The organism is Bradyrhizobium sp. GW821-FHT12B03, from assembly GCF_058807535.1.
The window spans coordinates 57,672-113,812 of sequence record NZ_JBXAQU010000010.1 but is presented as its reverse complement, the minus strand read 5'-3'; the positions used below and the strand labels follow the sequence as shown (position 1 = coordinate 113,812).

Annotated in this window: 50 protein-coding genes, 3 tRNA genes and 3 pseudogenes (2 of these 56 cut by a window edge); 28 read left to right on the top strand and 28 right to left on the bottom strand. The window is 62.8% G+C overall.

The genetic code is table 11. The features are described from left to right. Positions 1-19 carry the 5' end (the start) of an NAD kinase gene (locus AC1RUR_RS20320; protein WP_492847166.1) on the bottom strand. It extends 761 nt beyond the left edge of the window, so the window shows 19 of its 780 coding nt (coding positions 1-19); it begins with the start codon at positions 17-19; its stop codon lies beyond the left edge, outside the window. A 147-nt stretch (positions 20-166) separates the two neighbouring features. Beyond that, entirely contained in the window at positions 167-2,203 is a 2,037-nt protein-coding gene (locus tag AC1RUR_RS20315) for an autotransporter domain-containing protein (protein WP_492847164.1), read from the bottom strand. 295 nt (positions 2,204-2,498) lie between these two features. On the opposite strand from AC1RUR_RS20315, the gene AC1RUR_RS20310 reads away from it, so the two are divergent. The 3 genes from AC1RUR_RS20310 (at position 2,499) to AC1RUR_RS20300 (ending at position 6,732) form a co-directional block, all read left to right on the top strand. After that, positions 2,499-4,739 carry a caspase family protein gene (locus AC1RUR_RS20310; RefSeq protein ID WP_492847162.1) on the top strand — a complete coding sequence of 747 codons (2,241 nt, stop codon included), beginning with the start codon at positions 2,499-2,501 and terminating at the stop codon, positions 4,737-4,739. 59 nt (positions 4,740-4,798) lie between these two features. Beyond that, positions 4,799-5,056 carry a hypothetical protein gene (locus AC1RUR_RS20305; protein ID WP_492847160.1) on the top strand — a complete coding sequence of 86 codons (258 nt, stop codon included), beginning with the start codon at positions 4,799-4,801 and terminating at the stop codon, positions 5,054-5,056. A gap of 92 nt (positions 5,057-5,148) precedes the next feature. After that, a complete protein-coding gene (locus AC1RUR_RS20300; RefSeq protein ID WP_492847158.1) occupies positions 5,149-6,732 on the top strand; it encodes a S10 family peptidase in 1,584 nt (527 codons plus the stop codon). On the opposite strand, the gene AC1RUR_RS20295 is transcribed toward AC1RUR_RS20300, so the two are convergent. Both AC1RUR_RS20295 and AC1RUR_RS20290 read right to left on the bottom strand, forming a co-directional pair. Next, positions 6,722-8,107 (bottom strand): serine hydrolase domain-containing protein, encoded by a 1,386-nt coding sequence (locus AC1RUR_RS20295; protein ID WP_492847156.1) that lies wholly within the window; start codon positions 8,105-8,107, stop codon positions 6,722-6,724. The genes AC1RUR_RS20300 and AC1RUR_RS20295 overlap by 11 nt on opposite strands. 106 nt (positions 8,108-8,213) lie before the next feature. Continuing rightward, the gene (locus AC1RUR_RS20290) at positions 8,214-8,753 is read right to left on the bottom strand and encodes a tetratricopeptide repeat protein (RefSeq protein ID WP_492847154.1); all 540 of its coding nucleotides are present in this window, start codon (positions 8,751-8,753) and stop codon (positions 8,214-8,216) included. Positions 8,754-9,003: 250 nt separating this feature from the next. Between AC1RUR_RS20290 and AC1RUR_RS20285 the strand changes: the two genes are divergently transcribed. From AC1RUR_RS20285 to AC1RUR_RS20270, 4 genes are all read left to right on the top strand, one after another. Continuing rightward, positions 9,004-9,387, top strand: a complete 384-nt coding sequence (locus tag AC1RUR_RS20285) for a His-rich protein BRANT (protein ID WP_492847153.1) — start codon at positions 9,004-9,006, stop codon at positions 9,385-9,387. Positions 9,388-9,585: 198 nt separating this feature from the next. Then, positions 9,586-10,020, top strand: a complete 435-nt coding sequence (locus tag AC1RUR_RS20280; RefSeq protein ID WP_492847151.1) for a hypothetical protein — start codon at positions 9,586-9,588, stop codon at positions 10,018-10,020. Between the two features lie 286 nt (positions 10,021-10,306). Further along, a complete protein-coding gene (locus AC1RUR_RS20275; RefSeq protein WP_492847149.1) occupies positions 10,307-11,017 on the top strand; it encodes an outer membrane protein in 711 nt (236 codons plus the stop codon). A gap of 269 nt (positions 11,018-11,286) precedes the next feature. Then, a complete protein-coding gene (locus AC1RUR_RS20270; RefSeq protein WP_492847147.1) occupies positions 11,287-11,529 on the top strand; it encodes a hypothetical protein in 243 nt (80 codons plus the stop codon). 23 nt (positions 11,530-11,552) lie between these two features. Here AC1RUR_RS20270 and AC1RUR_RS20265 read toward each other — a convergent pair whose 3' ends face one another. Together AC1RUR_RS20265 and AC1RUR_RS20260 are read right to left on the bottom strand one after the other, a co-directional pair. Next, positions 11,553-11,807 (bottom strand): hypothetical protein, encoded by a 255-nt coding sequence (locus tag AC1RUR_RS20265; protein ID WP_492847145.1) that lies wholly within the window; start codon positions 11,805-11,807, stop codon positions 11,553-11,555. Between the two features lie 294 nt (positions 11,808-12,101). Continuing rightward, positions 12,102-12,491: a hypothetical protein gene (locus AC1RUR_RS20260; protein WP_492847405.1), complete on the bottom strand. Its 390-nt coding sequence runs from the start codon at positions 12,489-12,491 to the stop codon at positions 12,102-12,104. A gap of 103 nt (positions 12,492-12,594) precedes the next feature. On the opposite strand from AC1RUR_RS20260, the gene AC1RUR_RS20255 reads away from it, so the two are divergent. Next, on the top strand, positions 12,595-12,759 hold the full coding sequence (locus AC1RUR_RS20255; RefSeq protein ID WP_492847143.1) for a hypothetical protein: 165 nt from the start codon (positions 12,595-12,597) through the stop codon (positions 12,757-12,759). Between the two features lie 3 nt (positions 12,760-12,762). Here the strand turns inward: AC1RUR_RS20255 and AC1RUR_RS20250 are convergent, their stop codons facing one another. Continuing rightward, positions 12,763-12,981, bottom strand: coding sequence for a hypothetical protein (locus AC1RUR_RS20250; protein WP_492847141.1), 219 nt, complete (start codon positions 12,979-12,981; stop codon positions 12,763-12,765). 130 nt (positions 12,982-13,111) lie between these two features. On the opposite strand from AC1RUR_RS20250, the pseudogene AC1RUR_RS20245 reads away from it, so the two are divergent. Then, a pseudogene (locus AC1RUR_RS20245) lies at positions 13,112-13,543 on the top strand (methyl-accepting chemotaxis protein); the annotation flags it as partial. 242 nt (positions 13,544-13,785) lie between these two features. Further along, complete coding sequence (locus AC1RUR_RS20240; RefSeq protein WP_492847139.1) at positions 13,786-13,947, top strand: hypothetical protein; 162 nt, start codon at positions 13,786-13,788, stop codon at positions 13,945-13,947. 10 nt (positions 13,948-13,957) lie between these two features. Here AC1RUR_RS20240 and AC1RUR_RS20235 read toward each other — a convergent pair whose 3' ends face one another. Continuing rightward, complete coding sequence (locus tag AC1RUR_RS20235; protein ID WP_492847138.1) at positions 13,958-14,719, bottom strand: dienelactone hydrolase family protein; 762 nt, start codon at positions 14,717-14,719, stop codon at positions 13,958-13,960. Positions 14,720-14,806: 87 nt separating this feature from the next. Between AC1RUR_RS20235 and AC1RUR_RS20230 the strand changes: the two genes are divergently transcribed. From AC1RUR_RS20230 to AC1RUR_RS20220, 3 genes and pseudogenes are all read left to right on the top strand, one after another. Next, positions 14,807-15,520 (top strand): class I SAM-dependent methyltransferase, encoded by a 714-nt coding sequence (locus AC1RUR_RS20230; protein WP_492847136.1) that lies wholly within the window; start codon positions 14,807-14,809, stop codon positions 15,518-15,520. 102 nt (positions 15,521-15,622) lie between these two features. Then, positions 15,623-17,461 carry an outer membrane protein assembly factor BamB family protein gene (locus AC1RUR_RS20225; RefSeq protein ID WP_492847134.1) on the top strand — a complete coding sequence of 613 codons (1,839 nt, stop codon included), beginning with the start codon at positions 15,623-15,625 and terminating at the stop codon, positions 17,459-17,461. 20 nt (positions 17,462-17,481) lie between these two features. Next, positions 17,482-17,894, top strand: a pseudogene (locus tag AC1RUR_RS20220) (GFA family protein). Between the two features lie 18 nt (positions 17,895-17,912). Here AC1RUR_RS20220 and AC1RUR_RS20215 read toward each other — a convergent pair. Both AC1RUR_RS20215 and AC1RUR_RS20210 read right to left on the bottom strand, forming a co-directional pair. Next, positions 17,913-17,987 (bottom strand) — tRNA-Thr (locus tag AC1RUR_RS20215). Between the two features lie 168 nt (positions 17,988-18,155). Continuing rightward, complete coding sequence (locus AC1RUR_RS20210) at positions 18,156-18,620, bottom strand: hypothetical protein (RefSeq protein WP_492847132.1); 465 nt, start codon at positions 18,618-18,620, stop codon at positions 18,156-18,158. A 279-nt stretch (positions 18,621-18,899) separates the two neighbouring features. Between AC1RUR_RS20210 and AC1RUR_RS20205 the strand changes: the two genes are divergently transcribed. After that, on the top strand, positions 18,900-19,385 hold the full coding sequence (locus tag AC1RUR_RS20205) for a hypothetical protein (RefSeq protein ID WP_492847130.1): 486 nt from the start codon (positions 18,900-18,902) through the stop codon (positions 19,383-19,385). Positions 19,386-19,429: 44 nt separating this feature from the next. After that, positions 19,430-19,897, top strand: coding sequence for a hypothetical protein (locus AC1RUR_RS20200; protein WP_492847129.1), 468 nt, complete (start codon positions 19,430-19,432; stop codon positions 19,895-19,897). A 129-nt stretch (positions 19,898-20,026) separates the two neighbouring features. Here AC1RUR_RS20200 and rlmB read toward each other — a convergent pair whose 3' ends face one another. Further along, positions 20,027-20,857: a 23S rRNA (guanosine(2251)-2'-O)-methyltransferase RlmB gene (gene rlmB / locus AC1RUR_RS20195; RefSeq protein WP_492847127.1), complete on the bottom strand. Its 831-nt coding sequence runs from the start codon at positions 20,855-20,857 to the stop codon at positions 20,027-20,029. A 209-nt stretch (positions 20,858-21,066) separates the two neighbouring features. Here rlmB and AC1RUR_RS20190 point away from each other — a divergent pair. Next, positions 21,067-21,152: transfer RNA gene (locus AC1RUR_RS20190), tRNA-Tyr, on the top strand. A 111-nt stretch (positions 21,153-21,263) separates the two neighbouring features. Here the strand turns inward: AC1RUR_RS20190 and AC1RUR_RS20185 are convergent. Both AC1RUR_RS20185 and AC1RUR_RS20180 read right to left on the bottom strand, forming a co-directional pair. Then, complete coding sequence (locus tag AC1RUR_RS20185) at positions 21,264-22,295, bottom strand: LLM class flavin-dependent oxidoreductase (RefSeq protein WP_492847125.1); 1,032 nt, start codon at positions 22,293-22,295, stop codon at positions 21,264-21,266. A gap of 140 nt (positions 22,296-22,435) precedes the next feature. Next, a complete protein-coding gene (locus AC1RUR_RS20180) occupies positions 22,436-23,359 on the bottom strand; it encodes a LysR family transcriptional regulator (RefSeq protein ID WP_492847123.1) in 924 nt (307 codons plus the stop codon). A 113-nt stretch (positions 23,360-23,472) separates the two neighbouring features. Here AC1RUR_RS20180 and AC1RUR_RS20175 point away from each other — a divergent pair, with 113 nt between their 5' ends. From AC1RUR_RS20175 to AC1RUR_RS20165, 3 genes are read left to right on the top strand one after another with little or no spacing between them, the layout of a single operon-like run. Further along, complete coding sequence (locus AC1RUR_RS20175) at positions 23,473-24,831, top strand: MFS transporter (RefSeq protein ID WP_492847121.1); 1,359 nt, start codon at positions 23,473-23,475, stop codon at positions 24,829-24,831. Further along, positions 24,828-25,331 (top strand): GAF domain-containing protein, encoded by a 504-nt coding sequence (locus AC1RUR_RS20170; protein WP_492847118.1) that lies wholly within the window; start codon positions 24,828-24,830, stop codon positions 25,329-25,331. Before AC1RUR_RS20175 ends, AC1RUR_RS20170 begins: the two co-directional genes overlap by 4 nt. Before the next feature lie 12 nt (positions 25,332-25,343). Continuing rightward, positions 25,344-26,591 (top strand): metal-dependent hydrolase family protein, encoded by a 1,248-nt coding sequence (locus tag AC1RUR_RS20165; protein WP_492847115.1) that lies wholly within the window; start codon positions 25,344-25,346, stop codon positions 26,589-26,591. A 47-nt stretch (positions 26,592-26,638) separates the two neighbouring features. Here AC1RUR_RS20165 and AC1RUR_RS20160 read toward each other — a convergent pair whose 3' ends face one another. Together AC1RUR_RS20160 and AC1RUR_RS20155 are read right to left on the bottom strand one after the other, a co-directional pair. Beyond that, positions 26,639-27,619, bottom strand: coding sequence for an NADPH:quinone oxidoreductase family protein (locus tag AC1RUR_RS20160; protein ID WP_492847112.1), 981 nt, complete (start codon positions 27,617-27,619; stop codon positions 26,639-26,641). A gap of 56 nt (positions 27,620-27,675) precedes the next feature. Then, positions 27,676-29,733: an ATP-dependent helicase gene (locus AC1RUR_RS20155; protein WP_492847110.1), complete on the bottom strand. Its 2,058-nt coding sequence runs from the start codon at positions 29,731-29,733 to the stop codon at positions 27,676-27,678. A 127-nt stretch (positions 29,734-29,860) separates the two neighbouring features. On the opposite strand from AC1RUR_RS20155, the gene AC1RUR_RS20150 reads away from it, so the two are divergent. Further along, positions 29,861-30,454: a TMEM175 family protein gene (locus tag AC1RUR_RS20150; protein ID WP_492847108.1), complete on the top strand. Its 594-nt coding sequence runs from the start codon at positions 29,861-29,863 to the stop codon at positions 30,452-30,454. On the opposite strand, the gene AC1RUR_RS20145 is transcribed toward AC1RUR_RS20150, so the two are convergent. Continuing rightward, a complete protein-coding gene (locus tag AC1RUR_RS20145) occupies positions 30,421-30,795 on the bottom strand; it encodes a YciI family protein (RefSeq protein WP_492847106.1) in 375 nt (124 codons plus the stop codon). The genes AC1RUR_RS20150 and AC1RUR_RS20145 overlap by 34 nt on opposite strands. Before the next feature lie 201 nt (positions 30,796-30,996). Between AC1RUR_RS20145 and AC1RUR_RS20140 the strand changes: the two genes are divergently transcribed. Next, positions 30,997-31,182 (top strand): hypothetical protein, encoded by a 186-nt coding sequence (locus AC1RUR_RS20140; RefSeq protein WP_492847104.1) that lies wholly within the window; start codon positions 30,997-30,999, stop codon positions 31,180-31,182. Positions 31,183-31,221: 39 nt separating this feature from the next. Continuing rightward, positions 31,222-31,425, top strand: coding sequence for a hypothetical protein (locus tag AC1RUR_RS20135; RefSeq protein WP_492847102.1), 204 nt, complete (start codon positions 31,222-31,224; stop codon positions 31,423-31,425). A gap of 9 nt (positions 31,426-31,434) precedes the next feature. On the opposite strand, the gene AC1RUR_RS20130 is transcribed toward AC1RUR_RS20135, so the two are convergent. Then, positions 31,435-32,148, bottom strand: a complete 714-nt coding sequence (locus tag AC1RUR_RS20130; protein ID WP_492847101.1) for a substrate-binding periplasmic protein — start codon at positions 32,146-32,148, stop codon at positions 31,435-31,437. Between the two features lie 335 nt (positions 32,149-32,483). Between AC1RUR_RS20130 and AC1RUR_RS20125 the strand changes: the two genes are divergently transcribed. Together AC1RUR_RS20125 and AC1RUR_RS20120 are read left to right on the top strand one after the other, a co-directional pair. Continuing rightward, a complete protein-coding gene (locus tag AC1RUR_RS20125) occupies positions 32,484-34,892 on the top strand; it encodes an ATP-binding protein (RefSeq protein ID WP_492847099.1) in 2,409 nt (802 codons plus the stop codon). Positions 34,893-35,220: 328 nt separating this feature from the next. Then, positions 35,221-35,294, top strand: a tRNA-Gly gene (locus AC1RUR_RS20120). A 1,481-nt stretch (positions 35,295-36,775) separates the two neighbouring features. Here the strand turns inward: AC1RUR_RS20120 and AC1RUR_RS20115 are convergent. From AC1RUR_RS20115 to AC1RUR_RS20085, 7 genes are all read right to left on the bottom strand, one after another. Then, a complete protein-coding gene (locus AC1RUR_RS20115) occupies positions 36,776-36,952 on the bottom strand; it encodes a DUF1488 family protein (protein WP_492847098.1) in 177 nt (58 codons plus the stop codon). Between the two features lie 749 nt (positions 36,953-37,701). Beyond that, positions 37,702-38,373 carry a LuxR C-terminal-related transcriptional regulator gene (locus AC1RUR_RS20110; protein WP_492847096.1) on the bottom strand — a complete coding sequence of 224 codons (672 nt, stop codon included), beginning with the start codon at positions 38,371-38,373 and terminating at the stop codon, positions 37,702-37,704. Between the two features lie 578 nt (positions 38,374-38,951). Then, complete coding sequence (locus AC1RUR_RS20105) at positions 38,952-40,388, bottom strand: exopolysaccharide biosynthesis polyprenyl glycosylphosphotransferase (RefSeq protein WP_492847095.1); 1,437 nt, start codon at positions 40,386-40,388, stop codon at positions 38,952-38,954. 389 nt (positions 40,389-40,777) lie between these two features. Further along, complete coding sequence (locus AC1RUR_RS20100; protein ID WP_492847093.1) at positions 40,778-41,032, bottom strand: hypothetical protein; 255 nt, start codon at positions 41,030-41,032, stop codon at positions 40,778-40,780. Positions 41,033-41,255: 223 nt separating this feature from the next. Beyond that, positions 41,256-42,197 carry a hypothetical protein gene (locus tag AC1RUR_RS20095; protein WP_492847091.1) on the bottom strand — a complete coding sequence of 314 codons (942 nt, stop codon included), beginning with the start codon at positions 42,195-42,197 and terminating at the stop codon, positions 41,256-41,258. 116 nt (positions 42,198-42,313) lie between these two features. Continuing rightward, positions 42,314-43,714, bottom strand: a complete 1,401-nt coding sequence (locus AC1RUR_RS20090; RefSeq protein WP_492847089.1) for an Ig-like domain-containing protein — start codon at positions 43,712-43,714, stop codon at positions 42,314-42,316. A gap of 60 nt (positions 43,715-43,774) precedes the next feature. Further along, positions 43,775-45,022 carry an O-antigen ligase family protein gene (locus AC1RUR_RS20085; RefSeq protein WP_492847087.1) on the bottom strand — a complete coding sequence of 416 codons (1,248 nt, stop codon included), beginning with the start codon at positions 45,020-45,022 and terminating at the stop codon, positions 43,775-43,777. A gap of 223 nt (positions 45,023-45,245) precedes the next feature. Between AC1RUR_RS20085 and AC1RUR_RS20080 the strand changes: the two genes are divergently transcribed. Then, on the top strand, positions 45,246-46,721 hold the full coding sequence (locus AC1RUR_RS20080) for a GumC domain-containing protein (protein ID WP_492847085.1): 1,476 nt from the start codon (positions 45,246-45,248) through the stop codon (positions 46,719-46,721). Between the two features lie 117 nt (positions 46,722-46,838). On the opposite strand, the gene AC1RUR_RS20075 is transcribed toward AC1RUR_RS20080, so the two are convergent. After that, positions 46,839-47,765 carry a glycosyltransferase gene (locus AC1RUR_RS20075; RefSeq protein ID WP_492847083.1) on the bottom strand — a complete coding sequence of 309 codons (927 nt, stop codon included), beginning with the start codon at positions 47,763-47,765 and terminating at the stop codon, positions 46,839-46,841. A gap of 180 nt (positions 47,766-47,945) precedes the next feature. On the opposite strand from AC1RUR_RS20075, the gene AC1RUR_RS20070 reads away from it, so the two are divergent. Further along, complete coding sequence (locus AC1RUR_RS20070; protein ID WP_492847081.1) at positions 47,946-48,668, top strand: FkbM family methyltransferase; 723 nt, start codon at positions 47,946-47,948, stop codon at positions 48,666-48,668. 88 nt (positions 48,669-48,756) lie between these two features. On the opposite strand, the gene AC1RUR_RS20065 is transcribed toward AC1RUR_RS20070, so the two are convergent. The 3 genes from AC1RUR_RS20065 to AC1RUR_RS20055 form a co-directional block, all read right to left on the bottom strand. Then, complete coding sequence (locus AC1RUR_RS20065; RefSeq protein ID WP_492847079.1) at positions 48,757-50,028, bottom strand: lipopolysaccharide biosynthesis protein; 1,272 nt, start codon at positions 50,026-50,028, stop codon at positions 48,757-48,759. A 248-nt stretch (positions 50,029-50,276) separates the two neighbouring features. Further along, positions 50,277-51,302: a glycosyltransferase family 2 protein gene (locus tag AC1RUR_RS20060; protein WP_492847077.1), complete on the bottom strand. Its 1,026-nt coding sequence runs from the start codon at positions 51,300-51,302 to the stop codon at positions 50,277-50,279. 415 nt (positions 51,303-51,717) lie between these two features. Beyond that, positions 51,718-53,949 (bottom strand): Ig-like domain-containing protein, encoded by a 2,232-nt coding sequence (locus AC1RUR_RS20055; RefSeq protein ID WP_492847075.1) that lies wholly within the window; start codon positions 53,947-53,949, stop codon positions 51,718-51,720. Between the two features lie 831 nt (positions 53,950-54,780). Here AC1RUR_RS20055 and AC1RUR_RS20050 point away from each other — a divergent pair. Together AC1RUR_RS20050 and AC1RUR_RS20045 are read left to right on the top strand one after the other, a co-directional pair. After that, positions 54,781-55,860, top strand: a pseudogene (locus AC1RUR_RS20050) (acyltransferase family protein); the annotation flags it as partial. Between the two features lie 267 nt (positions 55,861-56,127). Next, on the top strand, positions 56,128-56,141 hold the 5' portion of the coding sequence (locus tag AC1RUR_RS20045) for an aldo/keto reductase (RefSeq protein ID WP_492847403.1). 868 nt of this gene lie beyond the right edge of the window; the window shows 14 of its 882 coding nt (coding positions 1-14); it begins with the start codon at positions 56,128-56,130; its stop codon lies off the right edge, out of view.

Sequence of the window (56,141 nt, the reverse complement as noted above, 5' to 3'; positions counted from 1 at the left end):
ATCGCGCTGGCTTGGTCATACTCTGGACGCGTCCACGGCTGCTCAACGGTATCCGGTCGTCTATCGACCTTGCATGACATTGTCGAGGACCGGAAGGCCCCAAAGCAAATGGGCAGCCCCTCGGGGGCCGCCCATTTTCGCGTTGGAGTTCAGGACGTCTTAATGATCAGTATTTCGCGACGATCGTGGTCGGCGCAAAACGGTAGTTCACGCCGATCTTGACCTGGCTGATCCAGGCCTTGTCGGTGACGACCGTACCGTCGTTGGCCGTGGCCGAATGACGGCCGAAGAACAGATAGTCGTACTCGGCCTTGGCTGACCAGTTCTTGCCGAGGTCGAACTCGGTGCCATAGCCGATCACGCCGCCCACCCGGGTGTAATAGGGGGTGGCGAATCCGCCGGTGATCACCGATGCCGGATTTCGGCATTCCCGGGCTCCGACAGTCCCCGACGGTCCGAGGATACAGGTCATCGTCGTGGAGCTATCCTCGAACGCGACACCGCCCTTCCCGTAGAACAGGGTGCGGCCCCAAGCATAACCCACGCGGCCCGTGATGGTGCCCTGCCAGTTCGTCGTGTCCTTCGCCTGGAAGAATGCTGGGCTGAAGCCGATGGGGGCGCCGTTGGGGGCAAGACCCGAATCCGAACCAGCGACCCGGCTGCCGTGAATGTTCGCCGCACCAATATCGCCTTCGATGCCGACGACCCACTTGTTGGCGAATTGCCGGTTGTAGCCTGCCTGCAGGCCACCGATACCGCCAAACACGTGGGGATTGGTTCCCGAAGTCCCCGGATTGCCGGCCGGGAAGCCGATGTCGGTGCGACCATAGCCGACGCCAAGGTAACCACCGACGTAGAAGCCGGTCCAGTCGGTCTGGACGACCGCGGGGGGGAGGGCTTTCACGGGCGCCTTCAGCGGCATCACGCTTGCGATCGTCTCGGGCGAAAACTGATAGCGGATGCCGGCGTTGCCGGTCCAACCGTCGATGTTCTGTCCATTGCGGTAATCGGCGCGGACGAAACCAAGAAAGCCCGTGTTCGCGATCTGACCGGCAAGGCCCAGCGAGTATTGACCGTAGGTGCCGACGCGCGTCGTGGTGTTCGAGCCCGTGATCGTCGCCGGCAAAGGACCGACGAACGCAGCGTTCGTAAGCGAGGTCGCAGCGGTGTTCACGTTGCCAGCAAACTCATGGAAGACGCTCGCCGAAGCGAACGGCTGCCAGATGATATTGCCCGAGTTGATCGTCGTTCCGGCTCGCACCGTCAGGCGGCCGATTTCGCTCTCGATAGCTGATGTCGTGAACGTCGAAACGAAGCCGCCGCCGGCAACGTTGAACGGATCGACGTCCGTCTTCGACCAGATGAAGCCGGCCGAAGGCTCGATGAACCAATTGTTGGCCAGCGCGAAATTGTAGCCGGCGGAGGCCGCTACGGAGATACCGTGTGCGCCGATCTGCTGGCCGAGGAGGCCGACCGAAACGTCGGTCAGGTTGGCAGTGTAGAATTCCTTGCGAACCATGAGGTCGGCAAAGAAGCGGCCCTTCGTCGCAACCACATATGCACCGAGGAAGGGGACCTCGAAGTCGCTCTTGGCGCCGGTGCTGGCCGTCGCGTGAGCTCCCAGATAGCCAGCGGTCGTCCCAATGTGAACGTTCCAGCCGTTCCAGTTGAGGCGCGAGATGTCCTGGCCTACCTGCACACCCGCGAAGGACTGCTTGACCGAGCCGGTGCAACCAGTCGCGGTCGCGCTTGCGGTCGGTACGCCCCCGACACTGATGCCGGAGTTGAACGAGGACGAGAAGTTGTTCTTGACCTCACCGCCGACGCCGCGGACCCAGACACCGCCGCCGGGCTGGTCAGGCTTGGGGTCGCCCGGCGCCGAAACGAATGCGCTGCCCTGCTGGGTCAAGAACGCAGTGCTCAGATTGCCCAGGGCGCCGGCAAACGCACCGGCGGCCGCGCCTCCTGCAACGCCTGCGGTGGCAAGGAAGTCCGCCAGGGGAGCCGGGCCGGTGGTCGCGGGCGTACATTGTGCGAAAGCGCCGGAGCCAGTCACGATTGGAGCCAAGGCAAGGCAGCCTGCCAGTGCGTTACGCCGGGTGAAGAGCCAAATTCCCATTCCCAACCCCCAAAGTCTTAAATCGTAATGAATCGTAATTGTCAGAAACAATATGAGACAGGTCTCCGGTGCGGAAGCATTCAATTCCGTACTCACAACCTCAACGGCTAAGATTTCGCCGCATGTGCTAAAAGCGCCACATCGCCCAGTCGGGTGAGGGTCTCAACGTGAGGTCGATCACATTGTCGCCGACCAATCGGTGAGCAAGATGTGCCGACGCGATCCGGCGTGACGGAAAAGCGTGACGGATGCCGGCCGGTCGTTGAACTGGGAGACCCAAATGGGGTATTCCTAAGCTCATAGTCATACTTGATTGAAACTACACCGATCATCTGTCGAAGCGATTGTGCGGCTGCGAGATCGCAGCACGGGAACGGAAATGATTAGGGGCGTCGTCCGAACGGCGGCAACGATTGCAGCAGTCATCCTCTTGATGGCGCTCGCGATCGATTCCGCTGTGGCTGACAAGCGCGTGGCCCTCGTCGTCGGAAATTCCGCATACCAGACCGTTCCGCGGTTGCCGAACCCGTCGCGTGACGCCACCGCGGTGGCCCAGATGTTCAGGGACGCCGGGTTCGACACCGTCGAGACGCTGATCAATGTCGGCAATCTCGAGCTCAAGCGCGCCATTCGCAAGTTCGAGGCGACCGCTGATCAGGCCGACATAGCAGTGGTCTATTATGCGGGCCATGGTCTCGAGATCGGAGGCACCAACTACCTGATCCCGGTCGACGCCCGGCTTGCCAGCGATCGCGATGCCGACGACGAGGCGATCCCGCTGGAGCGGCTGGTGTCATCTGCGGACGGCGCGAAACGGCTGCGCCTGATCATTCTCGATGCCTGCCGCGACAACCCGTTCGTCTCCCTGATGAGACGCGAGCGCAGAAACATGGTGTCACGCGCAGTCAGCAGCGGTCTGGGCAAGGTCGAACCCACCAGCACCGACACGCTGATTGCCTACGCGGCGAAGGCCGGCTCGACGGCTGACGACGGAGATGGGGAGCACAGTCCGTTCACGACGTCGGTATTGAAGAACCTTCCCGTGCCCGGTCTTGATGTCCGCCTGGCCTTTGGTCGCGTCCGAGACGAAGTGTTGAAGGCGACGACCAACCGGCAGGAGCCGTTCGTCTATGGTGCGCTCGGCGGCGGGACCATCTCGCTGGTGCCGGCACCGGCCGTTCTGCAGCAGGCGCCGGTCGGTGATATCAGGGCGGATTACGAGTTGGTGCAGAAAATCGGCACGCGGCGGGCGTGGGAGGTCTTTCTCGCCACGCACCCGACCGGCTTTTACGCGGATCTGGCCCGCGCGCAGATCGAGGCGCTGAGCGGTCAGCCGCAGGGTGCGCAGCCCAACATCAATCTTGCGGCGCTGCCGCAACCGCCCGCTCCGAGCCGCGAAACGCCGACGAAGGAGGCGATCGAATGGGACAAGGTCAAGGACTCGACCGATCCGGCGGTGCTTCAGAAATTCATCAAGCGTTTCCCTGACTCGCCGCTGGCGGTCGCGGCGCAGCAGCGCATCGACGTGCTGAAGCAGGCCATACAGGAGCGCGAGGACAAGGCGCGTGCCGAACGCGAGGCGGCGCGGCTGGCGGCCGAGGAAGTCAAGCGCAAAGCGGAGGCGGAGAAGGCCGAGCTTGCCGCCCAGAAGAAGCGCGAGGAGGACGAGCGGCGGGCCCGCGAGGCCGAAGCCGCCGAGAAGGCCAAGGCCGCCGCAGCAGCGGCTGCGGCCGAGAAGAAGCGCCAGGAGGACGAGCGGCGCGCGGCCGCGGCCGAAGCCGAGCGGCAGGCGAAAGCCGCGGAGGCCGAGCGCAAGGCGCAGGACGCGAGACAGAAGGCCGAACAGGCCGAGCGCGACAAGGCGTCCGCGGAGGCATCGGCCGCAAAGACGGCTGCCGAGAAGCAGGCGCAGGAAGCCGAGGATGCGCGCAGGAAGGTCGAGCTCGCCGCGGCGAAGGAAGCGGCCTGCAAGGACCAGCAAGGCAAGCTGGATGCGATCATCGCCAAGGGCAGCGAAGGCACCGGCGTCGACGACTTGAAGGCATTCTCCAGGGCGGTAACCTGCGACCGGCTCGGGCCGGTCGTGGTTGCCGCGATCGACCGCTTCAATGCCGAAGCCGCGAAGCGTGCGGCAACCCAGCCCAACTCGCCGCAGCTCGTCGCCTCGGCGCAGGCCGAACTGATCCGGCTCGGCTGCCTGATCGGCAAGCCCGACGGCAAGTTGACTGATCCGACCAAGGCCGCGCTTGGCCGTTATTACGCGATCGGTGGCCAGCCGATCGAGGCCGACAAGATCAGCGTGACGCAGAATCTTGTCGGAGAGCTCACCAAGCACGCCACGCGCGTTTGCCCGATCCAGTGCAAGAGCGACGAAACCCTGAAGGGTGACGTCTGTGTCGCCAACGACAAGCCGGCGCCGGCTGCGACCGCCTCGCGCAAGAACGACGATGAAGATAAGCCGCGCCGCAAGCCATCGAGCCGCGAGGCCGAGCGCGAACCGGCCAAGCGTGCGAGGCCCGAAAACGATGCACCCCGTGCCCGCCAGCAGGCCATCGCACGTCCGAGCATTGTGAGCGGTGGTGGCGGCGGTCATAGTACCATGATCGGCGTCGGGTTCTGAAACGATCGGCGGCCACCGGCGTTAGCTGGCCGGTGTCGGTGTGACGGAAGGAGCAGGACATGAACCGGTTTCATTCGCTGGCGTTTGCTGCGGCCGTCGCGGCGTCAGTCATGGCGATAGCGCCCGCTGCCGCCGATCAAGGGATCGAGCGGCGCGTGGCCAAGCCCTTCGCATCGAAGTATCATGCCTTGCATGCCGGCCGGCTGGCGATTGTGCGCTATCCGCCGACCCGTGTTGCGGCAATACCTGTGGAGGCCGCGTGCAGCGGCCTCTGGTGTCGTCGCGAATTCGTGTTGATGCTCGGGATCGGCTTTTAGGGTTTTCGCGCCCCTGATCCCCCAAAGCGTCGCAATTGTCGGCTAGGACCCTCGACCGTCACCGGGGCGCAAGCTGGACAGGGAGAGTGGTCATGGTCATGCGTTGGTCGGCGCTGCGCCGCATAGGCCTGGTGCTGGCGGTGTCGGTCGTCGCGCTCGCAGGGGCGGCGCTTGCGGATGATCCGCCGCAGCCGCGCTCCGAGCAGCCACGCTCCGAGACGGCGGCGCCGGCCGGACAGAAGGGCGGGCGCGGCAGCGCCGCGCAAGGTGCGCCGCAGGCTTCGCCGCTGGCCGCCGAGCCGCACCGTCTCCCGGCGGATTCGACTACGAAACAGACGCTCGAGCTGCCGGGCCGAACCCTCAACTTCGCCGCGACCGCCGGCTCGATCCGCGTGTTCGATGGCAAGGGCGAGCCGCTGGCCGATATCGCCTATAGCTCCTATGAACTCGACGGTGCCGACCGCGCCACGCGTCCCGTGACGTTCCTGTTCAACGGCGGACCCGGCGCGTCCTCGGCATGGCTCCAGTTCGGCGCCGCCGGTCCGTGGCGGCTGCCGCTCGATGGCGAAGCGCTGTCGCCCTCGGCCTCGCCCGAGGTGAAGCCGAACGCGGAGACCTGGCTCGACTTCACCGATCTCGTCTTCATCGATCCCGTCAGCACCGGCTACAGCCGGTTCGTTGCGACCGGCGAAGATGCGCGCAAGTCGTTCTACTCCGTCGACGGCGACGTCAATTCGATTGCGCTCGTGATCCGCCGCTGGCTCGAGAAGCATGGTCGGCTGATCTCGCCGAAATACGTCGCGGGCGAAAGTTACGGTGGCATCCGTGGACCGAAGGTGGTGCGTCAGTTGCAGCTGCAGCACGGCGTCGGTGTCAGAGGATTGATCCTGGTGTCGCCGCTGCTCGACTTCCGCGAGTTCACCGGCACCAGTCTGCTGCAATATGTCGCGACGCTGCCGAGCTATGTCGCGGTGGCGCGCGAAGCCAGAGGTCCGGTGAAGCGCGCCGATCTCGCCGATGTGGAAGCCTATGCACGCGGCGAATTCCTGACCGACCTCGTCAAGGGCGAGGCCGACAAGGAGGCCACCAATCGCCTGGCCGACAAGGTCGCCGAGCTCACCGGCATCGACCAAGCCGTGAGTCGCCGGCTTGCCGGCCGTTTCGACGTCGGTGAATTCCGCCGCGAACTCGACCGCAAGAACGGCAAGGTGACGGGACGCTACGATGCTTCCGTGCGCGGCTTCGATCCCTATCCGGATTCCAGCAACTCGCGGTTCGGCGATCCCTCCGGTGATGCGCTCCAGGCGCCGCTGACCAGCGCCGCGGTCGACGTGTTGACGCGCAAGCTCAACTGGCGGCCCGATGGCTCCTATGAGGTCCTGAACGGCGCCGTCGAAGGCCATTGGGATTTCGGCCGCGGCATCAACCCGCCGCAATCGGTGTCCGAGCTGCGCCAGATCCTCGCGACGGATGCCAAGCTGAACGTGCTCGTCGCGCATGGCCTGTTCGATCTCGCCACGCCCTATTTCGGATCGAAGCGCGTGCTCGACCAGTTGCCGGCGTTCGCGACCCAGCGGGTGAAATTCACCGTCTTTCCCGGCGGCCACATGTTCTATTCGCGCGACGGCTCGCGGCAGGCATTGCGGAGCGAGGTCGAGCGGTTGATCAGGGAGTAGGCCGGCGCTTGCGGGGTGGATAGCGACGCGCAATCTCGCGCGCGATGACGCTCGCCGGCTTCACATTGGCCCCCGCAATCCAGATATCGCTGACCTTGCCGCGTGCGTCGCGGACGCGGCGCACCATCTCGCCATGGCTCGAATGGCCGGCTGCCGAGGCGAGCTTGCCGGTGTCGCGACCGGTCACCTCGATCTCGCCGGCATCCATGAACGGGTTGTTGAGCTGCGGATTGGCGACGAGCACGCGGTTGCCCAGCGGTACGAGGTCCGTCGCGCCCCAGATCGTCCACCAGCGGCCGGTCCAGTCGCGCACGCGACGGTCGGGTGCGCCGCGGGTGTTGAAGGTGCGCAGGATCTGCATCGCGCCGTCCATCCAGAACGGCGCGGCGCCGTCGATGGAGTTGCTGATGATGCTGATGGCGAGCTCGCAAGCGGGGAGGGCGCAGGTCCGCGAGATATAACCCTGAAAGTGGCCGCCGTGACCGAACCAGTCCCAGCCGTCGAGCTTGCCGGCGCCGATACCCAAGCCGTAATAGGCCTCGAAACTCTGCGGGATACGCCAGTGATGTCGCGTCATCTCGCGGCGGCTGGCGACCGACAACACGCTCTTTCTGGCATTGGGCGCGAGCTGCGCAAAGAAGCGGGCAGTGTCGCCGGCGGTGGCGGCGAAGCCCGTGGCGGACGCCATCGCGTGTGTGGGGTTGTCGCCGGGGATCACGCAACGCTCGCCCAGTGGCACTCTTCGCGTGTGGCCGCGCGCGAATAACGCGCCCTTGGGAAGCGGTGCGTCCGGCTCGGTCTCGCGAAGGCCGGAGGACTCGATGATCTCGCGCTTGATCCAGACGGAGTAGGGCTCCTTCGTCACGGCTTCGACCACGAGACCGAGCAGGCCAAAGCCGTGGTTGGAATATTTGAAGCGCGTGCCGGGCTCGATCACGGTCGGCAGCTTCAGCTCCGCGAGCAACTCCTTGGCATCAAGATACGGGCGGCGGTCGATGAACTGGCCGGAGTCGGCGCCGTCGCGCGTCAGCCCTGCGCTGTGCGAGAGCAACTGCGCGATGGTCGTCTCGGCGACGCGCGGATGCAGGCCGCCGACATATTGGCCGACCGCGTCGTCGAGCCGGAGCTTGCGCTGCTCGCGCAGCTTCATGATGCCGGCGGAGGTGAAGCTTTTCGAGTGCGAGGCGATGCGGCAGCGGTGGCGCGGGGTGAGCTTCTCGCCGGTGTCGAGATTGGCAAGGCCGAATGCGTGCTCGGCGACGACTTCGCCGCGGTGGGCGAAGGCGACGATGACGCCGGGCTGCTGGATCGTGGTCTGCTGGAATTCGATCCATGAACTGATGTAGTCGATCGCGGATCGCAGCCAATTGTCCATTGCGCACCAACTTGCAAGCGGAGGATTGGTGCGAGGCTAGCCGAGAAGGCCGAACCGGCACAACCCTAAGGTTGTGCTGGTTCGCATCGTTCGGAAACGAGATGGCTTAGTAGACGAGCGTCGCTCCGGTCGGCTTGTCGAGCGCCGATGCAAGCGAGCGATACTCGGAGCTGTCGGTACCGGCGAGCGAGGCGATCTTGTTCAGATGATACTGCGCCTGCTCGCGGTTGCCCTGCTCCAGCTGCCAGAGGCCGTAGTACTGCCAGGTGCGGACGTGGTTCGGATCGTCCTTCAGCGCCAGCTCGTAATAGGCCTTCGACGACTGGTAGTCGCCGAGCTTGCGATAGGAGTAGCCGATCAGGTTGGCGACGTCGGCGACGTCGTCGCGCTTGAGCGACTTCAGCTGGCCGATCGCGCCGGTATAGTCGTGGTTGTCGTAGATCGTGGTGTAGGCGGTGCGATAGGCAGCGAGAAACTTCGGATCGCTGACGGAGGAGCTCTTCTTCTTGCCCTTCTTGGTCGAGGAGTCCGATTTCGGCGGTGAGGGCTCGTCGCTGCCCGCGGCATAGGCGCTGGTCAGAGCTGGCCCGGCCGCCAGCGTCATGGCGACGAGTCCCCGCACAAGAAGCGTAGAGAGTTTGCGCATCTAAGTTCTCCCGTATGGAACGTGGCGATCCTACACGATTGCCTGAAGACCGGAACACCCGCCGGACAAAAACATTCCCGGCTGCCCAGCCTATTCGCCATGCCGCAGATGACAAACTTGTCATCCAGATGAACGGAAGCCTGCAACCGGCTTCAGACTGGGTTCAGCGCGCGAGGCCTAGGCTCCCACCTACGATCGAAGGGTGGGCGAGAGGGCGCCGCCTCGAGATCCTTCCAAGAGGAGACCTGCCATGTTGAAGACCATTTCCGCCGCCTTGCTCGCAGCTTCCGTGATCGCAGCCCCGGCCTTCGCGGCTGAGGCCGGCAAGACCACCACGACCGCTCCGGTGATCAAGGCGGACCAGAGCCAGACCAAGGCGACGAACACTGTCGCGAAACCGGACGCCGGCGCCAAGGCCGACACCAAGGCTTCCGACACCAAGGCTTCCGACGTCAAGGCGGACGCCAAGGTCGACGGCAAGTCGAAGGCGATGAATGCGAACGCCGCGGTCACGCCCGACGAGCACAAGACCGTGCGCACGCATCGTCATCACCACAAGCACCTGTCGGCGAAGAAGTCGCTGAAGGCGCAGCCTGACGTGACCAAGCCGGCGACGACCGATAAGCGCAGCTAACGACTGATCCCGCGCGGCGGCATCCCTGGCATTGCCCTGCTGCCGCGTGCGGAATTCAGGCCCGGCCCGTCGTCCCGGCGTCTTGCGCGAAAGCGCAAGGCACCGGCGGCGGGCCGGTGCGTTGCGCAAGCGAATTCCCTTGCTGCAGCCTTGCGGCTAGAACGTCTCCTGAGTCTGGACGAGCGGAGAGCGTGACCTGTGGGGCGATTGGCGAAACGTGCGGTGAGCCTGGCTGCGATCCTGGCATTGCCGCTGGCGCTCGCGGCGTGTTTCGGCAACGACGGTGACCGTCCGACCGTGCTGGGCGGGGCGCAGGCCGGAGGGCCGCAGCCGTTCCCCGACAATTTCCGCAGCGACACGCTGGCGTTGATGCGGGCCTATCTGAACAATCCCGTCGGTGTGCGCGAGGCCGGCATGGCCGAGCCGGTGCTGCGCGAGCTCGGCGGCCGGCAGTTCTACGTGAGCTGCCTGCGCTTCACCCCGCGCGAGACCGACGGCAGCTACAAGGGCATGCGCGAGCGCGCCGTCGTCTTCGTCAACGGGCGGGCCGATCGCGTCGTCGATCGCGCCGGCGAGCTCTGCTCCGGCGCGGTTTACGCACCCTTTCCGGAACTCGAAAAGATGACGCGGTAGCGCAAAGCCCGCCTTCATCGCCTGATGCTAGGACAGAGCCCGCCGGAGCCGCTGGATCACATTTTGGCGAGCTTTGAACGGGGATGGTCTGCCTTGCGACAAATCGTTACGGCAGGCTTTGCGCTGCGACCAAAACAGTCGGTGCAAGGCCACGTGACGGAACAAAATCGCCTTGTTGCCACCCCGTCACAGTAACGAACGATCAACGTTCCGGCATCACCGCGAAGCAACCTAATTCACGCCACGTTGTTTCCTGAGTGTCGAATTTGAAAGAACGGGGATGATCATGAAGACGATCTTGCTGGGCGCAGCGGCCGCTCTGCTCGCGCTGGCCGCGCCAGCGGCAGCGGCTGACATGCAGCCGCGCACCTACACCAAGGCGCCGGCCTACACGCCGCCGCAGGTGATCTACAACTGGACCGGCTTCTATATCGGCGGCCATGTCGGCGGCGCGTTTGCCGGCGACAGCAGCTTCCAGTCGAGCGACGCCCGCTTCCTGGGCGGCGTGCAGGGCGGCTTCGATTACCAGTTCGCGCCCAATTGGGTCGTGGGCGTCGAGGCCCAGTATTCCTGGCTGCCGACCAACAACAACGGTGTCACGTTCCCGCTGGGTACGCAGGTGACGTCCAACACCGACCAGCTCGGGTCGGTGACCGGCCGCATCGGCTACACTTGGGGTCCGGCACTGGTCTACGCCAAGGGCGGTTACGCCTGGCGCAATGGCGGCCTGGGCGTCAACGTCGCCGGCGTGCCGCAGACCTTCACCGCCACCGGCAACAACAAGGACGGCTATACCGTCGGCGCCGGTCTCGAATACATGTTCGCGCCGAGCTGGTCGGCCAAGGCCGAGTACCAGTACTACAATTTTGGCAGCACGACGTTCACCTCCGGCCCGGCCGATATCGTGGGCGTCCGGGGCCGGGAGGACGAGCATACCGTCAAGGTCGGCGTGAACTACCGCTTCGGCTGGGGCGGTCCGTCAGCCTCGCGCTACTGATCCGCCAGCGGCAATCCCAGATCTGACAAGGCCGGCTCCCGCCGGCCTTTCGTTTTCCGGCTTCTTGTTTGCCGGCCCCTTGCTTGCCAGCCCCCGTTGTTTGCTTTGCGTGAACCATCTGGCGCGTCATTTGCAAGCAAACGTTTCGGCGCGCGCCTTCTCACGCGTGTCATGGGGCAGGGGTAAAGCAAAAATAATTTTTGCCGCTTACGGAACTCGTGCTCCGGAACGCGTTATATGAGAATTACCGGGCTGGTGGGACGACGGACATGCGTATCTTGGTGTCGGCGGCAGTGCTCTCGTGCTTCATCTCGCTGCCGTGCGCTGCTCAAACAATCCTCAAATCCGAGCCTCTGATGCTGGCACCCTATGAGGTGGCCTTCGTCAAGGATGCCTCCTGTCCGTCCGGCAAGGTGCTGAAGGTCACCGGCGCAATCCGCGGGCTGCACCGCCGCAAGGCCTGCGTGGTGCTGGCCGGCGAGCAGGCCTCGCTGGCGACCGCGACGCCCTGAGCCCACGGCTTTCGGCCCGAACCTCACGAATTCAGCTGAAGCTCCATCCTCGACTGGCGCTCCGCCTCAGCCTTGTTCCGGGCGGGGTCCTCGCCTTGGGCTGCCCGACAGGGCTTGATCTCGTAGTCATTGTCGAGCACCCGGCGCGGCCCGGCGCGCTCGTCGTCGGTGCTGACATCCACGACGAGGCCGCTCCGTTGCGCCAATTTCCAGACATCGGACTCATCAGGATAGGCCTTGCTGATTTGGGCGTCGTTGCAGAACAAGGCGTAGGGCATTCTTCCCGCTCCTGGAAAGCGCGTTAACGACTTCACGGGCGAGGGGTTCCGGCCGGCGAGTGATCACGGGGCCGTGATCGGGGCCCCCGGTCCCTGAGTCGTAAACGAGTCCTGAATCCCTAAAAAAAGAATCCCTGGGACTCTCCGGCCGGAATCAGCGGATGTTTTCGGCCATGACGAGCGACCTGAAAACCTCCTGCGGGCACATGCTCCTGCCGTTGACGCTGGCGCTGTTCGGCGCTTGCGCGGCCAATCTCTGGCTGGTGTGGTCCTGGTTGTGAGGCGCTAGCCGCCTCACTTTTCCGCCGGTGGGCGGGGAGAGGCGTCGCGGATGGCGGCGCGGAGTTTCGTCAGGGTCGCCGCGCAATACTCCTCGCGCTCGCGCTCGAACCGCTCCTGATGCTTGCGAAAATTCGCGATCCGGGCCTGCATCTCGGTGCGGAAATCGCCAGCAATGCGGGGCGGCGGCACCTGGAGGGGGCGGGCCTGAGGTTTGGGCGGAGATATCGCCGGTGGTGGCCCGGTTTCGACCGCAACAGCCTCGATCGTTACGATCTCCGTGGTCACCGTGAATGCCGCAGACGAGGGCTCCGGCGGATGGAGGTCATCCTTCTTGCCGGTTACCGATTGGACGAAGGCCAGTGTCTGCGCGATCAGTGCGTCGCGCTCCCTGATCCACTTCATGGGCCACCCCTGCTGGAGCCATTCCACCAAAGCTCGCGGGGCGAATCAAGAAGGTATCCTGCAAGGGATTGCATATTTTTCCCGGGAGCCCGACAGTGGGCGGATGGATGCCGGAAAAGAACCGTCGATCGAAGCGGAGGGCTTGAGGCTCATCCGCGCGTTCCTGTCGCTGCCGCCCGACAAGCGGGCGGAGGTGATCGCGTTCGTCGAGGAATTGGCACGTGCCCATGTCCAGCCCGGAGCGGGCGAAGGCACATCCCCGACGTGAGCGCTATCGCTCGCGCGGATTGACGTTGGGTACGAAAGGCGCGCCGACCACCCGGACCGCTGCCTGGGCTGCGGCATCGACCGGTCTGCTGTCGGCGACCTGCCTCTCCGGCACCGGTCCAAGGTCGGGGTCGAACAGCGCAAGCGTGCCGGTCACGACGGCGCAGCACAGCGTCACCGCTCCCAGCAGGAATATGTGTCGATTGTCGAACCTGATCCGCATGGGGAAATAACGAGCGATGCATGCGCTTGGTTCCGCGCCGCGATACTGGAGCAGGCGCCTGCAAAAGCGGCTGAAGCTTGCGCCAAGCTTACGGAGGGACTCCAGAGAGTATTTTTCAGTAAGAGTGCCGGCACGCGCCGGCGAAGCCGGCCGCGGCTTCGCGGTCGTTGCCTCCGAAGTGAAGACGCTGGCCGAGCAGACCGCGAAGGCGACCGGCGAGATCAGCCTGCAGATTTCCGGCATCCAGACCGCGACCCAGGAATCCGTGAACGCGATCCGCGACATCTCCGCGACGATCGAGCGGCTCTCGGAAGTGTCGTCGACCATCGCCGCGGCGGTGGAGGAGCAGGGCGCCGCGACCCAGGAGATCTCGCGCAACGTGCAGCAGGCCGCCCACGGCACCCAGCAGGTCTCCTCGAACATCACCGACGTGCAGCGCGGTGCGGCCGAGACCGGCTCGGCCTCCTCGCAGGTGCTCTCGACCACAAAGATGCTGGCGACCGACAGCAACCGGTTGAAGGACGAAGTCGGAAAATTCCTCCGCACCGTGCGCGCCGCCTAAGTCTGTGCGGCGGCCCCATCCGCCGCGCCGGCCGCATCTAGCGCGCCAGCAGAAATCCCATTGTGATTGCGTACAGCATGGCCGTCACGACGACGGCCGCGACCGCGCCGGCGGCGATCTTGGCTTTCTCTCGGGCCGTGGTGGAGCGCATGCGGGCTGCATGCTACCTCATGTTGAACTTCGCTGTGGTCAGTAGCCGTCCCCGCGGTGCCATGCCTCTGCACCGACCTGTGAAGGCCGCCATGGATGAAGACGCCAGCGACGGCTGGGCCGCGTCCGCGGCTGCCTGGATCATGGAGCAGGGCGAGGACGGCGACTATGGCTGCCGCTGCGATCCCGATAGGAATGCCCTTCATCGCCGGGTGCCATACTTCCACATCATGGAATGGCAGAAGCCGGCTTGAGCCCGCAGGGTCAGGCGGCGAGCTTCGTCTGGAAGAACCGTGTGACGCGATCGATCGCATCGAATGTCATTGGGTCGGTGTCGGAGAAATCAAAGCCGTGAGGCTTGCCTGGATAGGGCACGAACTCAGCCTCGGCGCCGACCGACTTGCCGAGCGCGACCAACCGCCGTCCCTTCGCGACCGGCACGTTCCTGTCTGCCTCGCCATGCAATGCGATCAGGGGCGGCAGGTGCTTGATATTCGCGGCCATAGCGTCGGGCATGCCGCCATAGAGTACCGCGAGTGCGGCAATTCGCATGTCCCGCGCGGCGGTGTCGGCGGCGATGTAGCCGCCCAGCGAGAAGCCGAGCAGGCCGATGCGCCCAGAACTGTCGGATCGGCCCAGGATTGCCGTCACGGTGGTGGAGACCGTATCGGCCCAACCGTCAAACCGCGTCGTGTCATAGGCATCGCGGCTCTCATGCGTGCTGGACTTCGACGTCAGAGCGGCCGTATCGGTCGGCGTCATGTAGCGGAGAAAATAGACGTCGATGCCCTTGGCGGACAGCGCATCGGCATATCGCTCGTAGGCGCGGAGCCCAAGCTCGATGCCGCGGGATCCATGCAGCACGATCACGGCAGGCCGCTTCCCGGCCACCGTCGCGGCGTAACGTGATACGGGCAGGCTGTCATTGCCGGAGGCGACGCTGAACTGTTCGCCTGGAGCACCATGTGCGGGGACGGACGTCAGCAGCGCGGCGATGCCGGACAACGCCGTTCGTCGAGTAATCATCTGCGAACTCGCACGACGGAGATTTCGGAGGAGACACGTCGCCTGTATAGTGTGCTTGCGACGGAATCTTGACGCGAGTCCCGCACTATGATCCCCAATCGTCCCCCCGTGCTCGCCCACGAACGCTTCGTTGCCGACCGCGACAGTTTCGCGGGCCTCGATCTCGCCGCACGGTTCGAGCGGATCGAGCGGACGAACCTGTGGGGCGCGGCCACCTCGGTCTCGGGCCTCGGCTCGGAGGATCCCGCCACGGCCGCGATCCGGGACGCGCTTCCGGCACTGCTGCAACGGCTCGGTGTGCGCTCGCTGCTCGATGCGCCCTGCGGCGATGCCGGCTGGATCGGCCGCATGACGCTCGATCTCGACTACACCGGCATCGATATCGTGCCGTCCCTGATCGAGGCCAATCGCGCGCGCGCGGCGCGGGGCGAGCTGGCCGGTCGTTTCCGCGTCGCGGACATCACGCGCGACGCGCTGCCGCCCGCCGACTTGGTCCTGTGCCGTGACTGCCTGGTTCATCTGAGTTTCGACAACATCGCTCGCGCCGTGACGAACTTTGGTGCGAGCGGCGCGCGCTTCGTGCTGCTCACGACCTTTCCCGAATGGGATGAAAATCGCGATTGCGAGGACGGCGACTGGCGCGCGCTGAACATGCAGACGGCGCCGTTCAACTGGCCGGCGCCGCGCGAACTGATCAACGAGCGCTGCGAGGAGGGCGGTGGCGGCTGGCACGACAAGAGTCTCGGGCTCTGGCGGCTCGATGAGCTCCCCGATCGCGCTCGCATTGCCACGGGGATGTGACGGAGGCAGGCGGAACGTCCATTGCCTCGGTGATCGCCGTCGCGCTACACTTTGGGTTGTATAGAGCCGTCTTGCGTTGCAGTGACGATGCCGGAGCACGCCATGAGACCGATTGTTGTGGTCGTCGCCATGCTGATCGGGTGCTGCGCGCCGGCACTGGCGCAGCAGGGCGGCGGCGCGCTCTACGCAAGCCACTGCGCGCAATGTCACGATGGCGGCGATGCCCAGAGCCGTGTGCCGGGCCGCAGCGCCATGCAGGCGATGTCGTTCGATCATGTGCTGGGGACGCTGACCTCCGGCAGCATGGCGGCGATGGCGAGGGAGCGCAGCGACGACGAGCGCCGCGCGATTGCTGCCTTCGTCACCGGCAAGGCCGCGGCCGGCGACCGCGCGGCCGACGCGGAAGGGCGCTGTACGCGGCGGGTCAGCGGCTTTCCCGAGCCGCTCGATGGTCCGCGCTGGAACGGGTGGGGCGTCGATGCCGGCAACAGCCGCTTCCAGCCGGCCGACATGGCCGGTCTGACCGCGGAAGAGGTGCCGCGCCTGCGGCTGAAATGGGCTTATGCCTTTCCGGGCGCCTCGGTGTCGTTTGCGCCGCCGACGATCGTGGGCGGACTGCTGTTCATCGGCGGCACCGACCGCAAGGTGCACGCGCTCGACGCGCGAAGCGGCTGCACGCTGTGGACGCTGCCGACCGATGCCGCGGTGCGCGCAGCGATCAGCTTCGCGCCGCTTCCCGGCACCGATCAGTTCGCGATCTTCTTCGGCGACTTGCGTGCCAATGCCTATGCGGTGAACGCGCTGACCGGCGCGCTGATCTGGAAAACGAAGGTCGAGGAGCATCCGGCCGCCCGCATTACCGGCGCGCCGACGCTGCATTCCGGCGTGCTGTATGTGCCGGTGTCGTCGCTCGAGGAAGCCGCAGGCTCGCAAGCCGGTTACGAGTGCTGCACCTTCCGCGGCAGCGTGGTGGCGCTGGAGGCCGTGACCGGCAAGCCGGTGTGGCAGGCCTACACGATTCCCGAGATACCGCACCCGACCGGCAAGAATGTCAGGGGTACGCAGCTGTTCGGCCCGTCCGGCGCCGCGGTGTGGTCGGCACCGACGATCGATCCGAAGCGCAACGCCGTCTATGTCGCGACCAGCAATTCCTATTCGAATCCGCCGGCCGCAACCGCCGATTCGATCCTCGCTTTCGAGCTCGGGACAGGGAAGCTGCTCTGGAAGCAGCAGGCCACGCCGAAGGACGCCTTCGTCGTGGCGTGCTACACTGCCGACAAGTCCAATTGTCCCGAGGATCACGGGCCGGATCACGATTTCGGCCAGTCGCCGATCCTCGTGACCCTGCGCGACGGCAGGCGCGTTCTTGCCATCGCGCAGAAATCCGGCGTCGTGCACGCGCTCGATCCTGACGACGACGGCAAGATCCTGTGGCAGACGCGGATCGGGAAGGGCGGTGCGCTCGGCGGCAGCGAATGGGGCTCGGCCGCCGACCAGGACCGCATCTATGTCGCGAACTCCGACGTCCGTTTCCTGCGCGATGGCACGCGGCAGCTCGATTCCACCCAAGGCGGCGGCCTGTTCGGCCTCGATCTCGCGAGCGGGAAAATTGCGATGGAAGTATCTCCCGTCGCCTGCGGCGATCGCCTCCAATGCAGCCCCGCGCTGTCGGCGGCGGTGAGCCTGATCCCCGGCGTCGTGTTCTCCGGCAGCGTCAGCGGCTTCCTGCGCGCCTACGCGACGGCCGACGGCAAGCTGCTGTGGGAGTTCGATACGGCGCGAGATTATACGGCCGTAAACGGCGTCCCCGCCCATGGCGGCGCGATCGACGGCCCCGGACCGGTCATCGCCGGCGGCATGCTCTACACCAATTCCGGCTACGGCCAATGGAGCGGCGTCGCCGGCAATGTGCTGCTGGCGTTCGAGGTGGGGAGGGAGTGAGGGCAAGCATAGGAATTTCAATGATCGATGCACGATGTCATTGCGGCGGTCTTGCGTTGTCGCTTCCGGGGCCGTCAAGCCTCGTCGTCGCCTGCCATTGCGTTGACTGCCAGCGACGGATAGGCGCGCCGTTCGGTGTCGGTGCGTTCTATCCGACAGAGGCCGTCACGATCTCAGGCACGTCGAAGGAATACGTCCGGACAGCCGCAAGCGGCGGCAAGGTCCCCAACCATCTTTGTCCCGAATGCGGTTCAACGTCTTTTGGAAAGCCGACAATCTGCCTGCGATGATCGGCGTCGCCGTCGGGGCCTTCGCGAATCCAAACTATCCGGCACCAATCAGATCGGTTTTCGAGCAGTCGAAACACGCCTGGGTGGAGATTACGGGCGCTCAGCATTTCCCGCAGAGCAGCGCCCAGAAGAATTCAAACTGAGGGCTCCGCATCGAGCGCTGGTGCCGGCTGAGGGGATTGAACCCCCGACCTTCGGTTTACAAAACCGCTGCTCTACCGCTGAGCTAAGCCGGCGACGCTGGAGATGCGGGGCAGGGCTCGGCATGTGCCGGAGCCGTCCGCCCGCTCGCGCGTCGCAATATCAGACTTGGGTGGAAAGTGCCAGAACCCGCGCGTCGATCGCAGGCACGAAAACAGGCGGCCCGAAAGCCGCCTGATCCCTCGCAGGTGGCTTAAGCTGGCTTACTGGCAGATATGCCGGCGGCCGTCTTCACCCTTGAACCATGTGCCGGGCGTACAGACGAAGCCGTTACGCTGGGCGTAGGTGCGGGTGTCCCAGCCACGATTGTCCCACGAATTGTCGTAGGCGTAACTGTTGTCCATGGCCCGGAACGGAGCAGTTGCGATCGCACCTGCGGTGCCGATGGCGGCGCCCGCGACACCGGCTGCGACGTCGGTCGGCCAGAAGCCGGTGCGGCTCCTGTTCCAGTCGTTGTTCCAGTCGCCATTGGTCTGGCGGTAGCTCACGCGGCGATGGCGATAGCCGCTGTCGGTATGCGGATTGCCCGGGCCGAGGTTCTGGCAATTGGCGTTGGGAAATTGCGCCGAGCAGCGCGCCGGATTGTTGACCACGGCTTGCGCCATGGCGGGCGTTGCGAGTGCGGATGCTGCGATCGCGGCGGCGCCGAGGAGTTTCATGTTCGTCATTATTTGTCTCCCGTCTGATTTGACGGGGGCTAAACGCTGGCGGCGACGGATGTTCCGATGAAACAGGTTGATTGTATCGCGCATGGGTCAAACGGATGTGAGCGCGCGGAACATGTTCCAGTGCGTGCACTCCCCGTTAACGCTTCACTAGTGCAGCTTGCGGCATTTGAGCGGCCCGCGCCTCTTGCGCGTTAGGCTTACCGGCATTTGGTGAGCAGGCCTTAACCCTCTCTGCGCCGCGATCGGTTAGGTTGTGTTCCTGACAACCGGGATCCCACCATGCGCGCTCTGGCGCTCGCAGCCTTTCTGATCGGACTGCCCGCGACGGCGTTTGCCGGCGGCGGCTTCGACATCGTCGTGCCCGGCCGGCCCGGCGTGCCGATCATCATCAATGGTATCGACGCGTCCTATACCGTCGTCGAGGGTGTCTGGGGCCTCGGCAAGAACGTCCAGGTGCAGCCGACAATCTACGGCGGACGCTATGTCGCCGAGCGGCAGCCCGACGACGTCGGCCATTATTATCCGACACTGGGACTTCGGCCCGGCTACGGCCGGCTCGAGGTCGAGCCGCCGGCGAACCGCAAATTGCCGAAGCCGGCCGAGAGCTATCACCAGAGCTGGGGCGCGCAATCGGCGCCGCTGTCGCCGCAGATGGATGTGCCAGTCGATCCGCCGCCAGTGATCCTGGCGCCTGATATCAATGTGAATCCGCAGCATCGTCGGTCGCGGCCGCGTGCCGAGGTGCCCGGCAAGCCGCCGGGTTAAGAAACGTCAAAAATCCGAGATACGGAAATCAACAGGAGAGAGTAATGCGTCAGATGATTTCGGGACTGGTCGCGGCGGCTGCCGTGATGTTCGTCGGGGCCGCGCCGGCCGCGGCCTGCGGCTTCAATCCGTGCCAGCCGGTTGCGCCGGTCTATTCCGGCTGCAACACCGGTTGTGGTGGTTATGGCTATGGCGCCTATGAGCGTCTCGCCGAACCGACCACGCAGTATTACTACGTCAACCAGGGCCCGACCTATACCGGCCCGGGCGCCTTCGCACCGTATCCGACCTATCGTGAGGACGCCGTCGTCGCGCCCGCCAACTATGGCTATCGCGCCGCCACCTATCCCTATCACCGCCCGCACTATCGTCCGTATCGCTACGGCTACGGCCCGCGCTATGGCTATCTGCCGCGCGTGCACTACGGTCACGGTCCGCGCTATGGCTACGCCCACCGCCACGCGCCCGCGCCGTACTATGGCGGCCATCGCGTGCTGCGCCGCTACTACTGATCTCTGATCGGTCGACAATTGTGTGAAGCGCCCGTCCGCACGAAGCGGACGGGCGCTTTGCTTTGCTAGGAGTCTTATTTTGACGCGTTTTCTTTACGCGAACCGGTATCCGCTTCGTTCGAAAACGCTTTACCGCTTCATCAGTCCGAGCCGGCTCGCGCCGACATAGAGCGAGAGCACGGCGGCATTGGAGACGTTGAGGCTCTTGATCTCGCCGGGCATGTCGAGCCGCGCCACGACGCTGCATGTCTCGCGCGTCAATTGCCGCAGGCCTTTTCCTTCCGCCCCCAGCACCAGTGCGAGCGGCTCGCGCAACGCGACGTCCGAGAGGTCCTCGCTGCCTTCGCTGTCGAGGCCGACGGTCTGGAAGCCACGTTCGTTCAGCGCGGTCAGCGCGCGGGCGAGATTTTGCACCGTCACCATGGGCACCAGTTCGAGCGCGCCGGAGGCGGCCTTGGCGAGCACGCCGGTCGCTTCCGGGCTGTGGCGCGCAGTGGTGACGATCGCCTTCACTGCGAACGCCGCCGCGGAGCGCAGGATGGCGCCGACATTGTGCGGATCGGTGATCTGGTCGAGCACCAGCACCATGCCTTCGGGCTCCAACGTCTCGATGTCGGGCGAGGGCAGGGCATCGGCCTCCGCCAGCAGGCCCTGGTGCACGGCGTCGGGCGACAGCAGCCGGTCGATCTCCTGGGGCCGGACGATCTCGGGGGCGACGCGGGTCTCGATGTTTTCGTCCGCAAGGCGCCTTGCGGCGTTCTCGGTCAGCGTCAGTTTGCGGATCTGGCGCTGAGGGTTGGCGAGCGCCATGGTCACGGTGTGCCAGCCATAGAGGATGACCGGCCCGTCGGGGTGCGAATCGCGGTCGCGCCAGGCCGGCCGACCGGCCGATTTTCCGGGCCTATTGAAGGGCTTAGCCCCGCCGCGAGGCCCCCTTGGGGTGAATTTTCGATCCTTCATGGGCTCGCTTGTGTCACGGGTCCCGGAATATGGCAATTTGGGTGCGACGAGGGGCGATTTTAGCTGTTCGCCTCGGTTGACTTTGCCCCATCGCATCGCCCATAAACGCGCCCGGCCGCTGCCCCCTCTCTGGGCTGTCAGCGGCCTTCACGTTCCATGGCCGTCTTCGGTCGCCGGTAAGGTCCGGCCCGATTGTGCTGCCGTCGAGCGGGGGAGTGTCCCGAGTGGCAAAGGGAGCTGACTGTAAATCAGCCGCCTCATGGCTTCGCAGGTTCGAGTCCTGCCTCCCCCACCACGCTTCGCCCTTCGGGCTACGCGTGGCGCAGCCACGTGATGCCTGAAGGGCGAAACGTGGTGTCCGGCGAAGCCCGTAGGGCGAAGACGGACTGAGGCGAACGCGAGCCTCTCACCCCATCATCTCCCGCACCATCGGCACCACCTTCCGCCCATAGAGCTCGATGCTCTTCATCAGCTTCTCGTGCGGCAGGGGACCCGCCGAATATTTCAACTGGAAGCGCGAGATCCCGAGCGCCTTCGCGGTCTTGGCGATCTTGCGCGCGACGGTCTCCGGCGAGCCGGCATAGAGCGAACCGTGCTCGGCTTCGTTGACGAATTCGTCGCGGCCCATCGGCGGCCAGCCGCGCTCCTTGCCGATGCGGTCGCGCATGGCCTTGTAGTCCGGCCACAGCTGCTCGCGCGCCTCTTCATCGGTCTCGGCGACGTAGCCGGGCGAGTGCACGCCGATCGGCTGCGCAGGTCGGCCGAATTCCTTGAAGGCGCGGTGATAGAGATCGACGTAAGGCGCAAAGCGCGCGGGATCGCCGCCGATGATGGCGAGCATCAAAGGCAAGTCGTAATGCGCCGCGCGCACCACCGATTGCGGGCTGCCGCCGACGCCGATCCAGGTCTTGAGCCGGCCGTTCTCGACAGGGGGATAGACGAGTTGGTCCTTCAGCGGCGGGCGCTGCTTGCCCTGCCAGGTTACCGGCTTCTGCGACAGGAGCGCTGCGAACAGGTCGAGCTTCTCCTCGAACAGCGCCTCGTAAGCGCGCAGGTCGAAGCCGAACAGCGGAAAGGATTCGGTGAACGAGCCGCGGCCGAGGATCACCTCGGCGCGCCCGTTCGAGAGCGCATCGAGCGTGGCAAAGCGCTGGAACACGCGGATCGGATCGTCCGAGCTCAGCACCGTCACGGCCGAGCCGAGATGGATGCGCCGGGTGCGCGATGCGATCGCGGCGAGCACGGTCTCGGGCGAGGAGATCGCGAAATCGGCGCGGTGATGCTCGCCGAGCCCGATGAAGTCGAGGCCGAGCTCGTCGGCCAGCACCGCCTCGTCGACGACGTTGCGGATCACCTGGGCATGGGAAAGCATGGCGCCGGAGGCATCCTTTGTGACGTCGCCAAAGGTATCCAGTCCGAATTGAAGCGGTGCGGTCATCGGTCAGGGCTCTATCGGGCGCGAGCGGCGCCCGTCATGTGCGAGGAAATTTGTCTGCTGTGCAGCTAGGGCGCGGAGGCCGCTTCGGCAATGCCGCTGCTGGAAAGGCATGGTTTCCGGTTTTTCACCGGCCGGCGGGCTCAATCGGATCTGGCGAACATCTCGACCAGGGTCTCGCGCAGCCAGCGCTGCGCCGGCACGGTGTCGTTGCGCTGGTGCCAGAACAGGCTGACGATGCGCGGCGGCGCCCGAAGCGGAAGCGGCATGGCGTGCAGCAACGGCGCCTGCCTTGATTGCGAGCGCAGGTCGCTCGGCAGCACGGCGATCAGGTCGGACTGGCGCACGACCTCGTAGGCGGCGCTGTAGTGATTGACGGTCGCGACCAGATTGCGCGACAGCCCGCGCGAGGCGAGGAAGAGGTCGTAGGACGGCATGGTCTTGCCCGCGAGGCTGACATCGACGTGGCCCGCGTTCAGGAACGTCCGGGTGCTCAGCCGCTTCTGGGCGGCGAGCGGATGGCCGCGCCGCATGAAGCAGGCGTAGTCGACGGTCCACAGCGAGCGCGAGCGAATGGCGGCCGGCTGCTGCGCCTCGTTGACATAGACGCTGAGCACGCAATCGACCCTGTTGTCCTCGAGCTGGTCGGCGATCTCGATGACGGTGTTGGGCACGGTGTGGACGCGCGCCTTGGGCGCGATCTTGCCGAGATGGCCGAGAAGGTTCGGCATCACGAGCGAGGAGACGTAGTCCGACATCGACAGGCTGAACTCGGTCTGCGCGCGGGCGGGATCGAATACCTGCTCGTCGAGCGCGCCCCGCACGCTTTCCAGCGCTTCGCCGATCGGCTCCCACAGCACCACCGCGCGCTGGGTGGGACGGATTCCGGTGCCGGATCGCACGAACAAGGGATCGCCAAGCGCGTCACGCAGCCGCGCCAGCGCGTTGCTGACCGCGGGCTGGGTCATCGTCAGCGCACTCGCGGCGCGCGTGACGCTGCCCTCGGTCATCAGCGCCTCGAAGACTTTCAGGAGATTGAGGTCGAGCGTGCGAAACGACACGAACATTCACCACAGTGATATATTAGATCATGATTATAAATTATGACGATAATGTCACTTTGTCTATGGTTCCCAAAGGGACACGCGGAGCGCCGGGCCGCCAAGACTGAGGGACTTTCATGTCGATGATATCGGCGCGCATCGAGCGCCTTCCGTTCGCACGCTTCCACAAGCATCTGCTGCTGATGGGTGGGCTCGGCTACATGTTCGACGCGATGGACGCGGCGGTGCTGGCCTTCATCCTGCCGGTGCTGCGCACGGCGTGGAATTTGTCGAGCGTGCAGATCGGTGTGCTCGGCAGCAGCACCTATATCGGCTTCCTGTTCGGCGCGTTGCTGGCGGGCACGCTGGGCGACCTGATCGGCCGCCGCGCGGTGATGATGTCGGCGCTTGCGCTCTATTGCGCCGCGTCCATCGCGAGCGCGATGGTCGATGCATGGCCGTCCTTCTTCGCCGCCCGCGTCGTCGCTGGCATGGGTACCGGCGCGGAGAGTGCGATCATCGCGCCTTATCTTGCGGAGTTCGTGGCGCGGCGCTTCCGCGGCAGCTTTACCGGCGCGCTCGCCGGCTTCTTCTCCTTCGGCTTCGTCGCCGCGGCGCTGCTCGGCTACTTCATCGTTCCCGCCTATGAGAACGGCTGGCGCATCGTGCTGGTCATCACGGCGGTGCCGGTCGTCATGCTGTTGTGGTGGCGCCGGGCGCTGCCGGAATCGCCGCGCTGGCTCGAAAGCCGGGGCAGGGAGAAGGAAGCCGAAGCCGTGCTGGACAGGATCGAGGCCGGCTTTGCGCGCGAGGGCCGTGTCCTGCCGCAGCCGGTCGTCGAAGCCGTCGCGCCGCAGGGCGCGACCGGAACGCTGCTCGCCAATTTCGCGGCGCTGCTGGCGGGCCGCCAGGCGCGCATCACCATCATGACCTGGATCATGTGGCTGGCGATCACCTTCAGCTATTATTCCTTCTTCGTCTGGATCCCGGGCCTGCTGGTCCAGAACGGCATGAGCATCACCAAGAGCTTCGCCTATTCGATCGCGATCTATTGCGCGCAGATCCCCGGCTATTTCAGCGCCGCGTATTTCAACGAGCGCATCGGCCGGCAGGCGACGATCGCGACCTACATGGTGCTCGGCGGTGCCAGCGCACTCGGGCTCGCCTTCGCGCAGAGCGACCACCAGATCATGGCGGCGGGAATTTTCCTGTCCTTCTTCATGAACGGCACCTACGCGGGCGTCTACGCCTATACGGCCGAGGTGTTTCCGACGCCGGTCAGGACCACCGGTGCGGGGCTCGCCTCCGCGATCGGCCGCATCGGGGCGATCGTCTCGCCGATCCTGGTCGGCTATCTCTATCCCAATTTCGGCTTCGCCGGCGTGTTCGGCGTCACCACCACGGTGCTGCTGCTCGGGGCGGTGACCGTCGTGCTGATGGGGGTGCCGACCCGCGGCCGCTCGCTGGAGGAAATTGCGGCGGGAGAAGTTGCATGACGCGGGCCAGACGCCAGGCCGATCCGCTGCTCGGTGCCGTCGCGGCGGCGCAGGGCAGGGCTGATCAGCCGGATGCGCTGTTCGCGGCGCTGGACGAAGCCGTGAAGTCGGCGATCGGGCACAAGCTGTTCACGATCCTGACCTATGACGGCGACAGCGGTGAAGCGGCGCGAATCTATTCCAATCTCCCCGGGCCGTATCCGACCGGCGGACGCAAGCGCCTCGCGCCGGGGCCGTGGACCGAAGCCGTGCTCGACCGCGGCGATGCCTATATCGGCCGTACGCAGGACGATTTGCGCATGGTGTTCTCCGACCACGAGCTGATCGCCTCGCTCGGCTGCGAGAGCGTGCTCAACATGCCCGTGCGCTGGCGCGGCCGGACGCTCGGCTCGCTCAATCTGCTGCATGAAGCGGGCTGGTACGGCGAGGACGATGTCGCCGCATGCCTTCCCTTTGCCCAGCTCACATTGCCGGCGCTGCTCGCGCCGGATCACTTCTGACAGGACGCCGCGATGGCCAGCATCCTCTTCAAGAACGCCGCTCTGCTCGATCCGCTCCAGCCGGACGTCCTGGAGGGACATCACGTGCTGGTGGAAGACAATTTGATCAAGGAGGTCTCCGACCGGCCGCTCCAGGTCACGGCCGACCGGACCATCGATCTGAAGGGCAAGACGCTGATGCCCGGCCTGATCGACCTGCATGTCCATGCGGTGGCCGTCGAGCTCAACCTGGCGCAGCAGGTGCACATGCCCAATGTGCTGGTGACGCTGCGCTCGACGCTGTTGTTGCGCGGCATGCTGCGGCGTGGCTTCACCACGGTCCGCGATGCCGGCGGCGCGGGCCATGCGCTGAAGCAGGCGATCGAGACCGGCCTCACCGATGGACCGCGGCTGTTCGTCTCCGGCCGCGCGCTCAGCCAGACCGGCGGCCACGGCGACATGAGGGCACGCTCGGACTACCTCGCCAGCGACGCACCATGTCCGTGCTGCGTGCGGGTCGGCGCGCTGGCGCGTGTTGCCGACGGCGTCGACGGTGTGAGGAAGGCTGCGCGCGAAGAGCTCCAGATGGGGGCCGACCAGATCAAGATCATGGCCTCCGGCGGCGTGGCCTCGCCGACCGATCCGGTTGGCGCGTTTGGTTATTCCGAGGACGAGATCCGCGCCATCGTCGAGGAGGCGCGCGGCCGACAGACCTATGTGCTCGCCCACGCCTACACCGCCGCCGCCATCGCGCGCGCGGTTCGCTGCGGCGTGCGCACGATCGAGCATGGCAATCTCGTGGATGAGCCGACCGCGCGCCTGATGGCCGAGAAGGGCGCCTATGTGGTGCCGACGCTCGTCACCTACGAGGCGCTGGCTAGCGAGGGCGCCCAATACGGTCTGCCGCCGGAGAGCGTCGCCAAGATCGCCGATGTCCGCGACGCCGGCCTGCGCTCGCTCGCGATCTACCGCGATGCGGGCGTGAAGATGGGCTTCGGCAGCGACCTGCTCGGGCCGTCGCAGCGTCTGCAGAGCGACGAATTCCGCATCCGCGCCGAAATTCTGGGGCCCCAGGCGGTCATCGCCAGCGCCACGGTGGTTGGTGCCGAGGTGCTCGGCATGGAGGGCAAGCTCGGCCGGATCGCGCCCAACGCTCTCGCCGACCTGCTGGTGGTCGACGGCAACCCGCTGCGCGATGTCGCTTGCCTGCTCGGCCAGGGCGAGCACATTCCGCTGGTGCTGAAGGCCGGCAAGGTCCAGTTCGACCGGCTGAATGCGTAGTTGCTGCCGCATCACGGGCATCTGCGCACTGGTGTCGATCGTCGGCCCTATTTCGAGATGCGCACGACCATCTTGCCGAGCGCTCCGCGCGTCTGCATGGTCCTGAACGCTTCGCGGAAATCGCCCAGCGCGAAGATCTGGCCGACCACGGGCTTCAGCTTGCCCTCGGCCAGCCAGCCCGTCAGTTCCGACATCAAACGCTTCTGCGTCTCGGGTTCGCGTACTGGAATCTGCGCAAGGTCCACACCGAGCAGGGCGCCACCTTTCAACAGTGGCAGATTGAAGGGCAGCGCGGGGATTGCGCCGGCGGCAAACCCGACCACGAGATGGCGCCCGCGCCAGGCGATGGAGCGAAAGGCCTGTACCGAGATGTCGCCGCCGACGGGGTCGAAGATCACGTCGGCACCGTGCCCTCCAGTCAATTCCTTCAGCGTGTCACGCCAGCCGGCCTGCGTGTAGTCGATCATGGCGTCGGCGCCGTGCGCCTGCGCGAACGCACGCTTGTCCGGTGTCGAGGCCGCTGCGATGACGCGCGCGCCGAGCAGCTTGCCGATCTGGACTGCCGCGATTCCCGTGCCGCCGGCGGCGCCCAGCACCAGAAGCTGCTCGCCTGCGCAGAGCGAGGCGCGTGCACTGAGCGCATAGAGCGCGGTCAGGTAATTGGCACGAAACGAGGCAGCGACTTCGGCCGCAACGCCATCCGGCAAGGGATACAGCGCTTCGGGCTGGACGACGATCTCTTCGGCCAGCGCGCCGGAGCGTGTCATGCCCATCACCCGCATACCGGGCTGGTAGCCCCCGGGCCTGCCGGGAGCTTCGTCCACGATCCCTGCGAACTCGGTCCCGGGAATGAAGGGCAGAGGATCCTTGGTCTGATAGAGGCCCTGGATTTTCAAGCCATCGACAAAGCCGATCCCTGCGGCCTCGACCCGGATGCGCAACTGTCCGGGCTGGATGGGCGGGGGCGGAACGTCCTTCAGCTCGATCTGATCGATGGGCGCGTATTGCTCGACGACGACGGCCTTCATGGCGGACCTCTGTTGTTCCAGCTATCCTGACAGCCGTCGCTGTCGGCCTCTTGCGTCTACCGCCACATCCCCCGCATTCTTGCGCCGATGTCGATCTTGGGCCCCTGCGCCGCGGTGCGTGCCGCGCCGGCGGCGGCTTTCGGCCAGGCGGTGCGCTCGAACAGATGGACGAGGGATTCCGGGATGAAGCGGGTGCGCGAGGCGTAGACGTGGCGATCGCCCTTGGCTTGCTGGCCATGGGTGAAGAAGCGCTGCGGCACGACGAGGTGGAGATCGTCCTTGGCGCGCGTCATCGCGACGTACAGCAGCCGGCGTTCCTCTTCGAGCTCGGCAGAGGTGCCGGCGCCGAGATCGGACGGCATGCAGCCGTCGACCACGTTGAGCACGAATACCGACTTCCACTCCTGGCCCTTGGCGGAGTGGATGGTGGAGAGGATCAGATAATCCTCGTCGCGTAGCGGCGGGCCGGATTTGTCGCTGGTCGCATCCGGCGGATCGAGCGTGAGCTCGGTCAGGAATTTTTCGCGCGAGGCATAGCCGCTCGCGATCTGTTCGAGCTGCATCAGATCGGCGCGGCGCGTCTCGGAATCTTCGTGGATGCGATCCAGATGCGGTTCGTACCAGAGCCGCACGCGTTCCAGGTCCGCCGGCCATTCCGAATAGCGCAGGTTCTCGACGGTGCGGACGAAGTCGGTCCAGTCGGCACCGGTGCGCGCCGGCACCGGCAGCTGACCGAGGGCGTGCAGCGGATCCATGCTCTCCGCCATCTGGTCGAGCACGCGCTGCGCGGTCGCGGGGCCGACGCCCGGCAATAGATGCAGGATGCGAAAACCGGCGACGCGGTCGCGCGGATTTTCGGCGAAGCGCAGCAATGCCAGCACGTCCTTGACATGCGCGGCATCGAGGAATTTCAGCCCGCCGAATTTCACGAAAGGGATGTTGCGGCGGGTCAACTCGATCTCCAGCGGACCCGAATGCGAGGACGTCCGGAACAGCACCGCCTGGTGCTTGAGCAGCGCGCCTTGCTCGCGGTTGGCCAGCACCGCTTCGACGATGTAGCGGGCTTGGTCGGCCTCGTCGTGCACGGTGACGAGCTGCGGCTTTTGCGCGGAGCTGCGGTCGGTCCAGAGATTCTTGGTGAAGCGCTCGCGTGCAAGGCCAATGACGCCGTTGGCCGCCGCCAGCACGGGTTGCGTCGAGCGGTAATTGCGGTCGAGCGTGATCATCTCGGCGCGCGGCGAGAAGCTCTGCGGAAAATCCAGGATGTTGCGCACGGTGGCGGCGCGGAACGAATAGATCGACTGCGCGTCGTCGCCGACGACGGTGAGGCCGCGTCCGTCGGGCTTCAGTGCCAAGAGGATCGAGGATTGAAGGCGGTTGGTGTCCTGGTATTCGTCGACCAGCACGTGGTCGAACCGGCCGCCGATCTCTTCGGCGATCAGTGCGTCGCTCATCATCTGCGACCAGTAGAGCAGCAGGTCATCGTAATCGAGCACGTGCTGGGCCTGCTTGGCCTCGACATAGGCCGCGAACAGGCCTTTCAGCTCGGCTGCCCAGCCCGCGCACCAGGGATAGTGCGCCCCGAGCACCTTCTCGATCTCCATCTCGGCATTGACGCAGCGGGAGTAGATCGACAGGCATGTGCCCTTGGCGGGAAAGCGGCTCTCGGTCTTCGACAGGCCGCGCTCGTGCCGGACCAGATTCATCAGGTCCGCGGAATCCTCGCGGTCGTGGATCGTGAAGGCGGGATCGACGCCGATCCGCTCGGCATATTCACGCAGCAGCCGCGCGCCGATGCCATGGAAAGTGCCGGCCCAGCTGAGCGCATCGCGCATGATCGCAGCATTGTTCTCCCCGAGCACCTTTCTGGCGATGCGCTCGACCCGGCCGGCCATCTCGGCCGCCGCGCGCCGGGAGAACGTCATCAGCAGGATGCGGCGCGGATCGGCACCCGCAACGATCAGATGGGCGACGCGGTGGGCCAGCGTGTTGGTCTTGCCGGAGCCCGCGCCGGCAATGACGAGCAGGGGGGCGCCCACGGTCGCGCCCTCGGCCACGCCATGCTCGACGGCGCGGCGCTGCTCCGCATTGAGCGTGTCCAGATATGTTGCCACGAATCGCCCCGGTGAAACCACGAGAGTCGGCGATCTCCTGGCGAATCGCAATGCGGCTGGACGGAACCGGATTTAACACCTAGGGAAAAGGCGACCCAGGTTCCAGTCCGAGATGCGTGCACCCGGCATGACCGAGCTCAAGGCCGAACAGTTCGAGATGCGGCGGCTGGAGTCGCTCAGCAACACCATTTTTGGTGTTGCCATGACGCTGCTGGCCTACGACCTGCCCAAGGCCGCGGTGTTCACCAGCGCACCGGACTGGAGCGATCTCGCCCGGGTGTATTCGGGCAAGCTCGCGGGCTTTGCGCTCAGCTTCATCATCGCCGGCGTGTTCTGGATCAGCCATCACCGCCGGCTGGCGCGCCAGCCGGTCGGCAGCCGTGGCGCGGTGATCCTCAATCTGTTCTTCCTGCTCTCGATCGTGCTGCTGCCGGTGACCAATGGCCTCTACACCAATTACGCCATGAGCAGCGCAGTCGCCGCGCTCTACGGCCTGCACCTGACTGCGATCGCCGGCCTCAATGCCTGGCTTTGGTGGCTGATCCTGGGAAGCTGGCGCCAGGAAATCATGGCCTCGCTGTTTCCGCTGCTCGTGTTCATCCCGGGCACGATCGTGGCGGCGTTTGCCCCGCACATCGCGCCCTTCGTGTGGTTCATCGCCTTCGGCGGCCTCCTGATCCAGCGCTTCTACGTCGCGCCGAACCCATCGGCCGGCACGTAAAGCTTGACCGGGCGGATTTCGTAGACCGCCGACGGATTGACCTGGCGCAGCTTCCGCGCCGCCGCGATAGCCTCCTCATCGGTGTCGTATTCGACGAGGTGGAAGCCCAGAAGCTGCTCCTTGGTCTCGGCAAACGGGCCGTCCAGCACCACGCCCGCGCCGGGGCCACGCAGGGTGCGGGCCTTTCGGGTCTCATCCAGGCGGGCGGCCGGCCCGAAATGTCCGCTTGCCCTCAAGGGCGCCTGAACCTCGATGACCTTGGCCACGACCGCCGCGTCCTGCTCCGGCGTCCAGGACAAAAGCTCGTCTTCCACATGATAGGCCAGAATGGCGTATAGCATCGTCACCTCGTTTTGTTGCTGCGCGCGTCCAGAGGACGTATCACTCCGGTGCGCGCCGACAATCCCCGACCACAAAATATTGCGTCGTGCAGGCCGCGACGAAACCGTCCTGAAACCCGATTGCGGCTGAGTGGGGTGAACGCTGCCCAAAGCCGAGGCGACTGATGGCCACAAGAACACGGAAGGCCATCGGAGGCGGCAATGTCGGGTCACACCATCAAGATCATCTGCGACGCGCGGCGGACGGCACAATCGGAGCCTGCCGATCTGCACGACCAGAGCGGTCATCACCGCTATTACGGCAGTTCGGCCGAGAACGGCGGCGAACGCATCGTCGAGAGCCGCCGCGGCAAACGCCCGCGCGCGCTCAATGTCTGCGGCTTCTGAAGCCTCGCGCGAGACCGGTTTTCCCGGATGAGCGTCTTGATGAGCGCCTTGCAAATGTCGATCGCCGCGATGCCGTTCCTGCTCTCGCTGGCGAGCCGGAACAGCAAGGCGATCGCGCCGTGCCTGCTCACCAGCATCTTCACCGTGCTCCTCGGCGAGGAGCCCCACCGGGCGGTCGTCGCCTGGTGCGTCGGCGTGCTGATCGCCGCCGTCGCGCTGCGCGAACGGCTTCGCACGACCTGAGCCGCCGCGTCAGGGCGCGCTCAGGACCTGCTTGATAAGCGCCTCCCGCAGCGTGGCCAGTTCGCCGCTCGCCTCCATCTGCGCGATCACCTTGCCGACCTTCGGCACCAGATCGCGGTGACGTTCGTGCAGATAGTGATAGATGTGGATGCGCCCGAGCGGCGGGGAGAGCGGGAAGATCCTGGCCTGCAGGTTGAGCTTCCGTACCGCGACGAGCCCGCTGAAGAGGTCGGTGACCATCACGTCGAAGCGGTCGGCGTCGAGCATCTTGACCATGCTCTCGAGGCTGGTGGTCGCCGTGACGCGGGCCATGTCGTGGGTACCGGCCTCCGAGGAGCCGACGCCGCGGACGATGCCGATGCTGTAGTCCCTGATCGAACTCCAGCCGGCGACGTCGAAACGCAGTTTCGTCGTGAATACCGCAGGCTCGATGTAGTTGATCGGCGGCGTGACCTGGACCAGCGTCGGGTAGTCGCGCGAGAGCGTTCCGATGCGCTGGACCTCGCCGTCGACCTCGCCCGCGCTCGACAGCGCGAGTGCCCGCTTGCCGGGGACGTCCTCGAATTCGAGCTTGATGTTGAGCCTGGCGTAGACGGCCCGCAGCATCTCGCCGCCGACATATTGATCGGGGATGTCGGCGATGCGCGCCAGCCGGATCAGCTCCTGCGCATGCGTTGGACCGGCTGCGAGCAGCGACAGGCAAGTGACGGCGATCCGCCACATCACGCGTCTCCTTGGTCGTGCATTGCTACCACCGGATTCGGAGGCCTGCGCGATCTACCGGGAGTGGCGCCTGCGCGCCGGCTGCAACTGCGATCGCTCGCCCGCCGGGCAAGCGACTCCGGACTTTAACCGATGTCATTCTAGCACGCGAAGTGATAGTTTACGCGAGAATCCTGCTGCTGGGCGCAAGATATGACCCCGCCGACCTCAAGCCGCCCATGGGCCGGCAGGAATCGCCACGCAGATCGCGTGAAGGGAAAGTCTCAACGATCGAATTGCTTGCGGCCGCGACCGGCCGGCCGGAGCAGGATGCCACCATTCCGGGGACGTGGTGCATGGGCAATGCAGGCGACGAGGATTCCAAGCGCAGCCGTGCCGTTGCCCCGGCAGCCGCGAAGCCGGATTTGAGCGGGATCGGCGCTCCGCTTGCGCCGGCGATGTTGGGGGCGCTGCTGTCGCGGATTTTCAACTGGTCGCGTAGCGGTGTCGGGCCTCGCCTGCTGGCCGCCGTGCTGCTGTTCTCCTCGATCGTCACGCTGATGCTGACCGCGCTTCAGCTCTATCTCGACTACGACCGCGAGATCGGCGTCATCGAGACGCGGCTCGACGAGATCGGCCGCAGCACCACCGGCAGCCTTGGCGAGAGCCTGTGGAATCTCGACCAGAACCAGCTCAAGCTCCAGCTCGACGGAATCCTGCGGCTGCCCGACATCCGTGCCGCCGAAGTGCGCGAGATCGCCGATCGTCCCAATCCGATCCGTGTCGCGGTCGGCGAGCCGAACACCCGTTCAATCGTGACGCGCGACTATCCGCTGACCACCACCGTGCAGGGCACCGCGCGCCCGATCGGCGTGCTCCATGTCGAGGCGACGCTGAGCGAGGTCTATCATCAATTGCTGAACCGGGCCCTGGTCATCCTGGCCAGCCAGGCGGCGAAGACGTTTCTCGTCTCGCTGTTCATCATCTACATGTTCCACCTGCTGGTGACGCGGCACCTCGTCGCCATCGCCGACTTCGTCAGCAGATACAGCCTGGCGCGACCGCCGCCGCCTTTGCACCTGGAGCGCCGGCCGCCCTACGATCCGGACGAACTCGACAAGGTGATCGACGCCTTCAACGCCATGTGCGGCAATCTCGAGCGGGCCTATGGCGAGCTGCGCGAGGCCAATGCGAATCTCGAGCGCGACCTGAAGATCCGCCGGCGCGCCGAAGACGACGCGCGCGCGAGCGAGCAGCGCTTCCGCGACTATGCCGAGACCGCGTCCGACTGGTTCTGGGAGACTGGGCCGGATCACGTCTTCACCTATGTCTCGGAACGGTTCGACGCCTTCGGCATGAATCGGGAAGCCACGATGGGCCGGCGACGCTTCGATGCCGCATTCGACCGCGAGTCCGAGCCGGAGAAATGGCGCGAGCACATTGCGCTGCTGGATCGCCACGAGCCGTTCCGGAAGTTCGAGTATCGCGGCCGTGACGCGGCTGGACGGGTGCGCTATTTCAGCGTCAACGGCCAGCCGGTGTTCGCCGCTGACGGCCGCTTCATGGGATATCGCGGCTCGGCCACCGACCTGACCGAGCAGCACGAGACCGAGGAGCGGCTCCGCCAGTCCCAGAAGATGGACGCGATCGGCCAGCTCACCGGCGGCGTCGCGCACGACTTCAACAACGTGCTGACGGTCATCACCGGCACCATCGAGATCATCCAGGAGGAGCTTGCGGACAAGCCCCAGTTCGCCGCGATCGCGCAGCTGATCGACGATGCGGCCGCGCGCGGCGCCGAGATCACCTCGCAGCTCCTGACCTTCGCGCGCCGCCAGCCGCTGGAGCCGCGCGAGATCGACGTCAACGCCCTCGTGGTCGAGACGGCGAAGCTGCTCCGGCCGATCCTGGGCGAGCATATCGAGATCGTGACCCGGCTCGCCGACGACGCCTGGTCCGCGATGGCGGATCCCTCGCAGCTCTCCTCGGCGATCGTCAATCTCGCCGTCAACGCGCGTGACGCGATGCCGGGTGGCGGCAGGCTTACGCTCGAGACCGCGAACCGGGAGCTCGACGGCATGCGTAGCGGCGACGGCGATGTCATGCGCGGTGCCTTCGTGATGATCGCGGTGGCCGACACCGGTCACGGCATTCCCGCCGACATCCGCGAGCGCGTGTTCGAGCCGTTCTTCACCACCAAGGGGGTCGGCCGCGGCACCGGGCTCGGGCTGAGCATGGTCTACGGCTTTGCCCGGCAGACCGGCGGCACCGTCGCGATCGAGAGCGAGGAGGGGCGCGGCACGGTGATGCAATTGTTCCTGCCGCAATCGAAGGGCGAGGCGCCAACCAGGACGGCACCGGTTCAGCCGCCCGCGGCGGCGCGCGGGCACGAGACGATACTCGTGGTCGAGGACGACCCGTTGGTGCAGGGCTACGTCATCGCCCAGCTCGGCAGTCTTGGCTATCGCACGCTGGTGGCCGGCGACGGCGCCGCCGCACTCGCGCTGGTCGACCAGGGCGCCAGTTTCGACCTCCTGTTCACGGACATCATCATGCCCGGCGGCATGAACGGGCGGGAACTGGCCGAAGCTATCAGGCTCCGCCGGCCGGGCGTGAAGGTGCTCTACACGTCAGGCTACACCGACAACACCATCGTCCACGAAGGACATCTCGATCCCGGCGTGGCGCTGCTTCAGAAGCCGTACCGGAAGTCGGAGTTGTCGCAGAAGATTCGCGATGTGCTCGCGGGTGAACCGCCCGCCTGAGCGGCACCCGCCCACGAAAAAGGCGCGGCGGGGAGGCCCCGTCGCGCCCGATTTCTTGCTCGCTGGTCCAGGGCTGAGAGCGCCCCGATGCCAAGCCTTGTTCAGAGCTTAGCGGGCGATCCCAGCGAGGTGACAGCGCTTGAGACAAGACACTGGATCACCTCCTTTCGTTGGTTTCGGGAGACCCAATATAGGACGAAATCGTCTCGCCGTTAAGAGGTGGGCCAAGCGATGCCCAAGGGCCGGGAACAAGCCCGCCCGCGAGGCGGGAAAGTCCTGCCAGGGGCAGTTGAGACCGCCGCCGGGCCGTGTTAGGTGATCGCCCAACGCGGGTGTAGCTCAATGGTAGAGCAGCAGCCTTCCAAGCTGAATACGAGGGTTCGATTCCCTTCACCCGCTCCAAGGCGCTTTCATTAGTAGAATCAGGCTCTTCTCTCCGGTTCATGGAAGGATTTTGATGCCTGCGCTCGATTTTCATACAACCCCCGTATAACTGAGCTCAAATTGGCCCGTCCGTGTATTCGAGTCCTTCGGGCGGCGATGTCGATCCGCCGCATTCTAACCCGCACGCAGCGGCGACACGGGCGGAGCATTGGCGGTCGCGAATTCGCATTTCGGCTCCCTCAACTCCCCATCGAATTATGGACGTTCGGCGCGGGGTCGCTTGACCATGGCGGTTTGAGGAGTTCGCCGCACCGGCGCAGTTATTGATGCGAGGACTCCGGCTGCCCTTTACGTACGATCGATAGGAACGAAACGAGAGATTTGTCTCCGGCGAGACATTCTGAAGGGCAGTGCTCGCCCGTCGGCTATCTCAGCCCGGTTGAGTTCGAGCGCAAGGTGGGGTTAGCTTAACCCGGTGTCCATCGAACCGGCAGCAGCTCACCCGTTTCCGACCTCAGTGAGCGGCCTCTTCTACGGGGTGAAGGTTCACGCTGGCGGGCCGGCCATGCTAAAAGCGATTCCTGCAATCGGTGCCCGCCGATTGCCAAAAGCTTGTCTTCAAACTCCCGCCACCCCTCAGGTCGGCGGGGCTTTCTTTTTGAAGTACTTGGGAATTTACGGGTCGCGGCAGTGCACCCGCTGCTTGTAAGGCGCGAACAGTCCGATCTACGATCGATTACACGCGCAACTGCACGATCCATTCAGAGCCGGGGAATCCACGGGGTGACAAGCCTGACATTCCGGGCGCGAGGCACCTGAGGTGACCGCTGTCCAGTTCAATGACAATTCGTGTAGGCGAGGAGCTCACCACCGTGCTTCTGATAACCATTTCATCTCCCAGCACGATAGGCAATTCAATACCCTTGGGTGGAAAAGTACGACGCTTAGCGCTGGTCCTCAGCCACACTTTGCTGCCAGTCTCAAGCGTCCAAGCGCGCGTATGGCCAGCCCACTCCAACCGTTCGTCCCCCAAATTGCGGCCGCACTTTAGAGACTTTCGGGAGCTGAACTTGACGTCTGACAACACTCAAAGCCGCCGGATTGCCGAATGTACAGCAAATTTGGAATGCCGCCGCCTCCGGCAAGTAATCCCTGGCTCAGCAACAGCCGAGGACACCGCCGGTTCAAGCAGGCGGGTCTGCGTCTATGCCTGTGTGCTTACGGCGCAGGGAAGGCCGAGTGATTGGCATACACCTGTATGCTGCTGTGAGTTGTTTCTACGCACCATTCGCGCGGTAGCGCGAGTGCCAGCAAGCACCCGGCCTTCCCTGCGTCCTCTTGGCTTAACGAGGGTGGCAAAGCTCGGGCAAAATGTGCCGCGAGAACGCGAAGTCGTGTCTGCAAGTAAGCGGCCATAAGGTTGAGAATTTACGGGTCTGGGGGAGCGGTGTGAGTTGGTAGGTCGTGACAATCGGCCTCTCTTGTCCCGCATCATAATTCTAGCCAGCTATGGCCTGAATCGCCTCGCGATGCCGATGATAGGTCGCGAGATTGTCCGACTCATCGGCGCCATCGACTGTTGCGCGGTCGACCAGAGGACCCCAGTCAACTTCGCAGAGCACTCGCTTGTCACCATCAAACATGGCGAACTGGATCCCGGAGTGCTGGTCAACCACGGTGATTTCTCCGGAAGGGCCGGGCCGAAGTGGCGTGGCGATAGATCTCCGTCGCCTCTGTCGGCGCAGGTTGCTCGGAGGCACTCACGCATTACGCCGATCGCCTGGTGGAAGCCATCCTTCGTGGAAAGGAAGCCAAGGGAGCGAGACGATGCCGAATTTGGCTATGATCAAGTTGTAAGGTGGGCTAGGGCGTCAAATCGCTCCACGCGTCCCGCTTCTCGGGGGCGACGCGGTACTCGTGGTCGACATCGGCGTCGATCGCCAAGGGCCGGTGCATGGAGGGCGCGAGGTCCACTCCCGCACCGAATAGAAGCTTCCAGCGCTAGGTTGCCGCGACTGCCGCCTCTCTCAATACCAGACGTGATAAGCGGTGGCTGCAAACGGAGTCAGTTGGCTGAATGACGGGGAGAGATTGCACGAACCTATCAGCCGAGCGACGCAACCGACACGAGAGCGTCCGTCTGCAAAGCTCAAAAGCTGGGCCTCCTGTTCAATTTGATGGCCGGTGCGTCGATCAGATCACACCAAGAGGTCGAGGTGCGCAGGGAAGCTCCTGGCCTTCTTCAAAGCTTCTTTCCTTATCGGGCCCGAGGGCATGGACCGGGCCGCCTCCAAAGTTTCAGCAGCTGCTGCACACACTCATGAACTCAATTCCCGGCAGTTAGTGCGGCCGAAAGCCAATCCAATCCGAACATTCGAAGCGATGAGGAAAGAAGATCTTGGCTCATCGCAATGGCCGATCAAATCTAACGAAGCTTTGTCCGGGGCATCTGTTGGGCTCGATCTCCCAGCGAAACGAAACGTCCACTTGGCGGCTTCCTCGAGCCGGCCCTCGCCCCGACCAGTCTAGCTGCTAGGAAGGCTGCTTCGGTGCGATTGTGGGCGCCGAGCGCGCGTAGGACAGCAGTCGTATGGGCTTTGGCAGTCCCTTCGGCGATGTCGAGCACGCGAGCGATTTCCTTATTCGACATTCCTTTCGCTAGCAGGGGGAGTATCTCGGTCTGCCTGCGAGAGAGCCTCACAGCTTCGAGCTCAAGGCTAGGCGCAGCCAAGGAGCCGAAGCCGGATCCCCTCTCCTGATCATGCGCAAGCCAAGACGGCACATAGATTCGCCCCGAAAGCAGGTCAGAAATCCCGGATATCAATTCGCCGTCGGGCTGAAGCTTATGCAGGTATCCATGAAACCCTGCGGACAAACAGTTCAGAACGTCGGCGCGATTCCTGGATGCTGACATGAACGCGTAGCGCATCTTCGGATTCCGGTCGTGGGCATCCTCGAGAATTTCGGTAGACCGTTCGTCTAGACTCTTTGAGTCGATGATGACCAGATCAACGGGCTCAACCAGATCCGAATACTGAATCTTCGACGTCTCGCGCACACGACAATCCGCAATCCCATGCTCGATGAGTTGCTTCATGCCGTGCCGATAAACACCCTGGGCATCAATTAGAAGTATTGAGGGCAAACACTCACCTTCTAAGGCTATGCAAAACGCATAAACGATCCGATGGATCAAGTTGTGGCGTATTAATTAAGTTCCTATTCGATCAGGGCGATCCTCTGTCGCCACAGGAAGGGTATCGAGAGCTATGTTCTCGCCCAGCCAATAGTTTCACCATAAGGGTACAGTGCTTGAGATGCGATAAAGTTCCTCAAAATCGACAATTCACGCGGTGTGGAGCTCCCCCCACCTGGACCGCCATGTTATCAAATGGATAAGTCAATTAAAATGGACGCCGCTTGCTTCGCGGCGGATCGTAATCTTCAGGTTCCCGTGGGTCCCGTGTGACGATGACGTCGCGGTTGGATCGCGAATTCGACCAGAGGAGTGCGAGTCCACCGATAATAAAGAGGATCGTTAGAAGATCGATGATCATGCTCCTGGACTGCGCTCGCACGTGATGTCGTTGAAGGACGGACAGACCTGATCGACAATTTCTCGGCGGTCAAACTGCACAAGTTCTTTCTACGACCGAAAGCATTCTGGCGTCTTCTTCAGTAGGCATCTTGCCGGGCCAGCACAATTGCAGTCCGGACCAGGATTCGAATGTCGAGCCAAATGCTCCAATTGCTAATGTACCACACATCATACTCGACACGCTTTTCCATTAAATCGATGGTGGGTGTCTCTCCGCGTAGCCCATGAATCTGGGCCCAGCCAGTGAGGCCCGGTTTCACGTGGTGACGATAAGCATAGTTACCGATTATTTTGTCATAGTAATTGTCATGGGCGAGCGCGTGCGGGCGTGGGCCGACCAGCGACATGTCGCCGCGGAGTACATTCCAGAGCTGAGGCAGCTCATCGACGCTTGCTTTGCGCAGAATCTTCCCGACCCGGGTTACGCGCGCGTCGTCCCGGGTTGCCTGCTGAATGCAATCGCCGTTGTCCAGCGTTGTCATGCTGCGAAATTTCAAGATGTTAAATTGCCTGCCATTGAAGCCTCGACGAGCTTGTCGAAAGATGACGCGGCCAGGGGAGTCCAATTTGACCAATACTGCTGCCCCAATCAGAAAGGGCGCAAGCAACAGCAATGCGACGGCCGCAACGCCGAGATCGAGGCAGCGTTTCTGCGCCCGCTCGAACAGCGAAAGCGGCATCCGCTGGATCTCAATGGCGACTGTTGCGCCGGCGGGGACGAGGGCTCGCGATACAAGATCGGCTATGGTGGGATCGGGAAGCAGGCGGACCGGTAGCGGGGTCTGTCTGAGGAATTGGCAGAGGACCGGCAGCATCGGCAATTGATCATAATTAATGGCAATTAGAAATTCGTCCACGCGCGCGGCGCGTGACTCTTGAACTGCGGCCAGAAGTTGCCGTTCCAGCCCTGGCCGATCGTTGCTGGTCACGTCAAATATGAAATTCCGTACGACACGAAAGCCGTTCTTGCCCAGGTCCTTGAACGGGTGCGAAGTAAAATCCGGGGGGGAGAGGCTGAGGAGCATGATCCGGCGATTGATAAGATGTTCTTTCGCGAAAGTTGATGTCATGCCGACGCGCCAAAATATCCGATGCGCGGCCACGCTGAGCAAGCCGGTAAACGCAAACAGCATGATGGTTCCGCGAGACAGATTGGCGGACGACTTCAAAAGGAAAGCGACGATTGCCAGGATCGTCAACGAAAGCGCCCAGATCAGAACAGTCCTGCGGGCCTGCCAAATTCCATTAAGTAGGCGATTGCCTTCGTAGACGCCCTGGAAGCACGAGATGGCAACGAAGACCGTCGCCACGATCATTCCTGCTCCGATTGGAGCCTCCTGATCTGGAGAGGCCCCGACGAAGCGGTGGTAGAAGAAGCCAGTGAGAAGATAGCTTGCAAGGATGGAGAGGACGTCGCCCGCCACAATGACGATCTGAAATGGTCGCTGCAACAGGTCGCCACGACCATGAAATTCCAGGAGCCGATCATTGGGTCCATAAATTGCTGATGGCACGGCTAGCCTCGTTACTGAAATATGCCTGATCAAAATCGATGCGTTTTCATTCCAAGCGGTGAGCCGCAGACCGTGAAGCTAATTGTGTCTGTGCGCAGTCAGCGTTCGGGAGCGGATCTTCATATGGGAGACCCTCGAGACGGTAGGCTAGGTTTCGCTCAGCAGGTGAAGTTGACGAATCTCAAGAAGCACGCTGGTCCGAAACACTCATTTTGGGCGATGGGCGTGCAGCACAGCGCCCATACGGCCGACGCCGATTCCAGTCAGGGATTGCGTCGCTTCGAATAGCGGACGAACATCAAGGAGCGAAAGGAGTCGGTTCAGCATGATCGTTAGTTTGCTGGAGAAAGCCGAGCCTGGAGCGCCATGCGCTTCTCGTGCAGCCGTAGCTATTTGTTGGTGTCGGATATGCTGGACGGCGGATTGCCAGTAGAGCCCGGTTCTCGGTCGTGCGGCGAGATAACTTCTAGGTAGCTCTGATGCAGCGTGACTGACGATTTGTTTCCGTCAAAGCGGACGCTCACACTGTTGTTGTAAGCGCTGCCTCCGACCACCGTGCCAAGCCTTTCGGCAAGGCTTGGACAGCGTTCTGCGCCCAGTGCGCTCATCCGTACTCGATTGCCGGTGACAATTTCGAGCGTCATAAAGTTGCAGCTGGCATATTTGGTCGCATGAACGACACCAGGGTGGCTGGGCGAACGTCAAATCAGCTTACGCAGTTTGGATTTCCAGCTTCCCGAGGGGGCTTCGAGCGGCTTACGATGCCCGCGGCCTCCGGCTAACAATTCGATAGTTTGCGAGCGCCTCCGCCGCGTTAACGACGTTCGCAGCAGCGCCATGCAGGAAAGTCCGGTAGTGGGAGCCGTTCTACCTGGGTGCCAGGGTGCGCATACAAGGGGACGGGGTATTTGCCGCGCGTTGTGTACGAGGAGGCTTCGTCGCCAAGGCCGATTCGGCAAACGGCGGAGGCGGATCTGCGACAAACTGCGCCGTGCTTCCGGAATAGAAGACCAGGGTGGACCAGTCGGTGGACAGTTCAACCCAATTGCTGTTGCCTGCTCCCTGGCTGTTCGTGACTCCCCGCGTGTAGGCTGCGTCTGGAGCGCGCCACCATTCTGCTCCGACGTTGGCGACCAGCTTCATTTTCGGATCGGTCGTCTTCATGTCGATTTGCACGTACACTGTGTCGACTGCGCCGGCCGTATAGGCGCCACGCTTTACGATCCAAAACGTGCCGTTACGGGCCGGCGGGGGACTGCTAATATTGATGACGCCGTCCCGGGGCTCGATCTTCATCTCGCTTGCGGTATTTCTGGAAGCGTTTGTCGCGAAATGCGCTCCCGCGATCTCGTCTTCGCTTTGATCTTGTACGACAGTCCACTCCTTTGTCGCACGCGTGCGTACGTAGGTCTTTGCGTTTGCAATGACGATCTTTGCGTCCGGATTCGAGTATTCCGGTTCGCCGAATTTCGGATAGATCGAGCTCAGTGCCGTCACGGCCGTGAAATCGGACGGCGGCTCACCGTTTCCGGGAGGCTTGGTCATGCCGTTGCACCAGGAATACGTCTTGGGTACGCCAGCCGGAAAGCCTTCGCTGTAGCCGGGAGTGTTCTGCGCTACGAAGTCCAGCGACGGCGTGGGGACCGCAACTTCGCTCGATGGCGTTCGGAACTCGTTCGCCGGAGCCGGATTGTAGCCGACGGCGACCAGAGCGAGAGAAGCTGCGATCGAGAGGGATCTAAGCCGCGTGAATGGGCGTATCACACTGTGCGGCGAGAGAAGAACGCGCTCATGAGCTGAAGGCAGCATGGCAATAAGCCTTTACGCTTAGGTACGGGCCTCCGAGCATCTGGTACTCGGCCACTCGGCGGCTGACTTGACGAATCTCAAGAAACCGTCGCGGAAAGAGCGGCCTGACCCTGCAATCACTTAGCGCCGCGCAGAACGTCGTGCCGGGCAGCCGGCGCGGGAAACCTGGACGCAACTCGATTGCGCGAGCTGCTTCGGCGCAGCGTCATCATTGCGCAGAAGAATATGGGCAGTAAAACAAGCGAGTCGGAGAGGGCGGCGCCAGGATGGGTCGGTTGGTCAGGTTGATGTTGCGGACCCACGCCGGCTGAGAAGTGATCGCCCTTCTCTATGGGCGTCTTCCGGGCATTTCCGTCATTGTGTTTAAGATCGAGCCGCTCGGCACCTTCGCCCAACGCATCGAGCGTCCTTCTTATCAAGGGCTTGTCGCCGGCCGGCGACGGCACGGGAGTGGCATCGACCTTGATGTTCAACAGCGGTGACGCCGAGCTGGTGTTTCCCGCGACGTCGGTTGCCCGCGCGGTGAAGTAATAATCTGTCTTCGACAATCTCGGCGTCGTGAAGCTCCATGCGCCGCCAGCGTTCGTCATCGCCGCGCCGATCTGCTTGGCCCCGTCAAATATTGCTACTGTGGTCCCAGCTTCCGCCGTGCCCGTCAATTCGAGAGTTCCGGAGGCCGTGACATTGCCGACAACGCCCGCGTCCGGATCGGGCGAGGTAAACTTGGGTGGGGCGGGCGCTGCCGTGGCGGAAGAGGCAAACGAAGAACCGGATCGAAACAGGGACGGAGGGGGATCTGCCTGAAATTGTTCCGTGGTCATGGAATAATATCCGAGGGTTTTCCACTCGGTCGAGAGCCGAACCCAGTTGGTGCCGCCAATGCCGGGATTATTGCTGTGATCGTCGAGGTATGGAGCGGTTGCATCCCGCCACCAGTCGGCGCCGACCATGGCGACCAGTCTCAGATCTGGATCCGATACCCGCATGTTCATCTGCACGTAGACGGCATCGACCGTTCCAGCAGCGTATGTCCCTCGCGATCCGTACCAGAAGTGGTTGTTGTACCCAGGCGGAGGGGGATCGAAGGCGGTATGTGCACCGGAGAGCGGTATCACCTTCATTCGGATTGCGACATTTCCAGCGAAGTCAGGGACGAAATGGCCGCCGGTCAACTGAAGCTTGGACTGATCCTGGACCAACAACCACTCACTCGTTTGTTTGACGTGGACGTAAGTCCTTGCGTCGGCGATTTCGACGCTCGCATGCGGATTGAAGTAATCGGGCGCTCCCACCTCCTGATAAACCTGGCCCCATCCTTCGACGGCGGTGAAGTCTGCGGGCGGCGACAACTGCCCGCCGAAATTCCAGCCCCGGTACCAGCTGTAGCTTGGTGGCACGCCAACGGGAAACCCTTCGCTCTGCCCGGCGGTGTTCTGCTTGATCAGATCCGAATTCAAGAAGTCCACACGGAGTGTCCTGAGGTTGGCGTCTCTTAGAGCAGTATCGGCAAATTCCATGCGCGCCCGTTTGTCAGTTGCGTTATGCCAAAGTTCACGGGGCGCCCCGATTTTCCATCTTCAACGGAGCAGGAAATCAGGTTGACGTGAGCGACGCGTAGCCGTTGACGGTCCGGACGTAAATCGGCCTGCATTCGAGAAAAACAGCACCATGGACGTGAAATTGTCCAGCAGGTTCTCGGAGAAGAAGTAGATCAGCAGTACGGTAAAGAGGATCCTCGCGGCCTGCTGCCGGATAGAAAGCGCAATAGAGAGCACGAAGGGAACGAAAACCAGGAGATTGAGAAGTCCGTATTCCGCCATCACCCGCAAGTAATCATTGTGCGGTGGCAGAGGAAGGACGGTCAACATGCCGGTCTGATTTGCGCCATAGCCGAACAGTATTCCCCCGATCCCCTGGGACGAATATATCGCCCAGATGTTCGACCAATGCGTGATGCGGAAGAAAGCGGACATGTCGGTCGTGCCGGTCAGTTCTATCAACTGTTTCGCCGGCATTCGCGCGATCGTGCTCGGTCCAAGGTCCATGATCAGGGCCATGGCGTTAAGTCCCGTCACAAATCGATCCAGCGCGCCAAGCTCAAACGCGAGCAAGGAGCCAATCGCCAAAAGAAAAAACGCGACGAACACCCGCGCACGAAGCGGGAAGATCGACCACATGCCGAAGGCAAGAATAGTCGCTAACGCCGGGCCGACCCTGTTCATCACGGCTGCATTGACAAATTGCAGGACCAGCACCTTGTTTCCGAACCAAGGCGACAGGGCAAAGAATACGGCAGAGAAATACAGTGCCGCAGTATTCGTATTGGGAAAATAAGAGAACACGTCTGGGTATTCGAACCCGGTGTAGACCTTCGTCTCGCCAATCAACTTGAACAAGAGGGGCAGGATGATGAGTGCGTAGAGACACCGCTTCTCGGCGCGTCGAAAGCGTCCTGGAACGCTGCGGCCTGCCACGAAGAAGGAATACAGAGACAGGTACTTCAGGGCGGAGGCTATCTCGAAGCTGCCGACATTGGCCAGGCAGCTCGCGCCGACGAACGCACATGAGAGAACCAGAAGAACCACATAAAAGGTGCTGCCCTTTCCCGCGATAAGCACGAGATAGAATGAGTAAGCAATGAGCAGAAGACTTACGGCATTGCTTATGACGTTGAATAGATTCGATCCTGACAGATGGTAAGCGAACGTCAGGAAATTCATGAACACGAGCCCGGCGCAAGTTATCAAGAAAAACTGATTCTTGAGTGCTATGGACGGATGAACGGTATGCAGCACCCGTTCTCTGTCTACAGTCAGATCCTGCACGGCGAAGTATCTCCACCTTCGTCTATCGCTTCAGCTCATGCCCGGTGTCTCGCTGGGCATGTCGGAACCCGCAGGAAACGCCGAGGAGAGCACGGCAGAGCGAGCGTGTAGGCGATCGGCCAGCTCCGATTTGACGGTGGTCAATACCGCTCAAACCGCGTCGCATAGAACGGCTCAGGTACAGAGCGAGCAAGCGGGGTCTCCAGTGGAACGCGGCAGAAGTATGTTGTTCTCCAATCCATTCGGTCTCTTCTGGCGTCGCCAATGGATAATCTATTTGTGCCTCCTTGCGACGTCCGGCGCGGCGTTCCTGTACTATGCGGTCTCGGGCGAGCGTTATGAGGCATATACCCTTCTACGCGCAGGGCAGGGTATCAAGGAGCGATCAGGGAACAATAATAACGGCCCGCTGGGTGAAGGCGTCGACCTTCAAAGCCGAATGGAGTCGTTGTCGCGCATCGCAAAAATCGATCACGTCATCCTGGAGGCGGCGGGTGCAGTAGGGTACGATCGCCTTTCCTCGAACTCAAATCCGACGCTGTTGGCGCAATTCTGGCAGTGGGGAAAGGAAATCGACTTCGGCGACGCGTTTGCCAGGGAGCCGGCGGGATCGAGACCGCGGCCTGAGGAGCAGGCAGCCATGGAGCCGGAAGCGCGAGCGGCGATCGAGCGCAACCAATCTGCCATTTTGAGCTTGCGGGATCGTGTCATTGCGAAACAAGAAGGGCGATCCGACCTGCTTCGAATAACGTTCCGACATGCCGATCCGTCGATTGCGGCGAGCTACCTGAATGAACTCGCAAACGCGTTGGTCGCTATTCAGAGCACCGACGTCCAAATGCCGGGCGCACAGGAGTTCTTCCAGCAGCAGACGAAGCGCCTCGAGGAAGAGGCCGAGGTAGCGGCGGCCAACCTGAAAACATTCTCAGTCGAGGCGTCGATCTACTCGGTCGACGAGCAGCGGCAGCTCCTGCTCAAGCGAGCGAACGATCTGGCAGCGTCGATCTCGACCACGCGCGCGACAATCGAAGAACGAAAAGGGCAAAAACAGGCCATCGTGGATCAACTGCAGGTCCTGAGGCCGGTTTCACAATCGAAGACCGTTAGCCGAATGGTGAAGACGCTCGGAGGGCAGGATCCCCGGAAGGCTGCAGAAAGCGTCGCGAAGGAGCCTGATCAGCCTGACGAAATTCCGCCGTTGCTCCTGGTGAGGGTCTATCAGGACAACATGGCTACGCTCATGAAAGTCAACGCCGACCTCAATGGGTCGACGATGCTGCTGAGCCAGCTGGGCGCCGAGCTCGAGAATGTGAACAAGGACCTGGCGTCCCTGTCCGCGAAGGAAGCCGAATATGGGCGACTGAAACGCGCCCTCACCACATCATCGGCGGCGGCCGCGCACTATGCGAACCGCATCCTGGAGGAAGAGATCAGCTCCGAGGTCGCGAAGAAAAGTCAGCTGTCGAGCCTGCGGGTCGTCCAACGAGCGATAACGCCGACCGCGCCCGTGTTTCCACAGATCCCGCATCTCATCGGTCTGGCCTTGATAGGCGGCATCTTGCTTGGTTTTGCGCTCATCATTGGCCCGGATCTCGCAAGAGGGGCGATGGCCAGTCACGAGAAGCGTGAAGTCGATGTCGGAGATGATGACCTAGTGGATTTGCTGGTCGCCCGCCGAAGACGCGAAGCATCGAAGTAGGCCGGTTTCGTTCGCCTCGCTTCGAGCATCTCCGCGGCCGCGGTGCATTTTATCGCTATCTGCGGTCTACCGCTTGGATCACCCGCTTCCGGTAGGGAGCGATCATGTCCGGGCGACTTACGGACGACCAGGTTGACACCGGCGGTGCTTCAGCACGGGTGAAAGCAGAGCTCGTCCAAGCTGCGTCGCCTGCAATCCAGCTTTCAGCAGGTCGCCGATAGCGGATGGGAGGGGGGGCATCAGATCGTTGCGAGTGACGAAGGCGCCATCACCGCGGTCGAGGTCGCATTCATATGCCCTCCTCACTCGATCCTGCCATGACGCCGCTTCGAAAACTATCGGTTCGGCGTGTCCGGCAGACCAATCCGGTCGAGCAATCTTCGCGAGAGCCCGGTTCGCTTCGTGCTTGAAGAGCACGGGTTGCTCTTGGCGTATTTCGAGACGACGGGATATCTGACCTGGAGAGCGGTAAGGAAAGTGCTTCAGTCGAATTCGCGAAGGAAACGTTCGGCCGCGGTTATCGGGCCAGACCAAGCCACTCCAGTTGAGGTCGTTCCGATGGCGAACAAATCGCGGCTCGCTCCAGTTGTTCTGATAGAATCTGAGCCGCTGCGAAGCAGGTCTGGCCAGCCACTTCGCCGGATTTTGATGGTACCTTTGAAGATCAACGTCGGTGAAATAGAAATTGAACGAGGCAGAATATACAAAGCCGTATTTGTCGGGGACGCCCGACAGAAAGCCAATGGGATCATCGATGTAGATTTCGTCGGAATCGAGCCTGCACCACCAATCTCCGGCAGACGCGATGCTTCTGTAAGATTCAAAGATTTCCCCACGGAGTTCGTCTGTGAATGTGCGATCGTCGCGGCCAACGACCTCGATCTTCGAGGTTCTGCGAGAAATTTCTTGGACCGTCTCCCAGGTGCCGTCGACACTACCATTGTCAAACACAAGTATCCTGTCGCTCCAACGAAGCGCAGCTTCCAGTGCCTCCGCAACGATATCGTTTTCGTCCCGAACGCAACAGATGCTGAATATCTTCATGGCGTGACCGTACTCGCTCGTGGCTCGTTCGGTGACTCGCTGGGCTTAGCAAGGCACTCGCTCGCACAGTCAAAAATCACGTTTTGCCCCGAGGGAATTGTCAAAGGTCAAGTTGGCGAGGCAGTTCCCGGCCCATAACCGCAGCGAGCTGGCAGCGGAACGGTGTCACAGGGGAGCGGCATGACTGTGAAAGAGCAACTGAAATCCATGGTTCGGTCGACAGGGTATGAAATCCGTCGCCATCATCCGGACCTGGTCGAGTTTCTACGATCTCGTTCGATCAATGTGGTCCTGGATGTCGGCGCCAATGAAGGGCAGTTCGCGCAGGAAATACGATCGCGTGGCTATGAAGGGCGAATCGTCTCATTTGAGCCGGTGGCTGATACCTTCAGCCACCTTCAACGGAATTGCGCATCGGACAACAATTGGGATTGCCGGAGAATGGCGCTTGGCGACGCCGCCGGCTCAATAGAAATCAACGTCAGCAAGAACACGGCGATGAGCTCGATCGTCAGCCAGACGGATATTGGCCGCAATAGCATCTATGAGGCAGATGTCGTTCGCGTGGAAACGGTCCCGATCGAGACACTGGATGCCATTTTTGCGGAGTTCGCCGGCGGCCGCGTGTTTCTGAAAATTGATACGCAGGGTTTCGAGCGAAATGTCTTGAATGGTAGCAAACAAGTCCTCTCGTCCCTGCTTGGCGTGCAGTTGGAGCTGCCTCTCATACATCTTTACCAGGGCACGTGGGGCTTCGACGAAGCGCTCCGCTTCATGAGGGAGGCGGGATTCACGTTGGCCCAGATGCGTCCAGTCACGTATTATTCGGAGGATCCCGTGTCGCTGCTCGAGGTCGATTGCGTGTTCAGGCGGACCGATTACGCGACCGTTACGTCGCGTTGACGTTGATCAAACGTCGCTCGGCCTCGCTCGATCGAGCCGACATGAAGTGCGTCGCACTCCAGGAACGATTTCGAAGAACGATCTTGAACTAGGCGCGAACCTGCCGCGCGTCGGGGGGGGCCAGCGAGAAGCCAAAGAGCAACTGGTAGCGCCACAGTGCCATGCCGGCAAATGTGATCAGGATCGCTCCCCCTGCGCCGTGCAGGCCAATTATTGGGAGCAGTATCATCTGTGCGATGATCAGCACACATACCGACACGACGTTGGTCAGCGTCGTGATGTGATCGCGATGTGCCGTAAATAGGCCCATGCCCAGGAACTCCGTCACATATCGGAACGCGATGCCGGCAACGATGAGCCAGAATGCGGTCCAATGGCCTGCGAGTGAAGCCTGCTTCAACCAAGGCGCGAGAATTTGAAACGCCGCGGCTACCGCAATGCTCAGGGCCGCGGTGGCCAAGATCGTCGTTTGGAGGAAATGCCGGGCCAACTGGCTGTGACCAGGCAGTCCTCCGGCCTTATATGCGTTGATGAGAAGAGGGCGCTGCTTCTGTCCGAGAACCAACCCCAGAAAGGCGGTAGCAGCATTCGCTACGGTCCAGAACAGAAAATAGATGCCCGCTGCCTCTATTCCCAGAAACAGCGTGACCAGATATCGATCGACATACTGGCTGGCTATGAAGCTGAGATCGCTGACGTAAAAGAGCACGGAGTTCCGGAGGGTGCCTGTGACCACAGAGGCCCTGAACGGCAAAGAAAAGGCGGCCCGCCACGGCCAGGACCAGCTCAGGTAAACGAAAAGAACGAGCGAGAGCAAGCCGCCCGCCAGCCAGAACGTAAAGAGGTAGGAGAGCGTTCTAAGGGTCGGATCCCAGGCGGCAAGCGGAATATAAACAAGTATCCATGCGGCGCTGCGGAGGAAAGCGATTGCGTTGGCCGATACGTGGTTCTGGATGCTCGAAAGCAGGTAGAAGACGTCATTGCCGACCTGTTCGAACAACATCGCAGTGACGATGAGAAGCCAGAGCGCAGGGGTGCCGAACGTGACAGTGATAACAACGCCAGACGCCAGCAAGACAGCATAGACCGAAAACACGAAGGTCCAGTGGTGCCGCATGCTATCGGTCAGTTCATCGGCGGAGGCCGTGACGGCGTTGCGCATCAACAGGTGATTCATTCCAGTGTTGACGATGACGGGCACAATTGCGATCGCGCCGGAGGCGAGGCCATACAGACCCAGGGACGATAGATCGAGGTAGTGAGCGATGAAGAGGGCGAGAGCGAATTTTGTCCCCATCACGCTGGCCCGCATCGCCATGATGATCAAGACGATGACGAAACGGCGGGCAGAAGCGGGCATGGAGGCAGGGCTCACTATCTTGAAGATGGGCCAGGGCGATGGGTTGCGTGCACGTCGGCGGCTTGCGCCGTGAGATCGTGCCGGACCTTGTCAGCCTGCAGGGCGCGCAGCAGGAACTCAATGAATGATAGAACAGACATGCGGTCGCAGAGTGTGCATAGATCCAGCCGACGAGTTGACAGTCGTCAAGAAAGGCATGGCTCAAAAATGAGCCACCGGCGGCAACGAGCTCGCCTTTGGCGAAACCGCTAGGCGGGCCGTCCAGGAGCGCTACGCTGTAACGCCCGCAGGCGGATGGCGAGAGGTTGAGGGCAACTGACCTTGGCCATGAAACGAAGGAGGGCGTTGGGCGTAACGCCGTACAGATCTCGGCGAAACCGCCACATGACACCTAACAGGGCCTGTATCGCCCCGCCGCTGGCGCGAAAGTCGGATAGGGCGATCAGCCCGCGACGCGCAAAGCAGCGCCTGGCCTCGATCTGGATCGTCTTGCGTTGTTGGGCGTCGACAACGTGGATAGCCGCGGTACGCGCGATGAGGTCGGCCACCTTCCGTCCGTCAAGGAGAAGCTGTTCGGCCCCCAGCCGCGCCGTCTCGGACGTGTTGTGATAGGTAAACGTCGCGCAGGCCTCATTCACGAAACCGGATTTGCCGAGGAGAAGCAGCGGCGCCCAGGCAGCGATGTCGGCGGTATGAGGCAGCTCAAGCGGGAGACCGCCGCGCGCTCGCAAAAGGTCGGTCTGCATCAGAACGCTGCACATCGTGACCGTGATCTGGTCCGTCAGGAAGTCCAGCAGGATCTCGGTGCCGTCCCAAATTCCGGTGTGGTGAGATCGACTGGTGCGAGCAGGCTTCGTTCGACCAAACGAAGCCGCAAAAAGGTCGCTCAGCGTGATGACGGTTGAAAGATGCGGTTCCTGCCTGATCAGGCGCACGCATTGCTCCAGCATGACGGGCGCGATCCTGTCGTCGTCGGCAACAAAGAGAATGTAGTCGCCTTTCGCGCCCGCAAGGCAGGCGTTCCAGTTTGGAAGCAGGCCGATATTTGTGCTCTGATTGATAACGCGCAGCCTTGCGTCGTCGAATTCGGCCAACACTTTCTCGGTGTCATCCGGAGAAGCGTTGTTGGAGACGACAATTTCAAAATGCGGGTAGCTCTGCGCCAGCGCGGCAGCGACGCATCCCTTTAACAGAGCCGCCCGGTTGAATGTTGGAATGGCGATCGTTATCAGTGGGCAGGCGAGGTCGGCCGGGATGTCTTTGGATTGCGTCACTGCATCACCGAACCATAGGAATCGAAGAGGCGGCGTGCAGGCCAAAGTCCGTGCGCGCACGCGGTTGGAAGGACAAACCAGCGAGAGTTCGACCGTCGCTGAAAATGCTGGCTTGCACGACTGAACTCCATTCGTAGCAATTCATAAAGAGCGCAAAGTCTGATGCGCGCGGCTTGCAATATGTGAGTTGAACCGAGGTCGGAGTTGACGGTCATCAATTGTATTCCGATACGACCTTGCCTCGGTTGCGGCTGACCCATCATGCTCAACCCGGTATCATTCGCGCGCCAAGTGCGCGGCGAGACTGACGCCTGACGCGATCGAACTCGGTCAGATCAGTCCGGAACAGACGAAAGAAGGGCGCCGCAGCGACGCCCTCCTTCAACTCCTCTTACGTCGCTATGCTGGAGCGGATCTAGTGCTGTGGCAAAGCGAGCGTCTGGTCGGTTGTATTGTTGCTCGATGTGCCAATGACGGAAGTCGAGTCAGGGCCCGCGCTTGTAATACTCGTCGCGGTGTATTGCTTCAGCAGACTAATTGACTGATCCGCACTGGCGAGAGTTGCCGCAGATGTCGCGCTCGTCGATTTGGCCGTCAGGGCGACGTTGTCATAGAGCGCTCCGAGGCCATCGCCGCCTTGGCCGCCGACCTCGCGGAAGGTCAGACGATCTTGTCCCCCGGTCCCTACCACCGTGAAATCGTAGGTCTGCCACGAATTGCCGGGTGGAACGGTGGCAACGACCGAGCCATTCCACAGCACCTCCATGGAGCAAGTCGAGCCTGTAAAGCCGGGACGCGAGCGTGCATCAAAGGACAGGTCATAGCTCTGTCCGGTAACGGTTTTTACGTCCTGGTAGAAACCATCCCGGGCCTCCTTATAGTCGAGTTCGCCGTAGTTTTGCCCGTCGCTGGCCTGCACTCCGTTGAGGTTGTTCCAGAGTTCGATGGCGCTGCCGCTGATGGCCGTCCAGCCGGGGACAGAGCTGAAGGCCCGCCAATGGCCGGTATCATAGACGGCCAGAGAGGATGACTCGAACGACCCGTTCACCAGCAGGTTCGTACCCGCTGCCGGCAGCGAGGCAGGCGGCGAGGTTGCGGGTGCGGAGGTGGCGGCGGTCAAGGTTACATTGTCATACAAGGCACCGAGGCCATCGCTACCCTGGTTCGTCGTCTCGCGGAAGGTGAGGCGATCCTGCCCTCCAGTCCCAACCACCGAGAAATCGTAATTCTTCCAGGAATCCCCCGGGGGAACGGTAGCTATGACCGAGCCGTTCCACAATATCTGTACGGTCGTCGTCGAACCCGTGAAGCCCGGCCGCGAACGTGCGTCAAAAGACAGATCGTATCGCTGTCCTGCAACCGTTTTGACGTCCTGGTAGAAGCCATCTTGGGCGCCGGCATAGTCGAGCTCTCCGAAATTCCCTCCGTCGGAGGCGCGCACGTTTTCGAGGTTGTTCCAGAGCTCGATCTTGCTCCCGCTAGTGGCGGTCCAGCCTTGAAGGGAGCTGAAGGCTCCCCACCGGCCGGTATCATAGGCAGCCAGAGATGCTGTCTCGAAGGAGCCGTTGACCAACAGGTTCTTCGAAGTCTCCGCCGGCGGAGATACGACCGGCGGCTGCGAGGCCGCATTCACTTTCACACTTAGCAGCGATGACGCTGAGCTGGTGTTGCCTGCGGCGTCCGTTGCCTTCGCGTTGAAGTTGTGAGTGCCGCTCGCCAATTGGGCCGTGGTGAGACTCCACGCGCCCTTCGCGTCGGCTTTTACCGTGCCAACCACGGTCGTCCCCTCCAGCACTTTGACGGTGCTCCCGGCCTCCGCGGTGCCAGTTAGCGTCACTCTGGTTGCATCTGTCGCCTGATCTCCAACGGTTCCGGTGTCCGGCGTGAACGCTGTAATCTTGGGCGCCGCGGGCGCCAGAGTGTCGGGCGCCACGACTGGCGGAGTTTGTGACGATGTAAGCGCCCCGGGAGGCGGGTTGGCCTGAATTGCCGCGGGGCTCATGGAAGTGTAGGCAACTGTCTGCCATTGGGTCGAGAGCTCAACCCAATTGGTTCCGCCGACGCCAGGATTGGTGCTGTGGTCCGCAAGGAAAGGGGCGCTTGCGTCGCGCCACCAGTCGGCGCCGACCATGCCTACCATTTTTGCGTTGGGGTCGGTCACCCTCATGTCCATTTGGACGTAGACGCCATCGACCGTTCCGGCGACGTAGGTTCCCCGCGACCTGTACCAGAAATGATCGTTGTACCCGTCCGGAGGAGCATCGAAACTGACGCCTCCGCCTGCCAGCGCGGTTCCAGGCATCGCATAGGCGGCATTGCCGGCGAAGTTGGCGCCGAAATGCCCCCCGGTCATCCCGAGCTTGGTCTGGTCCTGGACCAATACCCACTGGCCCGTTTGCTTGATATGGACATAGGTCTTTGAGTTAGCGATCTGGACGTCCGCATTTGCATTTGCTGCAGTGGACACCCCTTCTTCCGGATAGACTTGTCCCCACCCTTCGACGGCAGTGAAGCCTGCAGGCGGCGTCAACAGTCCGTCTGAATTCCAGCCCTGGTACCAATTCCAACTGTGAGGCACGCCAAGCGGGAAGCCGTCGCTCTGCCCCTGGGTGTTTTGTCTGCTCAGTTCCGAAATCGAAATTGCCATTCTTTCCCCTGCGTATTTTCATTTGCTGAGTTGTGGCGCAGATTGACGTCACAAAGCACACCGCTTCCAGTATCGCTGGAAGCGCGCTCGATCTCTCACGCCGATGACCGCCCGAACGCTATTTTTGATGAGACGCGAATGTCACTGGAGAACGCGCGCACGATACAACGCGCGAGTGGGACATGAATCGGACTTGCCGAATCGCATTGAAACTCTCCCCGAAAATGAACCAATTCAAAGCAAACTTCAATCAGGAAGCCGCTCTAATCTTGGCATTGAAATACACCTGCACCCCGTTTGTGCACTCGACTGATTTGCAGGCGGCTGAACACCCCATTCAACGCTGACAACGCAATTTGTCTTCAATGTGATAAAAGTAGAGTGATACTCTGTGCCTTCCGCGGCATCACAGGCGATGGTGCCGTTTTGCTTGGAAATACAGTGCGATGAGCGACGGACTGCTTGCGTCGATTTGTCCCGCCTCATGAGCCGAATTGCACGTCTACGTGTTTTTACGGGACCGCGGATGAAGCGCTCGAAGGCGGCCCGTGATTGTGGCTTCGCCCGGTAGACGAACGGGTCAGAAGCGGAAGCAGCTCCGGATCACAGCTCCGGATCACAGCTCTGTCCTCCTGGATTGCACTCGACTTTTCGTAGCGCACGCCGAGCCGAGTTCTCGTGCGGGCGGCGTGGCACGCCGTTGCCCGACTGACGTTGGGATCCCTGCAGTATTGAGAACCATCAAATCGGCCCCAGGTCATCTCGATACGTTCGGAGCGCCGCCGCCCTGCGGTCCAAGGTCGCTTGTCTCGAGCTCGACGGAAGAAAGCTGTGATTGGTTTTCGCACGCAGACAGGAGTTTCTCCTGTGCTTTCGGATTGGCTCGATCTCGCGCGTGGCCTTGCCGCCGTCGAGGTTCTGGCATTTCACTCCTACCAGCTGATGTTTATGGAGCAGCTGCCGGGCCCCGACTATGATCCGGCAATCCGGCTTGCCTACTCCGTCTTCTGGACATTGAGCGGACATGGCGGAGACGCCGTGATGGTGTTTTTCGTCCTGAGCGGCTATCTCGTGGGCGGGCCGGCGCTGGTAAGATGCCTCCACGGAAAGCTAAGCGCCATCGACTATTTCTCCGCAAGGCTGGCGCGGCTCTACATCGTCGTGATTCCGGCGCTTACAATTTCGTTCTGCGCGTATATTTCGACAAGGCAACTGCCTGGATGGGGAGGCTTCGTTGCTTCCCATCAGGACCTCTATGACAGTGCGCGAGTCTTTCTCGCGCCCGTTGGTCCGTCTGCGGCAGTATGCAATGTCTTGTTTCTCCAGACGATCGTTTGCTCGGAGTTTGCGGGAAACGCGGCCTTATGGAGCTTGTCGAACGAGTTCTGGTACTACCTGCTGTTTTTCGCGCTGATCTCCGTTCGCAAGGCGCCAGCCTACGTTCTATTGATTGTCGCGATCTTCGGTCTGTTTGTGGTAGCGGAGCGCCATGATCCCATGGGTACGCACACCGGCCTGAAGTTCTTCTTCTTTTTTGCGATCTGGTGCCTGGGCGTGTTGGTCTATGCGGTGATCACGCCCGCCTGGGCGTGGTGCTGCGGCTTCCTCGTGATCCTGGCAGGCGCATACGGACTGTCGGTCAAGGGTCTCTTGCCGCACTGGGCAGCGATTGTCGTCGCCGTCGGACTGGGCACAGCCGCGTTCATCGTTTTCATCGAGCGCCTGAAGATACCGCTGCCCTCATTCCTGGGGTTCGGGCGGAACCTCGCAAAGTTCAGCTTTTCGCTGTACGCAATCCACTATCCAATCCTGCTTCTGCTCAACGTCGCTGCGCGCGAACGTCGCGACTTTACGCTTGCATCGCTCGCCCTTGATGCGACTTTTATCATGTTGTGCCTGCTATTGGCTGTCGCATTCTATCTGTTGTTTGAGAGCCGCACCTCTGCTGCCCGCGACTGGTTGAAGGCCGTCATGGTGCGCGCCATTGGCGATGGCAATCGCACGCTGCGCCACTGGTCGATCACCGAAGCCGCCAAATCGAGTTATGCGACCGCCGGAGACCATCGAACAGCGCCCGCCCAATATCCTGATGCAATGTTGCCTTGGTCGACACCGAACATGGCGTCGCGGTCTCAGGCAGGCTCCTCGCCGGAGGCCGTGCTCGACGAACGAAGTCGTCTGGACGTTCCGCG

Bases quoted from the DNA above. Each gene is read 5' to 3' on its own strand.
- AC1RUR_RS20285 (WP_492847153.1), top strand. From the start codon at position 9,004: ATGTTGAAGACCATTTCCGCCGCCTTGCTCGCAGCTTCCGTGATCGCA.
- AC1RUR_RS20140 (WP_492847104.1), top strand. From the start codon at position 30,997: ATGTCGGGTCACACCATCAAGATCATCTGCGACGCGCGGCGGACGGCA.
- AC1RUR_RS20165 (WP_492847115.1), top strand. From the start codon at position 25,344: ATGGCCAGCATCCTCTTCAAGAACGCCGCTCTGCTCGATCCGCTCCAG.
- AC1RUR_RS20200 (WP_492847129.1), top strand. From the start codon at position 19,430: ATGCGTCAGATGATTTCGGGACTGGTCGCGGCGGCTGCCGTGATGTTC.
- AC1RUR_RS20150 (WP_492847108.1), top strand. From the start codon at position 29,861: ATGACCGAGCTCAAGGCCGAACAGTTCGAGATGCGGCGGCTGGAGTCG.
- AC1RUR_RS20255 (WP_492847143.1), top strand. From the start codon at position 12,595: ATGGATGCCGGAAAAGAACCGTCGATCGAAGCGGAGGGCTTGAGGCTC.
- rlmB (WP_492847127.1), bottom strand. From the start codon at position 20,857: ATGAAGGATCGAAAATTCACCCCAAGGGGGCCTCGCGGCGGGGCTAAG.
- AC1RUR_RS20250 (WP_492847141.1), bottom strand. From the start codon at position 12,981: ATGCGGATCAGGTTCGACAATCGACACATATTCCTGCTGGGAGCGGTG.
- AC1RUR_RS20305 (WP_492847160.1), top strand. From the start codon at position 4,799: ATGAACCGGTTTCATTCGCTGGCGTTTGCTGCGGCCGTCGCGGCGTCA.
- AC1RUR_RS20240 (WP_492847139.1), top strand. From the start codon at position 13,786: ATGGATGAAGACGCCAGCGACGGCTGGGCCGCGTCCGCGGCTGCCTGG.
- AC1RUR_RS20300 (WP_492847158.1), top strand. From the start codon at position 5,149: ATGGTCATGCGTTGGTCGGCGCTGCGCCGCATAGGCCTGGTGCTGGCG.
- AC1RUR_RS20110 (WP_492847096.1), bottom strand. From the start codon at position 38,373: ATGAAGCAACTCATCGAGCATGGGATTGCGGATTGTCGTGTGCGCGAG.
- AC1RUR_RS20225 (WP_492847134.1), top strand. From the start codon at position 15,623: ATGAGACCGATTGTTGTGGTCGTCGCCATGCTGATCGGGTGCTGCGCG.
- AC1RUR_RS20275 (WP_492847149.1), top strand. From the start codon at position 10,307: ATGAAGACGATCTTGCTGGGCGCAGCGGCCGCTCTGCTCGCGCTGGCC.
- AC1RUR_RS20145 (WP_492847106.1), bottom strand. From the start codon at position 30,795: ATGCTATACGCCATTCTGGCCTATCATGTGGAAGACGAGCTTTTGTCC.
- AC1RUR_RS20130 (WP_492847101.1), bottom strand. From the start codon at position 32,148: ATGTGGCGGATCGCCGTCACTTGCCTGTCGCTGCTCGCAGCCGGTCCA.
- AC1RUR_RS20090 (WP_492847089.1), bottom strand. From the start codon at position 43,714: ATGGAATTTGCCGATACTGCTCTAAGAGACGCCAACCTCAGGACACTC.
- AC1RUR_RS20295 (WP_492847156.1), bottom strand. From the start codon at position 8,107: ATGGACAATTGGCTGCGATCCGCGATCGACTACATCAGTTCATGGATC.
- AC1RUR_RS20170 (WP_492847118.1), top strand. From the start codon at position 24,828: ATGACGCGGGCCAGACGCCAGGCCGATCCGCTGCTCGGTGCCGTCGCG.
- AC1RUR_RS20210 (WP_492847132.1), bottom strand. From the start codon at position 18,620: ATGACGAACATGAAACTCCTCGGCGCCGCCGCGATCGCAGCATCCGCA.
- AC1RUR_RS20310 (WP_492847162.1), top strand. From the start codon at position 2,499: ATGATTAGGGGCGTCGTCCGAACGGCGGCAACGATTGCAGCAGTCATC.
- AC1RUR_RS20095 (WP_492847091.1), bottom strand. From the start codon at position 42,197: ATGCTGCCTTCAGCTCATGAGCGCGTTCTTCTCTCGCCGCACAGTGTG.
- AC1RUR_RS20175 (WP_492847121.1), top strand. From the start codon at position 23,473: ATGTCGATGATATCGGCGCGCATCGAGCGCCTTCCGTTCGCACGCTTC.
- AC1RUR_RS20160 (WP_492847112.1), bottom strand. From the start codon at position 27,619: ATGAAGGCCGTCGTCGTCGAGCAATACGCGCCCATCGATCAGATCGAG.
- AC1RUR_RS20180 (WP_492847123.1), bottom strand. From the start codon at position 23,359: ATGTTCGTGTCGTTTCGCACGCTCGACCTCAATCTCCTGAAAGTCTTC.
- AC1RUR_RS20070 (WP_492847081.1), top strand. From the start codon at position 47,946: ATGACTGTGAAAGAGCAACTGAAATCCATGGTTCGGTCGACAGGGTAT.
- AC1RUR_RS20185 (WP_492847125.1), bottom strand. From the start codon at position 22,295: ATGACCGCACCGCTTCAATTCGGACTGGATACCTTTGGCGACGTCACA.
- AC1RUR_RS20075 (WP_492847083.1), bottom strand. From the start codon at position 47,765: ATGAAGATATTCAGCATCTGTTGCGTTCGGGACGAAAACGATATCGTT.
- AC1RUR_RS20260 (WP_492847405.1), bottom strand. From the start codon at position 12,491: ATGAAGTGGATCAGGGAGCGCGACGCACTGATCGCGCAGACACTGGCC.
- AC1RUR_RS20080 (WP_492847085.1), top strand. From the start codon at position 45,246: ATGTTGTTCTCCAATCCATTCGGTCTCTTCTGGCGTCGCCAATGGATA.
- AC1RUR_RS20055 (WP_492847075.1), bottom strand. From the start codon at position 53,949: ATGGCAATTTCGATTTCGGAACTGAGCAGACAAAACACCCAGGGGCAG.
- AC1RUR_RS20205 (WP_492847130.1), top strand. From the start codon at position 18,900: ATGCGCGCTCTGGCGCTCGCAGCCTTTCTGATCGGACTGCCCGCGACG.
- AC1RUR_RS20265 (WP_492847145.1), bottom strand. From the start codon at position 11,807: ATGCCCTACGCCTTGTTCTGCAACGACGCCCAAATCAGCAAGGCCTAT.
- AC1RUR_RS20065 (WP_492847079.1), bottom strand. From the start codon at position 50,028: ATGCCCGCTTCTGCCCGCCGTTTCGTCATCGTCTTGATCATCATGGCG.
- AC1RUR_RS20100 (WP_492847093.1), bottom strand. From the start codon at position 41,032: ATGACGCTCGAAATTGTCACCGGCAATCGAGTACGGATGAGCGCACTG.
- AC1RUR_RS20235 (WP_492847138.1), bottom strand. From the start codon at position 14,719: ATGATTACTCGACGAACGGCGTTGTCCGGCATCGCCGCGCTGCTGACG.
- AC1RUR_RS20135 (WP_492847102.1), top strand. From the start codon at position 31,222: ATGAGCGCCTTGCAAATGTCGATCGCCGCGATGCCGTTCCTGCTCTCG.
- AC1RUR_RS20290 (WP_492847154.1), bottom strand. From the start codon at position 8,753: ATGCGCAAACTCTCTACGCTTCTTGTGCGGGGACTCGTCGCCATGACG.
- AC1RUR_RS20230 (WP_492847136.1), top strand. From the start codon at position 14,807: ATGATCCCCAATCGTCCCCCCGTGCTCGCCCACGAACGCTTCGTTGCC.
- AC1RUR_RS20125 (WP_492847099.1), top strand. From the start codon at position 32,484: ATGGGCAATGCAGGCGACGAGGATTCCAAGCGCAGCCGTGCCGTTGCC.
- AC1RUR_RS20270 (WP_492847147.1), top strand. From the start codon at position 11,287: ATGCGTATCTTGGTGTCGGCGGCAGTGCTCTCGTGCTTCATCTCGCTG.